This is a genomic window from Streptomyces sp. NPDC057617 (assembly GCF_042800555.1).
Lineage (GTDB): Bacteria > Actinomycetota > Actinomycetes > Streptomycetales > Streptomycetaceae > Streptomyces.
The window spans coordinates 111455-168166 of the sequence record NZ_JBHVGV010000009.1 but is presented as its reverse complement, the minus strand read 5'-3'; the positions used below and the strand labels follow the sequence as shown (position 1 = coordinate 168166).

Genomic DNA, 56712 nt, shown 5'->3' with positions numbered 1-56712 from the left:
CTGCGCCGCCTCCAGCAGCTCCTGCACCCGCTCCCGCAGCCGCCGGGTGATCGCGCCCGCGTACTGGTCCGCCGCCGCCTCCACCTGCTCGCCCACCCGGATCGTCACCGGAATGTGGCTCCGCCGGAAATTGCGCGGCCGCCCCTTCGTCCACACTCGCTGCGTCCCCCACAGCGCCATCGGGATCAGCGGCACCCCGGCCTCCTGCGCCAGCCGCGCCGCCCCCGACTTGAAGCTCTTCAGCGTGAACGACTGGGAGATCGTCGCCTCGGGGAAGACCCCCACGATCTCACCCGACCGGAGGGAGTCCAGCGCGTGCGAATAGGCCTGTTCACCCTGCTTGCGGTCGACCGGAATGTGCTTCATCCCGCGCATCAGGGGCCCCGAGATCCGGTGCCGGAAGACCGACTCCTTCGCCATGAAGCGCACCAGACGCTTCTGCGGCAGCGCGGCGAGTCCGGTGAAGATGAAGTCCAGATAGCTGATGTGGTTACTGACGAGCACGGCGCCCCCGGCGCTCGGAATGTGCTCCGTACCCTGCGTGTCGATCTTCAGGTCCAGCGCCTTGAACATCGTGCGGGCGGCGCCGATGACCGGTCGATAGACGAACTCTGCCATCTGGAGGGGACCCTTCTGTTCCGGGGAGGGTTCTCCCGGCGGAAGTTACGCAGCCGTAGGTTTTCGGCATTGCGCCGATGGTGCCCCATACGCGGCCCCGTGGCCAGTCCTGGTCTGCGCGTACGGCGAGATTCTCGTCACGTCAGCGCAGCCCGAAGTTGGCCCGCCGTACGAGCAGATACATCTCGCACCCGAGGCAGTAGGCGAACGCCGCGTTGAGGAAGGCGGCGGCGAGCGCGCAGCCGGTCGCGGCCAGAGCCAGCCAGGACGGCCCCCAGAAGTAACCGGCGAGACCGGCCAGCGAGAAGACCAGCCCGACCGCCTGGGCGAACCGCGGCGGCTCCGGCGACTCGAATTCCGTCGCCGGCCCGATCCGGGGGCGTACGGCCGTACGGAACAGCCGGCCGTACGGCGAGTGCTGCACCCCGGCCACCGCGCCCACCGCGAAGCACAGCGCCTGCCAGGCGAGCAGCGCACCGCTCCCGGTGATCAGCACCACCGCGAGCACCAGAGTGGTGACGGCCGCTCCGAACCGCGGCCCCCTGACGTCGATGTCCTTGTTCATGACGCCAGCATCCCCCGCCGGAGCCGCCGTGCGGCCCGGGAATATTTTGCGGTTGTGTGAACGCTGATACGGCGGTTAGGAGAAGGCGGATACCGGGCGTCAGCGCAGGCGGGATCTGCACAAGCGGGATCAGGACGGGCGGGATGACGGGACTGGTGGTGTGCGCGGCGGTGCTCGCCGTGGCGAGCGTCTTCGGACTGCTGCGCCGTCGCGTCGACGGGAGACTGCGGATGCGGGTGAAGGACGGCGAAAGGCGGCTCGGCGCCGCGGAGTTGGGCGCGGAGCTGGGGGAGCGGGCCACGCTCGTCCAGTTCTCCAGCGCCTTCTGCCAGCCCTGCCGGGCGACCAGACGCGTACTCGGCGAAGTGGCGGACATGGTCGACGGAGTCTCCCATGTCGAACTCGACGCGGAGCAGCGGCTGGAGCTGGTACGCGAACTGGGCATCCTCAAGACCCCCACGGTCCTGGTCCTCGACGCCGCGGGACGCATCGTCAGGAGAGCGGCCGGACAGCCCCGCAAGGCCGATGTGATCGCCGCGCTGGGAGAGGCGGTGTGAGCTACGTACTTGACTGCGCGCGGCACGTATCGTCACCCTGACGAGGTGCCCCCAGAACTCCTTCTCCATGGGCGGGTCCATGTCGATCTGGCCCGCAACGCGAGTGCGCGCTGTCCGGGCTGCTGAGCAGCCACGGACCCCGTTCGTATCTCCCGCAGAAGGACAACTCGATGACGGCGACGCCCGATCTCGGCACTCCTCAGCTTGCCTCCCCCGATCTGCTCCGCTCCGTCTTCCGGCGGCATGCCGCCGGGGTCGCGGTGATCACAGTCCGGGGCGACCGCCCGGCCGGATTCACCGCCACCTCCCTCAACTCCGTGGCCGCGGAGCCTCCGTTGGTCTCCTTCGGCGTGGGAGTCTCGTCCTCCACCTGGCCGGTCCTCGCCGAGGCGAGCCATGTCGGCGTCCATATCCTCGGTGAGCACCAGCGGGAGCTGGCCGCCACCTTCGCGCGCAGCGGCGCGGACCGCTTCGCGCCGCCCACGGCCTGGCGCGAGGGCCCCGAGGGCGTTCCGGTGCTGGACGGCGTCCTGGCGTGGCTGGTGTGCCGGGTGGTCACGCTCGTACCCGCGGGGGACCACCGTCTGGTGATCGCGCAGGCCGTCGCCGGTGACCCGGCCGGGTCCGGCCGGCCGCTCCTCTACCACCAGGGCCGCTTCAACGCGCTGCGCGACTGAGTTCCGCGGGACTCAGTTCCGGGGCTGAGGGCCGTACGCCAACGGATTCTCCCTGCACCGGCGTTGGCAAGCTCACAGGTATAAGCGCTTGCTCAGCGGGCATTCTCCGACTGTACTGGCGAGTAATATTTACTCCGGTACGCCGGTCCCCCGACCGGAAACCGCCCGATGAGGCGCCTATGCTGCGTGCAACAAGGCAGCCCGGAAATGACGATGCAGTAGGAGAGCCGGCGTGAGCTTGAGGATCGTTGTCTGTGTGAAGTACGTGCCCGACGCCACCGGCGACCGGCACTTCGCCGATGACCTGACCGTCGACCGCGACGACGTGGACGGTCTCCTGTCGGAGCTGGACGAGTACGCGGTCGAGCAGGCGCTGCAGATCGCGGACGACTTCGACGGCGACGGCGACGCGGAGATCACCGTGCTGACCGTCGGTCCCGAGGACGCCAAGGACGCGCTGCGCAAGGCCCTCTCCATGGGCGCCGACAAGGCCGTCCACGTCGAGGACGACGATCTGCACGGCACCGATGTCATCGGTACCTCGCTGGTGCTCGCCAAGGCCATCGAGAAGACCGGATACGACCTGGTCATCTGCGGTATGGCCTCCACGGACGGCACCATGGGCGTGCTGCCCGCGATCCTCGCCGAGCGGCTCGGCGTCCCGCAGGTCACGCTGCTCTCCGAGGTCTCGGTGGAGGACGGTCTCGTCAAGGGCCGCCGCGACGGCGACACCGCGAGCGAGCTGCTGGAGGCGTCCCTGCCGGCCGTCGTCTCGGTGACGGACCAGTCGGGCGAGGCGCGCTACCCCTCCTTCAAGGGCATCATGGCCGCCAAGAAGAAGCCGGTGCAGTCCCTGGACCTGGAGGACCTGGAGATCGACGCCGACGAGGTCGGTCTCGCCGGGGCCTGGACCGCGGTCGACTCGGCCGCGGAGCGCCCGGCCCGTACGGCGGGCACGATCGTCAAGGACGAGGGCGAGGGCGGCAAGCGGCTCGCCGAGTTCCTCGCGAGCCAGAAGTTCATCTGAGGCCCGCGCCCCGCGCGCGGCCCAGGTGGCCCGCGCGGTGTCCCGAGGGCTCGTACGGAGCCCGGACCGCCCCCTCCCGTTTCCCCGTATCCGCAGGAGAGCAATCCCATGGCTGAAGTTCTCGTCTATGTCGACCACCTGGACGGCGCCGTCCGCAAGCCCACCCTGGAACTGCTGACGCTGGCGCGGCGGATCGGCGAGCCCGTGGCCGTGGCGCTGGGCACGGGCGCCGGGGACACCGCGCCCGCGCTGGCCGAGCACGGCGCGGTCAAGGTCCTCACCGCCGACGCCCCCGAGTTCGCCGACTATCTCGTCGTACCGAAGGTGGACGCGCTCCAGGCCGCGTACGAAGCCGTCTCGCCGGCCGCCGTCCTCTTCCCGTCCTCGGCGGAGGCCAAGGAGATCGCGGCCCGGCTCGCGGTCCGTATCGGCTCGGGTCTGATCACCGACGCCGTCGATCTGGAGGCGGGCGACCAGGGCCCGGTCGCCACACAGTCGGTGTTCGCCGCCGCGTTCACCACCAAGTCCCGGGTGTCCAAGGGCGTTCCGGTCGTCACCGTGAAGCCGAACTCGGCCCCGGTCGAGCCCGCCCCGGCCGCGGGCACCGTCGAGGCGCTGTCGGTGGCCTTCGGCGAGAAGTCCACCGGTACGAAGGTCGTCTCCCGCACCCCGCGCACCTCCACGGGCCGCCCTGAGCTGACCGAGGCCGCGATCGTGGTCTCCGGCGGCCGCGGGGTCAACGGCGCGGAGAACTTCGCGATCATCGAGGCGCTGGCCGACTCGCTCGGCGCGGCCGTCGGCGCCTCGCGCGCGGCCGTCGACGCCGGCTGGTACCCGCACGCGAACCAGGTCGGCCAGACCGGCAAGTCGGTCTCCCCGCAGCTCTACATCGCCTCCGGGATCTCCGGCGCGATCCAGCACCGGGCCGGGATGCAGACCTCCAAGACGATCGTGGCGGTCAACAAGGACGCCGAGGCGCCGATCTTCGATCTGGTCGACTACGGCGTGGTCGGTGACCTCTTCGAGGTCGTCCCGCAGCTCACCGAGGAGATCAAGAGCCGCAAGGGCTGAGCCGTAGCCTCCGTACGCCCCCGGGGCCGCGTGGTGATCTCCGCCGCGCGGCCCCGCGCCGTCCGTTGACGCCGCTCGAACCCGCCGACTACCGTCTTCAACGGATTGTTGATTCCGTGCAGCGGAAAGCGACAGCGGAAGGGCGTGGGCATGGGGCGGCAGGAGAAGGTGGCCACGAGCCTCGCGAGCACGGTCGGCGCGGACATCGGCCGCTCCCTCGCGGCGGTCGACGCGGAACTGGCCCGCCGCTACCCGGGCGACCCCGGCACCCGACAGCCCGTCCACACCGTCTACGTACCCGCCGACACCTTCGGCGCCGGCACCATCCGCTCCTGGGGCGACCAGGCCCTGGCCGCACTCGACGAACACGCCCCCGACGCCCGTACCCTCGCCCGGGTTCTCGGCCTCTCCGACGCCCTGGCGGGGCCGGTGTACGAGCGTGTACGGGCCAAGCTGGAGCGCGAACCCGTCGAGGACCTGCGGATCGACTTCGAGGACGGCTACGGCCCGCGCCCGGACGCCGAGGAGGACGAGGACGCGGCGCGCGCCGCCCGGCTGGTGCACGAGGCGTACGGGGACGGCACCGCGGCGCCGTACATGGGCATCCGGATGAAGTGCCTCGAAGCCGCCGTACGGGACCGCTCCATCCGGACCCTCGACATCTTCCTCAGCGGACTGACGGAGGCGGGCGGCCTTCCCCCGGGACTCGTGCTGACCCTGCCCAAGGTCACCTACGCCGAGCAGGTCACCGCGATGGCACGGCTGGCCGGGGCGTTCGAGAAGGCGCGCGGACTGGAGCCGGGACGGATCGGCTTCGAGATCCAGATCGAGACCAGCCAGTCCATTCTCGCCGCCGACGGCACCGCCACCGTCGCCCGGATGATCGGCGCCGCCGACGGCCGTGCCACCGCGCTGCACTACGGCACCTTCGACTACAGCGCCTGCGTCGGGGTGAGCGCCGCGTACCAGTCGAGCGACCATCCCGCCGCCGACCACGCCAAGGCCGTGATGCAGGTCGCCGCCGCGGGCACGGGCGTACGGGTCTGCGACGGCTCCACCAATGTCCTCCCCGTCGGTCCCACCGACCGGGTCCACGAAGCCTGGCGGCTGCACTACGGGCTCACCCGGCGCGCCCTGGCCCGCGCCTACTACCAGGGCTGGGACATGCACCCGGCCCATCTGCCCACCCGGTATGCCGCCGTGTACGCCTTCTACCGCGAAGGGCTGGAGCCGGCCGCCGCGCGGCTGGCCGCGTACACCGCGAGGACGGGCGGCGACGTCCTGGACGAGCCCGCCACCGCGAAGGCGCTCAGCGGCCATCTTCTGCGCGGTCTGGACTGCGGTGCGCTCGATTCCGAGGAGGTGTCGCGGCTCACCGGTCTGACCCGGGGCGATCTGGAGGCTTTCGTGGCCCCCGCGGCCCGGCCCTGAGGGTCACGCGGGCGGTCACGCGGGTGGTTGCGTGAGGTGGCGGTTACGTGAGCGGTCACCCGGGCCGTTACGCCGACGGGCGGATCTCGCCCGAGCCGCGCGCGATCAGCCGGGTCGGCACCACCACCCGCGACGGCGGGTCCGACGCACCGTCCAGCCGGCTGAAGAGCCGCTCCGCCGCCGTACGCCCCAGGGTCGCCGCGTCCTGGGCGATGACCGTGACACCGGGGTCCAGCAGATCGGCCAGTTCGATGTCGTCGAAGCCGACGAAGGCGACCGGACGGTGGTGCGCGGCCAGCACCCGTACCGCCGTCACCGTGACGCGGTTGTTTCCCGCGAAGATCGCCGTGACCGGATCGGGCCCCGCGAGCATCGCGGTCACGGCCTCGCGCACCCGTTCGGGGGCGGTCGTACCGAGCGAGACCCAGTCGTCGTGGATCTCCAGTCCCGCCTCCGCCATCGCGGTGCGGTAGCCGCGCAGCCGCTCGATCGCGGTGTGGATCCTGGGCTGGTCGCCGATGAAACCGATCCTGCGGTGGCCGTGCGCGATGAGATGCGCCGCGCCCGAACGGGCACCGCCGAAGCTGTCGGAGAGCACCGTGTCCGCGTCGATCCGGCCGGCCGGCCGGTCCACGAAGACGGTCGCCACTCCGGCTTTTATCTCGGGTTCCAGATAGCGGTGGTCGTGGCCGGCCGGGATCACGATCAGCCCGTCCACCCGGCGCGCGCACAGCGCGAGCACCAACTCCTGCTCGCGGTCCGGGTCCTCGGCGCTCGACCCGTTGATGAGCAGCGCGCCATGGGCGCGGGCCACCTCTTCGACCGCGCGGTTCAGCGGCCCGTAGAAGGGGTCCGCGAGATCTTCGAGCACCAGACCGATACTGGCGGTACGGCCCTTGCGCAGCACCCGCGCCGAGTCGTTGCGGCGGAAGCCCAGCGCCTCGATGGCCTCCTGCACCCGGCGCTCGGTGTCGGGCGTGACACCCGGCTCCGCGTTGACCACACGGGATACCGTCTTGAGCCCCACCCCGGCCCGCGCGGCCACGTCCTTCATCGTGGGCCGGGTACCGTAGCGGGGCTCGGGGCGGCGGGCGGTGTCTGCCACAGTGCGCTGTCCTGTCATCGTTTTCTTCGGGCTCTTCAGCTCTTCGGTTCTTCGGTGTTTCTCCGGCCGGTTTGCCGGGGGTTTGCCATCGGATCGCTGTGGCGTCGAGCATAGGCCCTGGACAACGTTGTCAGGTGAATGGAGACTGTTCAGCGAAGCCGCAGGTCCGTACATCCCCCCATACACGCGGGGATGCCTCATCCCCGGGAGATCCGACCCGATGCATACCGACTCCGTTGTCTCACTCGACATCGGCGGCACCAAGATCGCCGGAGCGCTGGTGGACGGAGGCGGCAGGATCCTCGTACGGGCGCAGCGGCCCACCCCCGCGCTGGAGGACGGCGAGACGGTGATGCGGGCGGTCGAGGAGGTCCTCGCCGAGGTCTCCGCCTCCCCGCTCCGGGCGTCGGCCACGGCCGTGGGCATCGGCAGCGCGGGCCCGGTGGACGCCTCCGCCGGTACGGTCAGTCCGGTCAATGTCGTGGGCCTGCACGGCTTCCCGCTGGTGGAGCGGGTACGGAGAGCCACCGGCGGGCTGCCGGTGACCCTGGTCGGCGACGGGGTCGCGATGACCGCGGCGGAGCACTGGCAGGGCGCGGCCCGCGGCTATGACAACGCGCTGTGCATGGTGGTCTCCACCGGGGTCGGTGGCGGGCTCGTCCTGAACGGGCAGCTCCACCCGGGGCCGACCGGCAACGCCGGGCACATCGGCCATATCTGTGTGGAACTCGACGGCGACCCCTGCCCGTGCGGCTCGCGCGGCTGTGTGGAACGTATCGCCAGCGGTCCGAACATCGCCCGCCGAGCGCTGGAGGACGGCTGGGAGCCGGGCCCGGACGGCGACACCTCCGCCGCCGCGGTGGCCGCGGCGGCACGGGCCGGGCATCCCGTCGCGACGGCGTCCTTCGAGCGGGCGGCCAAGGCGCTGGCGGCCGGGATCGCGGCGACGGCCACACTGGTGGAGATCCGGATCGCCGTCATCGGCGGGGGAGTGGCGAACGCGGGCGAGGTGCTCTTCGCGCCCCTGCGCCGCTCGCTCCAGGACTACGCGACGCTCTCCTTCGTGCAGTCGATCAAGATCGCCCCGGCGCTGACCGGTACGGACGCGGGTCTGGTGGGCGCGGCGGCCGCGGCGACGCTCGCGCGGCGGGACGGGACGACGGCACCGGCGGTGGGCTGAGTCCGGGGCGCTATACGGCTTTCGGCCGGCCGCCGTCGAGCAGGCCGGCGCTCGGCCTCGACGGCGCTGCGCTGCGCGTGCTGCGTGGATCGTGCCAATGCCCGTACCGCGCCGGGAGGGTGAGCACCGCGCACGCCAACTGCCGTACGTGGACGTCCGGTCCGGCGTCGGGTCCGCGTCGGGCGCCCCGTACCCCGAGGTCGGAAATCCGGTGCTGACCTGGGTTTTCCAGGTTTTTCCAAGGTCGGTCCGGCAGAGTCCTCGGCAGGGGGGTGCCCGTCGGAGCACCGGCCGGACCAGCGGCGGTGCTCCGACGGGTCCGGGCGTCGGGGTCCGCACACACCACGACAACCACCGCCGGGCCGGAGCGATTTCAGTCCCGCTCCGGCGGCCGGGCCACGAGCGGGGGGCGTGGCCCGGCTGGGAGAGACAGGCGCGGCCAGTGCCCCGGCGGACCTAGTGCGTCGTCTGGCATGCCATGCGGCGGCTGCCGCGGAACTTCACGCACAGCTCGACCTCCGTGCCCGTGTCCGCGGTGGGCCAGCCGTAGGTCAGGGCGCGGCCCGAGCGGGTGGCCAATGCGCGGTCCACGAAGCGGCCGTCGCGGAAGAGGGCCACCGGGCGGGAGGTGATATGCGCGGGCGGGTTGGTCCAGATTCCGGTGACCGCGTTCCTGCCGCCCTCGCCGTCGAGCCGGATACAGATCTGCGGACCCGAGAAATGATGCGTGCACGCACTGCTGTCCGCCGCCGCGGGAGGCGCGGTCAGCGAGACGGCGACGCCTGCCAGAGCGAGGGCCAGCGCGCACCGCCGCCCGCGTCGAGGACGTACGGATACGGCGGACGGTGTGCCGGGCTTTCGGCCGGGCTTGCGCATGTCAGGACTTCTCCGGATCGTACGGTGCCCGGCTGCGAACCGGACCAGGACAGCGCCCCGCTCACAGCGGGACCCCACGGCCTAGGACGCGGACTCCGTTGCCTGTTGTGGTACGACCACGAGGAACACGTCCGAATCGAGATCCATCACGACCTCCGCCGGCGTCCCCTCGTCCCTGCGCGCCCGCGCGAACTCCTCCGCGGGCCAGCTCCCGCGCGGCCCTCCCGCGGGGAATTTCTCCAGCACTGTCCGGCACATCGAGTACCCCCTTGTCACATCGAGTTCCAACGATGTTCCTCGGGAATGTGTTACGGCCCGGCACGGACATCGGTTCGTACAGTGGACGTTCCTGGCCTCGGTACGACATCGAACCGGCCACAGCTCGGCCACAGCACGCACGGTGAGCGCCCTGCCCGGCCTGGCGGGGGGTTTCCGGGGCAGGGTGTTGCGGGCAGTCCACTGGGGGCTACGGAAGAGGGGGAACCGTGATCGTCGTCTGGATCAACGGTGCGTTCGGAGCGGGCAAGACCAGTACCGCACGCGAACTGATCGACCTGATCCCGAACTGCACGCTGTACGACCCGGAGCTGATCGGCGGCGCGGTCGCGCAGCTCCTGCCGCCCAAACAGCTCGCGGAGGTCGGGGACTACCAGGACCTGCCGATCTGGCGGCGTCTGGTCGTCGACACCGCGGCGGCCCTGCTGGCCGAGGTCGGCGGCACGCTCGTCGTACCCATGACTCTGATCCGGCAGGAGTACCGCGACGAGATCTTCGGCGGGCTCGCGTCCCGCCGTATTCCGGTGCGCCATGTCCTGCTGGCCACAGACGAAACGATCCTGCGGGGGCGGATAGCGGCTCGTGAGGCGGTGGAGGACGATCCGGCGGGGAGCGAGCGGACCCGGCAGTGGTGTTACGAGCACATCGAGCCCTACCGCGCCGCGCTCGGCTGGCTGACCGGCGACGCCCATGTGATCGACAACACCGGTCTCACCGCGCGGGAGACCGCCGTCACCCTCGCCGCCGCCGTGCAGACCGGTGAGGCAGGGATCTGCGAGATCGTGCAGACGCCCGAGCCGACCGCCGAGACCCTCGCCGCCGGGGTACTGCTCTTCGACGAGGAGGACCGGGTGCTGCTGGTGGACCCCACGTACAAGCCCGGCTGGGAGTTCCCCGGCGGGGTTGTGGAGGCCGGCGAGGCGCCCGCGCAGGCGGGGATACGGGAGGTCGCCGAGGAGATAGGCATAGAGCTGACCGAGGTGCCCCGGCTGCTGGTGGTCGACTGGGAACCGCCCAGGCCACCCGGGTACGGCGGGCTCCGGCTGCTCTTCGACGGAGGCCGGCTGCCCGCGCGGCTGACGGGGAGACTCCTGCTGCCCGGGCCGGAGCTGAGAGCCTGGCGCTTCGTCCGCGAGGACGAGGCCGCGGGGCTTCTGCCGCCCGCCCGCTTCCAACGGCTGCGCTGGGCCCTGCGCGCACGCGAGCGCGGGAAGGTACTCAATCTGGAGGACGGCGTCCCGGTCGGCTGACCCGCCCGCGCCCGCCCCGGGTACGTCACGACCCCACCCCCGAGTACGCCACGAGTACGACCTGCCCCGGCCCGCTCCTTCGTGGGCGCGGGCTACTCGGTCAGGTCGCCGAAGCCCGGGGTGGGGTCGCCGTGGCCGTAACACACCGTCGTCGGGGACAGCGCGACCAGGCGGCGCATGGACTCCTGGGCGCGGGCGCGGTCCACATTGAAGACGCCCAGCATGATGCGGCTCACCGCGGCGATCGTGTCGCCGGCGAACAGCACACCGTGGCGGGGCAGATGGACACCGATCGAGCCGTCGGTGTGGCCGGGGGCGTGAACCACCCGGGCGCCGTCGCCGAAGTCCAGTTCGTCGCCGTCCTCCAGCTCGCGGTCGACCCGGGTGGGCGGCGCCTGAGGGACCGTCAGGCCGCGTTCGTACAGCGGGATTTCCCAGTCCAGCAGCACCGGTTCCGGCACGGGCAGGTCACCGCGTACCACCGGGGGCGAATCTCCACGACGTCGATGAGGTCCATGCGGCGACCGTACGCAGCCGGGCGCGCCCGCTGTACGCGGCTACGCTCTCCGCGATCTCGCTCTCCGCTGAACGGCCGGGACGGGCTGAGCCGGGCCGCGCCGGGCCGGCCCGCGGCAGACCGGGCGGGGCTGAACCGGGCCGGGCCCTGTCTCTGAGCCCGGCCGCCGCGCCCGAGCCGGTTCCGCGCCCGAGCCGGTTCCGGGCGCCGCCCGGGACCTCAGCCCTTCTTGGAATCCGCCTTGGACTCCGCGTAGTTGACCAGGAAGTGCGCCTCCGCCACCGACAGCCGCCTCAGCTCCTCCGGCGACACACTCTCGTTCACCGCGTGGATCTGCGCCTCCGGCTCGCTCAGCCCGATCAGCAGGATCTCCGCCTCCGGATACAGCGCGGCCAGGGTGTTGCACAGCGGAATGGAACCGCCCTGGCCCGCCGTCTGCATCTCCTGGCCCGGGTACGCCACCCGCATCGCGTCCCGCATCGCCGCGTACGCCGGGCTCGACGTGTCCGCGCGGAACGGCTGGCCCTGGCCGGTCTGTTCCACCGACACCCGCGCGCCCCACGGTGTGTGCTTCTCGATGTGCGCGGTCAGCAGCTCCGTCGCCTCGCCGGCGTCCTGCCCCGGCGGGATCCGCAGACTGACCGTCGCCCGCGCGCTCGCCTGGATGGACGGGGTGGCCCCCACCACCGGCGGGCAGTCGATGCCCAGGACGGTCACCGCGGGCCGCGCCCAGATCCGGTCGGCGACGGAACCGCCGCCGATCAGCCCGACCCCGTCGAGCACCTTGGCGTCCTCGCGGAACTCGGCCTCGTCGTACACGAGTCCGTCCCAGCCCGTGCCCTGGGACAGGCCGTCCACCGTGGTCGTACCGTCCTCCGCGCGCAGCGAGTCCAGCACCCTGATCAGCGCGGCGAGCGCGTCCGGCGCGGCACCGCCGAACATCCCCGAGTGCAGGTTCCCTTCGAGCGTGTCGATCCGTACGCGCAGCAACGTCATCCCGCGCAGAGTGGCCGTGACCGTAGGCAGCCCCAGCCGGAAGTTCCCGGCGTCACCGATGACGATCGTGTCGGCGGCGAGCAGCTCCGGGTGCGCCTCCGCGTACCGTTCGAGACCGCCGGTGCCCTGCTCCTCCGAGCCCTCGGCGATCACTTTGACGGTCACCGGCACACCGCCGTTCGCCTTGAGGGCGCGCAGCGCGAGCAGATGCATCAGGAAGCCGCCCTTGCAGTCGGCCGCGCCGCGCCCGTACCAGCGGCCGTCGCGCTCGGTCAGCTCGAACGGCGGTGTCCGCCAAGCCGATTCGTCCAGCGGCGGCTGTACGTCGTAGTGGGCGTAGAGCAGTACGGTGGGGGCGCCCTCGGGGCCGGGCAGCAGACCGTAGACGGACTGTGTACCGTCCGGGGTGTCGAGGACCGACACATCCTGGAAGTCCTCGGCGCGCAGCGCGTCGGCCACCCACGCCGCGGCGGCCTCGCACTCGCTCCTCGGGAACACGGCGGGGTCCGCCACCGAACGGAACGACACCAGCTCAGCCAGCTCCGTACGGGCACGGGGCAGCAGAGAGGCGACGGTTCCGGCGATCGGATCCGTCGTCTCTCCGACGGTCTCCCCGATCGGATTCGCGGTCATGGGCACGCTCCTGGTGGCTGAGTCGTTGTCTTGTCGTGTACGTCGTCGTGTACGTCGAAGGGCACTGGCGATCCTCCCACAGCGGGCTTGCCGGGCCCTGGCCGTAGGATGCCGTTCGACAACAGGGGCCACCGGTCGGATCAGGAGCAGAAGCACATCGTGAGCAGCGAGAACGCAGACGCCGGAAGCGAGCACGACGAGCCGGTATGGGATGTCGTCGTGGTCGGCGCAGGACCGGCGGGAGCCTCCGCGGCATACGCGGCGGCGGTCGCGGGCCGTCAGGTGCTGCTGGTGGAGAAAGCCGAGTTGCCCCGCTACAAGACCTGTGGGGGCGGGATCATCGGGCCCTCGCGCGACGCGCTGCCGCCCGGCTTCGAACTGCCGCTCAGGGACCGGGTGCACGCGGTGACGTTCTCGCTGAACGGGAAGCTGGCCCGTACGCGCCGTTCCAAGCGGATGCTCTTCGGTCTCATCAACCGCCCCGAGTTTGACCAGAGTCTGGTGGAGCACGCGCAGAAGGCGGGTGCGGTGCTGCGTACGGGCGTGAGCGTCACGCGCGTCGAACAGCACGGCCCGGCCGTGCCCGACCGCCGTACGGTCGCCGTGGTCCTCGCCGACGGTGAGACGGTGCTGGCGCGGGCCGTCGTCGGCGCCGACGGCAGCGCAAGCCGGATAGGCGCGCACGTCGGAGTCAAGCTCGACCAGGTCGACCTGGGCCTTGAGTCCGAGATCCCCGTACCGCCGACGGTCGCGGAGGACTGGGCGGGCCGGGTGCTCATCGACTGGGGCCCGCTGCCCGGGAGTTACGGCTGGGTGTTCCCCAAGGGCGACACGCTCACCGTCGGGGTGATCTCGGCGCGCGGCGAGGGCGCGGCGACCAAGCGCTATCTGGAGGACTTCATCGCCCGGCTCGGGCTCGCCGGGTTCGAGCCCTCGGTGTCGTCCGGGCATCTGACCCGGTGCCGCAGCGACGACTCACCGCTGTCGCGCGGGCGGGTGCTGGTGTGCGGGGACGCGGCGGGACTGCTGGAGCCCTGGACCAGGGAAGGGATCTCCTTCGCCCTGCGGTCGGGGCGGCTGGCGGGGGAGTGGGCGGTACGGATCTCCGAGGCGCACGACGCGGTGGACGCCCGGCGCCAGGCGCTGAACTACGCGTTCGCCATCAAGGCCGGCCTCGGTGTGGAGATGGGGGTCGGGCGGCGCATGCTCGCCATCTTCGAGCGCCGCCCGGGGATGCTGCACGCGGCGATCACCGGCCTGCGCCCGGCGTGGAACGCGTTCGCGGACATCGCGCGCGGCTCGACCTCGCTGGCCGGCCTGGTACGGACCCACCCGCTGGCCCGGCGCGCGCTCGACCTGCTGGACCGCAGACAGCCGGGGGCGGCCGCGCCGGAGGAGAGCGCGCCGGAGCCGGAGACGGTGCCGGGGGCGGGCGCGAGGGAGTGATCGCAGTGGGCGGGCGGCGGGGCTGAGGCGGGCGGGGTTCGGGCCGGCGGGCAGCGGGGCCGGTCGGGCCGTCCGGGCCGGAGCCGGTCGGCCGGGATCGCTTCGGGCCGGCGGCGGCTGCGCTCAGGAGTCCGTCCTGATCAGGAAGACCGGGTGGTCCGGGGCGGCCGCGAGGATTTCCGCGTCGGAGGACTTCGCGGTGACCCCCTGGAAGTACTGGTTGACCTCCCAGCCCCAGCGCTTCAGATACGTCCGCAGGATCGCGAGCTTCTCGTCGTCGGGGACCTCGGTCGCGGTGAACTGCCGCACTTCGCGGCCGACCCGCAGCTCGCCGCCGCCCGCGACCCGCATGTTCCGCACCCACTGCGAGTGGCCCCGGGCCGAGACCAGGTACTGGCTGCCCTCGTAGGTGTGCGGGTTCACGGGGATGCGCTGCATCTGGCCGCTCTTCCGGCCTCGTACGGACATCTCCGCCGTACCGAGCATGCTCACCCCGTGCCGGGCGAGCCGGCCGACGATGTTGTTGAACCAGCCGCTGACCCGGCCGGCCTTGAGGTAGTAGGGCTCCGACATGGTGACTCCCCTGAGTTTGTGAGAGCACTGCTCTCGCTTGAGAGCAGTGTGCACGGAAGGGGTGCTCCAAAGCAAGAGCAGTGCTCTCTGATGTGGGCACCGCTCCGGATATTGGGCGGTGCTCCGAAACATGGCACACTGCTCTCCATGACGACCATCCGGGGAGCCAGGGAACGCGCCCGTACCGAAGTCACGGCGGCCATCAAGGACGAAGCGCGCAGACAGCTCGCGGCCGAGGGCGCCGCGAAGCTCTCACTGCGCGCCGTCGCCCGCGAGCTGGGCATGGTGTCGTCCGCGCTCTACCGCTACTTCCCCAGCCGGGACGATCTGCTGACCGCCCTGATCGTCGACGCCTACAACGCCGTCGGCTCGGCCGCAGAACAGGCGCTGGCCGCCGCCGACTCCACCGATTCCACCGGCCCGGCCGGACCCGCCGGTCCCGTGGACCGCTGGGCGGCCATCTGTACGGCGGTACGGGCCTGGGCCCTGGCCCATCCGCACGAGTACGCGCTGATCTACGGCTCCCCCGTACCCGGCTACACCGCACCGCAGTTGACCGTCGAGCCCGCCTCCCGTGTCGGCCTCGCACTGATCTCCGTCGCGACCGACGCCCACCGCGCGGGCGGCCTCGCACTCCCGCCGCTCTCCCCGGAACTGCGCCCGGAGGCGGAACGCCTGGCCGCGCAGTTCGCCCCCGGCCTTCCGCCGGAGGTCATGGCGGCACTGGTCGCGGCGTGGGCGCAGCTCTTCGGCCTGATCTCCTTCGAGGTCTTCGGCCAGTTCAACAACCTCGTCGAGGCCCGCGACGAACTCTTCGCCCAGTCCACCCGCCGCCTCGCCCACGAAGTGGGCCTGCTCACAACCTCCGGGGCCGCGCGCTAGCCCTGCTGCCCGTTCGCCCGCCGCATAGGTCCGGGCCGCCGCGCGGTCCGGCTTCGGCCGGACGCCGGCCGTGTGCCGGCCGGCCCCGGATGTGTCCGCGGAGTATCGCGGTCCGCCCACTGCGAAGCGGTCCGTACTCCCCAGGGAGTACGTGTGACCGCCACGCCCGACGGACGCCGGAACCGTCCGGCCGGTTTAGCGTGGCCGACATGGAACAACACCCCAGCGGCCGCGACGGGGGCGACGAAGGTACGCCGAGCCCGCCCCGGCACGGCGGTTTCCTCTGGTCACGGGGCGGCCCGCGGCTCCGGCTGCCGTGGCGGCCCGGGGCCGGGACGGGCGAGGGCCCCGAGGGCCGGGCCGGGGTTTCCGGTGGGGCGACCGACGCCGGGACGGGCGACGGGCTCGACGGTCGGGCCGGCGGTTTCACCGACGGGACCGACCTCCGGGCCGGCGTCCTCGGACGAGGGTTCGACGCCCGGACCGACACCCTGGCCCAGCGCTCCGGCACGGGATGCGACGGGCGGACCGACGGCACCGAGACCGACGGCACCGAGACCGGCCGCCGGGCCCCGGGTTCTGGCCGCGGGAGCGGATCCTGGGCCCGCCGGGGCCTCGGCGCGGGGGCCGTCAGCCGTACCCGAGGTTTCGGCCGACGAACAGGCGGCACAGGGGCCGACCGCCCTGCCGGTTGCTTCGGCGGGAGGACCGGCCGCCCTGCCGGCGCGTTCGGTGCCTGGGCCGAGAGCCGGAGCCCGGGGCCCCTCGGCGGCCGGTGGGGGCGGCGGCTGCCCTGGGCCTCCACGTTCTTCCTCACCGTTTTCGTCCTCGTCGGGACCGCCTTCGCCGCCCAAGGCCAGCACGGCCAGCGGCTCCCCCTCGACAACTACGCCCGGCTGCTGCTCCTCGCCGGACCCGCTCTTCTTCTCTTCCGGCACCGTCACCCCGTCGTCGCCGTCTTCGGAGTCTCGGCCACCGCCCTGGTCTACTTCGCCGCCGGCTACCCGTACGGACCGATCTTCCTGACCGTCGGCGTGGCCTGCTTCGCCGCGATCGCCGCGGGCCACCGCCGCGCGGCCTGGTGGGCCGTCGGGTCGCTCTGGCTCGGGCACGTACTCATCGCGCACTGGCTCTACCGCTGGCTGCCCCCGCCCCACGACCGCGCCGCGCCCTGGGGCCAGGAACTGGTCATCGCCGCCTTCGTCGTCGCCCTCTGCGCGGCCTCCGAACTCGTCCGGGTCCGCAGGGAGCAGTGGGCCAGGGAGGGTGCCGAGCGCAGGGCCGCCGAGAAGCGCCGGCAGGACGAGGAACGGCTGCGGATCGCCCGCGAACTGCACGACGTGCTCGCCCATTCCATCTCCGTGATCAATGTCCAGGCCGGCGTGGGGCTCGCCCTGCTCGACTCCGACCCCGAGCAGGCCCGTACCGCGCTCACCACCATCAAGGCGGCGAGCAAGGAGGCACTCGGCGAGGTACGGCAGGTCCTCGACACCCTCAGAACGCCCGGCGACGCCCCTCGCGCCCCCGCTCCCGGCCTCGACCGGCTGCCCGAACTCGTCGAACAGGCCGCGGGCGCCGGACTGACCGTCGAGATCCTGCGCGACGGACGGCGTATCGCGCTGCCGCCCGGCACCGATCTGGCCGCCTTCCGGATCGTCCAGGAGGCGCTGACCAATGTGGTGCGGCACTCCGGTTCCCGTACCGCGCGGGTACGGCTCGGTTACGCGCCCGGACGGCTCGAACTCCTCATCGACGACGCGGGTCCCGCGACCGGTGGGGACGCGGGCGGCAGCGGCAACGGTCTCGTCGGAATGCGCGAACGCGCCGCCGCCCTCGGTGGCACCATCGAGGCCGGACCGGGCCCCGGCGGCGGCTTCCGCGTCCGGGCGATACTTCCCCTGGCCGGCCCGAGCCTGAATCCCGAGGAGTCGGTGTGATCCGTGTCCGTGTCCTGGAGGAGTCACCGTGATCAGTGTGTTGCTGGCCGACGACCAGTCGCTGGTACGAGCCGGCTTCCGCGCGCTGCTCGACGCCCAGCCGGACATCGAGGTCGCCGGCGAGGCCGCGGACGGCGAGGAGGCGGTGCGCCGGGTGCGTGAACTCCGCCCCGATGTGGTGCTGATGGACATCCGGATGCCGCTGCTGGACGGACTGGCGGCGACCCGGCGCATCACCGGCGACGGCGGGCTCGACCAGGTGAAGGTGGTCATGCTCACCACCTTCGAACTCGACGAGTACGTCTTCGAGGCGATCCGCTCCGGCGCGTCCGGCTTTCTGGTCAAGGACACCGAACCGGAGGAACTCCTGCGCGCCGTACGGGCGGTGGTGGACGGCGACGCGCTGCTGTCGCCGGGGGTGACGCGGCGGCTCATCGCGGAGTTCGCGTCCCGTTCCAAGGCGCCCACGGACTTCGCGGGGCTCGGTGAACTCACCGAGCGGGAACGGGAGGTGATGGCCCTGGTCGGTATCGGCCTCTCCAACGAGGAGATCGCCCGCCGCCTGGTCGTCAGCCCGCTCACGGCCAAGACGCATGTCAGCAGGACGATGGTGAAGCTGGGCGCCCGTGACCGGGCACAACTGGTCGTGTTCGCCTACGAGTCGGGGCTCGTACGGCCGGGCTGGCTCGGCTGAGGCGGTACGCCCGGATCGCCGGCCCCACGCCGCCGCTGCGGGAAGCGCCACAGCACCTGAACGACCCGTGCCACAAAGGCGAGAGCCCCGGCGACCGCGCCGACCCGTACGAAAGTCTCCGGCAGTTCGAAGTACCACGCGGCCCCCGCGACCACGCCGAACACCAGCCCCGCCGCCAGCGCCCCCGTCACGACGGCGAAGCCGATCTCGACCGTGATGGCATCCCGCTCGGCGTCGCTCCGTGTCGTCCCCATGGCCCGAGTCTGATGCCGCTCCGGAGTGATGGGAAGACGCCCGCTCCGCCCGGGACGGGACGGGGGAGGACCGGGAGTCAGGCCTCGCGCGGGTGCGAGGGCCGCGGCCCGCCGCGCATCAGGCGTACGAACCCGCCCAGCGCCGCCGCCTGGATCAGCACGGAGAGCACCAGCGCGGGATAGACGAACGCGGCGGAGTCCGCGACCGTCCCGCCCAGCAGCTCGCCGCCTATGAAGAACGCGAACACCGTCGGCGCCGCCAGGAAGAACAGCCATACGCCCGCGAACGACGCGTCCTCGTGATGGACCAGAAGAGTGTCGACCGCGACGAACACGGCCGTCGCCGCGACCAGCGCGAGATAGACCTGGGACGCGCGATTGCCGAAGGTCAGCCGCACGAGTGTGGTCAGCGGTCCGGAAGCCATGATTTTCTCCCCTGAAGTGTGGTGCTTCCCTTCCAGGGTCCGCCGGATCGAACGGCTGTGCCTGAGTACGTCTACTCAATCCCGTACGAGTAGATCCCCGCACGAGGAGATCTCTGTGGACGCGCTCCGGGCCGTGTACGCGACGAGCGCGGCGGCGCCCGCCAGCAGCGCGACGGTCGTCAGAGCGAGGGGCAGGGTGAACCAGTCGGCCAGGAACCCGATCGCGGGCGGGCCCAGCAGCATCCCGCCGTACCCCAGCGTCGAGGCCGCGGCCACCCCGCCGGGCCCCGCCAGCGCTCCTGCGCGGCCGACGGCCACGGGAAAGATATTGGCCAGCCCGAGCCCGGCCACCGCGAAGCCCGCCAGCGCGAGCCAGACGGTCGGGGCCAGTGCGCCCAGCAGCATGCCGAACGCGGCCGCCAGACCGCCCGAGACCAGGGCACGGGTCTGGCCGAGCCGTTCCAGCAGGAGCGTGCCTGACAGCCGTCCCGCCGTCATGGCGAGGGCGAAGAGCGAGTAACCGGCGGCGGCGACCCCGGCACTGGCGCCCAGGCTCTCGGTGAGATGGAGCGCGCTCCAGTCGGCCATGGCCCCCTCGCCGTACGCCGTGCACAGCGCGATCACCCCGAAGAGCAGCACCGCCCGGCGCGACCCCCGCCCGAGCCCGTGCGCCCCGTCGCGAACCCCCTCCGCCCCCTCCGTCTGTGCCTTCTCCTCCGCCCGCTGATCCCGCTCCGGTACGGGTACGGGCTGCCGCAGCAGTACGGGTCCGATCACCGCGGTCACCAGCAGCCCGAGTCCGGTCAGAAGCAGCAGATGAACGGTCGGCGAGAGCCCGCCCGCGACCAGCCCGCCGACCCCCGCCCCCACCATGCCGCCCAGGCTGAACGCCGCGTGAAAGCTGGACATCACCGGCCGCCGCAAAGCCGCGACCAGGTCGACGGCCGCGCTGTTCATGGCGACATTAAGGGCGCCGTACGCCGTGCCGAAGACGAGCAGCACCAGCCCCAGTGCCAGCGCCGAATGCGCCTGCGGGGGCAGCGCGATGCTCAGCGACAGCAGCACCGCCGACACCACCGTCACCGGATGGCTGCCGAATCGCCGGCACAGCCGCCCGGTGGCCATCATCGTCACCACGGCCCCCGCCGACACCCCGAGCAGCGCCAGCCCCAGATCGCTCTCCGAGGCCCCGATCTGCTGCTTGATGGCGGGGATACGGACCACCCATCCGGCGAACATGAAGCCGTCGAGCGCGAAGAAGACAGTCAGAGCGATACGGAGACGGGAGAGGGAGGACCGGGCCGCGCGGTCCGAGTCGTCGCTCCCCGAAACGGCGGTCCCTACTTTGTTCAGATGCGGCACAAAATGAGGGTACGCTTCGGGTCAGCTCAGCGGAAGCTCCGTAAGCGTCTGTCACGCGACATGGGAGACTCGCCCCCATGAACGGCAAGGGCACCACTACCCGGACACGGCTGGAGAGAGGCCGCGGCGCGCTTGGGCCCGCGCTGGAACTGGTGCATACCGGCCGCGCGCCCACCCGGGCCGTGCTCACCGCCGAGCTTGGGGTCACCCGGGCCACGGCCGGGGCGGTGGCCGCGGAGCTGGAGGCACTCGGGCTGATCAGTGTCGACTCGCGGCCCGGTGCCGGCGCGGGTTCCCAGGGGCGGCCCTCGCACCGGCTGTCCGTCGACGACCAGGGGCCCGTCGCCCTCGCCGCCCAGGTCCACGCCGACGGCTTCCGGGTCGCGCTGGTCGGGCTCGGCGGCCGTATCGTCGCCACCGCCCCCGGCTGCGGTACGGTCCCGGCCGACCCTGCGCAGGTGCTCGGGGAGGCCGTGGAGGCAGGCGCCGCGCTGCTGCGCGCGACTGAACGGCGGTGTGTGGGCGCGGGTCTTGCCGTGCCTTCGGCCGTCGCCGAACCGGAGGGCACCGCCCTCAACCCGCTCCACATCGCCTGGCCCGCCGGCGCTCCCGTCCGGGACATCTTCGCCGAGCGGGTCCGCGCGGCCGGTATCGAGGGCCCCGCCTTCACCGGCAACGACGTGAACCTCGCCGCGCTCGCCGAACACCGGCACGGCGCCGGCCGCGGCGCGCAGCATCTGCTCTGTGTCGCCACGGGACACCGCGGTGTCGGCGGCGCGCTCGTCCTCGACGGCCGTCTGCACACGGGCAGTTCGGGCCTCGCCCTCGAAGTCGGCCATCTCACGGTCAACCCGGAGGGGCGGCCCTGCCACTGCGGCGGAAAGGGCTGCCTCGATGTCGAGGCCGACCCGCTCGCCTTTCTCACCGCCGCCGGCCGCGCCCCGGGCCCCGAGGTCTCCCTGCTCCAGCAGGCCCGCGATCTGCTCCGTACGGAGTCTGCGGATCCGGCCGTACGAAGAGCCACCGAGGAACTGATCGACCGGCTGGGCCTGGGACTTGCCGGGCTGGTCAATATCCTCAACCCCGACCGGATCATCCTCGGCGGCCTCCACCGCGAACTGCTCGACGCCGACCCCGAGCGGCTGCACGCCGTCGTGGCCGACCGCAGCCTGTGGGGCCAGGGCGGTGGCGTACCGATACTGCCGTGCACACTCGACTACAACAGTCTGGTGGGCGCGGCCGAGGTGGCCTGGCAGCCGGTGCTCGACGACCCACTGGGCGCACTCGCCCGGTGAACCCGGCGGGGCACACGTCCGCCCCGCCGCTCAGCGCCCAAGCTCCGCGCCCAGCCCTCCCCGTCGAGCCCGGCCGGTCCGTACCCCCGGGCAGGCGCCGACGGCGGCGTAGCCGTACGCGGCGCACTCGCGCGGGCCGGGCCCTCCGCGTACAGCAGACCTGTCCAGTGCTGGACGACGGGCCGCCCGAAGGCCCTGGAGGGCGCACGGGTACGAGGCGGCCTCAACGCACCAAGGAGTCCGGCGAGTTGGGGGCGAGCAGGGCCAGCAGTCCTCGTACTCCCGCGTCGAACGCGGCCGGCGAACCGGCCGCGCGGGCCAGGACATAGCCGCCCTGCACGGTCGCCAGGACCGTTGACGTGATCTCGTCCGAACCGCCTCCGCCGAGCGTCGCCTCGGCCGTCGCCCGCAACTCCTCGGCGGTACGGCGTATCGCGGCCGGCGTCGGCGCGGCAGGGAGCAGCGACATGGCCCGCCGCTACTCCCGGCGTCGTACGCGCACGGCCGCTGGCCGTACGACGACTCGGGCCCCCTTCGGCGCGAGGCTCGGAAGCGACAAGGAAGTGCGGCACGACAGACCGAAAGACACCGACACGCTTCCCGGAGGAGCTGTACCGACATGAACACTCTGGCCTTCGACGGCGGGCCCGGCCCGTGGATTCTGCTGTTCCCCCTGTTCTGGGCGACCGTCGTCATCGGCGGTCTCGCCCTGCTGCGCCGTACGGTGTGGCGGGGCGGCAGGGGCTTTGGCACGGGCGGCGGATTCCGCGCGCCCTGGCAGCCCGTCGATTCCGCGCACGACGACCGGTCGCCCATCGCGCTGCTCGGCCGCAGGTTCGCGGCGGGGGAGATCGACGAGGACGAGTACTGGCGCCGGCTCTCCGTGCTGGACGAGCAGTTCGGCCGTACGGGCAAGGGCGGCGCCGTATGAGCGTCACTACTGCCGTCCGGGCCGCAGCCCGGGTCGTGGACGCCGTGAAGATCTACGGCAAGGGCGATACGGAAGTGCGGGCCCTGGACGGGGTGAGCGTCGACTTCCCGGCCGGCCGGTTCACCGCGATCATGGGCCCCTCGGGCTCGGGGAAATCCACGCTGATGCACTGCGCGGCGGGACTCGACACCCTCACCTCGGGCTCGGCTTTTGTCGGCGGTACGGATCTGAGCACCCTCGACGACCGCGCGCTCACCCTGCTGCGCCGCGAGCGCGTGGGCTTCGTCTTCCAGGCCTTCAATCTCGTACCGACCCTGACTGTCGCGGAGAACATCACACTCCCGATGGATCTGGCGGGCACACCGCACGACCGTGAGCGGCTGGACGATCTGATCGACACCGTCGGACTGCGCGACCGGCTGCACCACCGGCCCAGCGAACTGTCCGGCGGCCAGCAGCAACGCGTCGCCGTGGCCCGGGCGTTCGCAGGCGGACCCGATGTCGTCTTCGCCGACGAGCCGACCGGCAATCTCGACTCGCGCGCGGGGGAGGAGGTGCTGCGGCTGCTGGGCCGTACGGTACGCAGGACGGGCCGTACGGTCGTCATGGTCACCCACGACCCGGTCGCCGCGGCCCACGCCGACGAGGTGATCTTCCTCGCCGACGGCCGGCTCGTGGACCGCATGCAGAGCCCGACCGCCGAACGCGTCCTGGACCGGATGAAGGCGTTTGACGCGCGGGGCGCGTCGGACATGGGTGCGGCGGACATGGGCCGCGGGGACATGGGCCCGGCGCACATGGTCTCCGCCCACATGGGCCCGGCCCACACGGAGCCCGCACCCGTGGGCGCTGCCCACACGTACCCGGCGCACATGGCCCCCGGACACATGGGTCCGGCCCACATAGCTCCGGCCCACACGGATCCCGCCCACACAGCCGCCTCCGACACGGATCCCGCCCACACGGCCCCGGGCCACACCGCCGCCGCCGACACGGAGGCAGTCACATGACCGCCCTCCGCGCCTCACTCCGTATCAGCCGCAACGCCCTTCGCGCCCACAAGCGGCGCTTCGCCGGTACCTTCACCGCCGTTCTGCTCGGCGTCGGTTTTCTGACCGGCACGCTCGTCATGGGGGACACGCTGCGCGGCAGCTTCGACACCATGTTCGGGGAGGCCGCGGGCGGTACCGACGCCGTTGTCCGCAGCTCCCGCGTGGTCACGGTCCCCGGTGACGCCCAGGGCACCCGGCAGCCCGTCGACACCGCGCTGATCGGCCGGATCGAGCGGATCCCCGAAGTCGCCGCCGCCGAACCGAAGATCGAGGGCGCCGGGCAGCTCGTCGGCAAGGACGGCAGGCCCATCGGCGGCCAGGGCCCGCCCACCCTCGCCGGCAACTGGATCGAGGACCCGCGGCTCAACCCGTACCGGCTCGCCGAAGGCCGTCTGCCGGCCCGCAGCGGCGAGGTCGTCGTCAATCGCGGCGCCGCCGAGACCGGCGGTCTGCGGATCGGCGACCGTACCGTCCTGCGCACCCCCGACCCGGTCGACGTGACTGTCGTCGGCCTGGCGACCTTCGCCGGCGAGGACGGCATGGCCCAGGTCACCTACACCGGTATGACCCGGGCCGACGCCGAGAAGTACCTCACCCCGAAGCCCGGTGAGGCCGCGAGCATCCAGGTACGCGCGGGCCCCGGCATCAGCCAGCGGGACCTCGTGGCCGCGCTCACCCCCGTACTGCCGGACGGCGTCGAAGCCATCACGGGGCAGGAGTCTGCCGACGAGAACCAGGACATGATCTCCGGTCAGTTCCTCGGCCTCTTCACCACCCTGCTGCTGGTGTTCTCCGGGATCGTGCTGCTTGTCGCGACCTTCTCCATCCACAACACTTTCGCCATCGTCGTCGCCCAGCGCACCCGCGAGAACGCCCTGCTGCGCGCGCTCGGCGCCTCCCGCGCCCAGGTCGTCGGCTCGACCCTCGCCGAGGCGACGGTCGTGGCACTGGCCGCCTCCGCCGCCGGACTGCTCGGCGGCATCGGGATCGCGGCGGGCCTCCAGGCGCTGTTCCCCGCTGTCGGATTCCCCTTCCCCGAAGGCCCCCTGGTGATCGGCGCGCTCTCCCTGCTGCTGCCGCTCGCCGTCGGTGTGGTCGTCTGTCTGGGGTCCGCGCTGCTGCCCGCCGTACGGGCAGGGCGCACCGCCCCGCTGGCCGCGCTGCGCGAGACCGCGGTGGACCATTCGGGTGGCTCCAGGGCCCGCGCGCTCGCCGGTACGGCCCTGGGCGCGGCGGGCGCGGCCGCGATCCTGACCGGGGTGTTCGCCACGCCCTCGCTGCCGCTCGCCGGAGCGGGCGCGGTGCTGGCCCTGGTCTCCTTCGTGGTGCTCGGCCCGGTCGCCTCCTCGTACGCCGTACGGATCCTGGGCGCGCCCCTGGACCGGTTCCGTGGTGTCTCGGGCGGGCTGGCCAGGCGTAACGCGCTGCGCAGCCCCAAGCGCACCGCGGCGACCGCCACCGCGCTGATGATCGGGGTCGCGGTCGTCTCGCTGTTCACGGTCTTCGGGGCCTCGCTGAAGGCCACCATGGACCGGACAGTGGACCGTTCCTTCGCCGGGGATCTCGCGGTGAGCGCACCGGCCTTCGGCGGCGGAGGCAGCGGACTGAGCCCCCGGCTCGCCCCCGCCCTCGCGAAGCTGCCCGAGGTGGACACCGCCGTGGGCCTGGGCAAGGGCGTGGCCGAGGTCGACGGGCAGGGCCGCGCGCTGACCGTCACCGACCCGGCCGCGCTCGCCAAGGGCTTCGACCTGGGCTCCGTACAGGGCTCTCTGACCGGTCTCGGTACGGACGGGATCGCGGTCTCGGACACCGAGGCCGGCGAGCGGGGTCTCAAGCTCGGCGGTACCACCGAACTCGCCTTCACCGACGGTAAAAAGCAAACCTTCACGGTCCGTGCCCTCTACGGACAGTCGGAGCTGGCGGGCGACTATGTGATCACCCGGGCCGCCTGGGCGCCGCACCGCGCGCGGGACTCCGACTCCCTGGTCTCCGTCACGTTCCGGGACGGTGTCCCGGCCGCCACCGGCGAGGCGGCGGTCGAGAAGACGGCACGGGCGTACGGGAACCCCGAGGTGCAGACCCGGGACGAGTACGCGCGTACCGCGGCGGGGGCCATCGACATGATGCTGACCCTCGTCTACGCGCTGCTCGCCCTCGCCGTGGTGATCGCCCTGCTCGGGATCGCCAATACGCTCACCCTCGCGATCCACGAGCGGACCAGGGAACTCGGTCTGCTGCGGGCCGTCGGCCAGACCCGGTCCCAGCTCCGGGCCATGGTCCGCTGGGAATCGGTGCTGGTCGCCGCGTTCGGTACGGCCGGGGGACTGGCGCTGGGCGGGCTTCTCGGCTGGGTCATGGTCAAGGCCTCCGAGGGCACCGGGGACACGCCCTTCGCCTTCGCCGTACCGCCGGTACAACTGACAGTCGTCGCGGTCGTCGGCGTGGTGGCCGGTGCGATCGCGGGCTGGCGGCCCGCGCGCAGGGCCGCGCGCCTGGACGTACTGCGCGCCGTCGCCGTGGAGTAGGAGCAGATGCGGGTCGAGTAGGTGGATAGGTGGAGTAGCAGGAGTGGAGTAGCCGTGGAGTAGCAGGAGCGGCTGGTCGGGAGCGGGTGGTTACGGGCTACGGGTTACGAGGGCTACGGGTTACGGGCCAAAGCACGGTGGCCGGGCCGGTCAAACCGGTCAGGCCACCACGAACGACCGGGCCGTTGCCGGCCGGTACGTACCGTCCGGCGCTCCGAACTCGGCGCCCGGGAAGGGGCCGTCGGTCGTCGCGCCGTACACCGGACGCTGGGACAGAGCGAGGGCGGCGGGCGGGGCGGGGAGCGTGAACCAGATGCTCTTGCCCGTCTCGCCCCGGGGGCGTACGCCCCAGCTCTCGCTCACGGCCGCGATCAGTGCGAGACCACGGCCGCTGGTATCGAAGGGACTGGCACGGTTGACCGTCGGTATCCGGGGGTCGTGGTCACTGACCGAGACCGTGAGGCGTTCGAGCAGCAGCTCGATATCGACGGTGCACAGCTTGTCGGGCTGCGCGTGCCGGTGGACGTTGGTCAGCAGCTCGGTGACGCCGAGTGCCGCTTGGTCGATCAAGGGATCGAGATGCCAGAAGCGCAATTGCGCGGAGATGATTCTGCGGACCTGGCCGATCCGCGACGGCAGGGCCTGGAGCTCCACCGTGCAGTGCCTGCTGGGCTGGCTGATCACGGCTGCGACTCCCCGAATGGAGGTGAGGAAGACGACGAAGGACTGGGACGCGGCAACTGGCTCGCCCAGAGGCTGCTGTTCCCGCTCGACGGAGGGCTGGATCTCAGCGTTACCGCCGGTTCACCCTGAGTGATGTGAGACCAGAGTGAAGCAGGGGGTCCGGCTTCGCAACTCGCAGCGGATCAGGGGCGGATCAGGGCCGGTTCGGGGAGTGATCAAGCATTGATCGGGGCAGCTCAGATCTTCGTACGAGGGCAGCTCAGGTCTTTGTACGGCCGGCCCGGCTGACGGCCTCCAGGAACCGCCCCGCCAGCGCTGTCGCGTCCGGTCTCTGCCCGCGCTGCCCCATGGTCAGCCGGTAGCGGATCCCGTTCACGGTGGCGACCGTGCTGCCACGGCCCGCGAACCAGGGCCTCGCCGCCCGTACGGCCCGCAGGGGCGCGCTGTCGATCACCCGGCCGTAGCTGGTCAGCAGCGCCAGTCTGCCGTCCTGGATGAGGACCTGACCGGCCTTGGTGAGGGAGCGGGGCCACCGCTCGATCCGTACCCCGCGCGCGTCGAACTCCGGCTCAGCCATGGCGTTCAGCCCCCTCCGTGCCCATTCCCCTCACAGGCAGTCTGCCCAAGTATGCGCCTGGACACCAGACCGCCTTGCGCAGGGGTGTCCAAGGCAGTGCTATGGCACCCCAAAGGCGATGTTTGCCCAGGTGGTGCCGGTACCGTCGGGAGGCATGACGCAGCGAGACAGTACGCAGCGAGACAGCGGGCGAGACAGTGCGCGGGACGGTACGCGGGCGACCGTCGACGCCGACCGCAGCGACCCCGGCTACCGGGCCTGGCTCAAGGAAGCCGTACGGAAGGTCCAGGCCGACGCCAACCGCTCCGCGGACACCCACCTGCTCCGCTTCCCGCTGCCCGAGCGGTGGGGTATCGACCTCTATCTCAAGGACGAGTCGACCCATCCGACCGGCAGTCTCAAGCACCGGCTCGCCCGCTCGCTCTTCCTCTACGGCCTGTGCAACGGCTGGATCCGCCCCGGCAAACCGGTGATCGAGGCGTCCAGCGGTTCGACGGCGGTCTCCGAGGCGTACTTCGCGAAACTGATCGGGGTGCCGTTCATCGCGGTCATGCCCCGTACGACCAGCGCCGAGAAGTGCAGGCTGATCGAATTCCACGGCGGGCGCTGCCACTTCGTCGACGACTCGCGGAAACTGTACGAGGAGTCCGCCGAGCTGGCCGCCAGAACCGGCGGCCACTACATGGACCAGTTCACCTACGCCGAGCGCGCCACCGACTGGCGCGGCAACAACAACATCGCCGAATCGATCTACCAGCAGCTCCGGCTGGAGCGCTATCCCGAGCCCGCCTGGATCGTCGCCACGGCCGGGACGGGCGGCACCTCGGCGACCATCGCGCGCTATGTGCACTACATGCAGTACGACACCCGGGTCTGTGTTCCCGACCCGGAGAACTCCTGTTTCTTCGACGGCTGGACCCGGCACGACCCGGCGGCGTGCAGCGAGCGCGGCTCCCGGATCGAGGGCATCGGGCGGCCACGGATGGAACCGAGCTTCGTACCGGGTGCCATCGACCGGATGATGAAGGTGCCGGACGCGGCGAGCGTCGCGGCCGTACGGGCGCTGGAGCGGGCCATCGGGCGGAAGGCGGGCGGCTCGACGGGCACCGGGCTGTGGAGCGCGCTCAAGATCGTGGGCGAGATGGTCGCGGAGGGGCGGCAGGGCAGTGTGGTCACGCTGCTGTGCGATCCGGGCGACCGGTATCTCGACAAGTACTACTCGGATGCCTGGCTCGCCCAACAGGGCCTGGACATCGGCCCGTACACGGTGACGCTGGACCAGTTCCTGACGGACGGCGTCTGGCCGGACAACGCCTGACGCCGCCGTGATGCCGACGGCCGTCGGTGTCAGGCCTTGGCGTCAAGTCTTGGCGTCATGCCTTGGTGAGGCGGCGGTCCAGCGCGCGTACCGAGCTGTGGAACGTACGGCCCATGGCCGGCCGGGAGCCCCGCAGCACGGCCCGGTACAGAGCGGTCCCGTCCGTGGCGACCGTCCATCGCACCCTGGTCCCGTCACCGGTGGGCGCCAGCCGCCATGCCTCCAACAGGGCGTGTGCGCCAGGTGCGTTGGTCTCGTCGGTACGGTAGGCGTAGAGCACATCCGGCTGCGCGGCCAGCACCGTCTCCCGGAAGCGCGTACCGCCCGTGAGCCGGACCGTACGGCCCTCCGGGGTGGGCATGGCCGCTGTCAGCCCGCTGAACCACTCGGGCCAGGACTCCGTCTCGACGGCGAGCGCCCGGTACACCGCGTCCGGCGGGGCGGCCATCGTGCCCGTGAACACCAGGCGCACCGGCGCGGTGTCGGCGAAGTCCAGTTCCACGGGACGGAGTTGGCGGGCCATGGACAGCACATCCCTGAACGGAGTCGAAGGGGTCTGACGGACCGTACAGTCTAGTGCGCGGTACGCGGCGGGCGCCCCGGCCCGGTGTGCGGCAAACGGCTCACAGCGTGGCCGGACACCAGCCGCCCGGCGCAGCGGCTGCCCGCCCGGTGTCCGGCGTCAGGTGTCTCCCGCGCGCAGGAGGTCCTCCGGCTCGCCCGCCACCACCAGATCCGGCAGCAGCTCGGCCATCTCCTCGCGCGCCTGGGCCGACAGCCCCGCGTCCGTCACCAGCGTGTCCACCTGGTCCAGTGTCGCGAAGGAACTCAGGCCCACCGTGCCCCACTTGGTGTGGTCGGCGATGACCACCACCCGGCGCGCCGACCGGATGAACCGCCGGTTGGTCTCCGCCTCGCCCAGGTTCGGTGTGGACAGCCCGGCCTCCGCCGAGATGCCGTGCACCCCGAGGAACAGCACATCGAAGTGGAGCGAACGGATCGCCTGATCGGCCACCGGGCCCACCAGCGAGTCCGACGGAGTGCGCACCCCGCCCGTCAGCACCACCATCGCCGCGCCGGAACGCCCGCCGCCCGCCGCACCGGCCCGCTGCGCCGCGTGGAACACATCGGCGACCCGTGTCGAATTGGTGACGACCGTCAGGTCCGGTACGTCCACGAGATGGTGTGCCATGGCGTACGTCGTCGTCCCGCCGGACAGCGCGATGGCGCTGCCGGGCACCACCATCGACGCCGCGGCCCGTGCGATCTCCTCCTTGGCAGCCAGCTCCAGTCCCGACTTCGCCTCGAACCCCGGCTCGTGCGTACTCGCCTCGACCACCGGCACCGCGCCGCCGTGCACCTTCTCCAGGACGCCCTGGCGGGCCAGCGCGTCCAGATCGCGGCGGACCGTCATGTCCGAGACATTGAGCCTGCGCGTCAGCTCGTTGACCCGCACCCCGCCGCGCCGGCGCACCTCGTCCAGGATCAGGGCACGGCGCTGCTCCGCGAGGAGATTCTGACTGTCGGTCACCGCCGGTCCCTGTCCTTCCGTGTCATCGCCATCACCAGCGCATCGCTGTCGCCGTCCGCGCGGCCGTCCCGGCCCGCACGGCATCAGCCGTGGTCGTACGGTCTCGTCCCCGATGGCCGGGGATGTCCGATCAGCGCGGGTCCCTCATCCTCCCACGCGGTTCGGACACCGGCGCCGGGGGTTGGGGAGCCGGGCGCCGGGGAAGCTCCGTGTGGGCCCCGCGGCGCACGGCCGGGAACCGGGATTCCGGTGCTCCCCGGCCCGCGCCCGCCCCGTGCCCGGCTCGGCCTGCCACTCCCGTACATCCCATTAGTCCTGCTCCTCCCTATTTCTCGCCATTTCTCCTTATTTGTTCCCGTCACTCCTGTCACTCCGAGAGCGAGTCAGCGAAGTGCCCTCAGAAACCCAGGATCCGCGCAGCGGCGCAGCCGCCCTCGAACTGCTCATTCACGGCGTCGGCGGCGCCACCCCGCAGGAGATGCTCGACGATCCGCGTACGGTCAGGATCACCGGCGACAAGACGGCCGCCGTCTACCGGCGAACGGACGACGCCGACGCTGAGCGGCACCCCGGGCGGTACGCCGACGGGCCCGTCCCCGAGGCGTACTGCTGGTCCAATCTCACCTCCGGCAACGGCTCGCGCGCCCTGTGGCTCCTGCTGCTCCCGTTCATGGTGGTCAATCTGGCGCACTGGATGCGGCCGGCCACCAAGGGCCTGGGCTGGGCCCAGCGGCTGTACGGACTCCTCATACGGCTGGTCGCGCTCACCCTCACCGTGCTGCTGACCGCCACGGCCTGCGAGGTCGCGCTGGATCTGACGGCATGGCAGTGCGCCGGTTCCGCGAGCTGTGTCGCGGAGCGGTCCTGGCTCGGCTTCCTGTCGCCGGAGGGGCACGGCTGGTGGGCGCAGCCGGGCCGCCGGCTCGCCCTCGCCGCGCTGGTGCCCACGGCGCTGGTGGTGCTGCTCTGGTACCTGTCCAACCGGACCTGGAGCGCGTACGAGTCGCAGCGCCCGCCCACCAATGGGCAGTCGGCCGGATTCGGCACCCACAACGAACAGCCCGAGCAGCCCCACACGACCGGCCGGCCCGCCGACGACCAGCGGCCCTCCGCGAGCCAAGGTCCGGCGCGGACACGGCCCGCGCTCGGCCGACCCGGGTTCTGGTACGGCCGCAGGCTCGTCGCCCGGCTCCGCGCCGCGCACACCGCCGCCGGTTTCCTCACCGTCGCCGCCGTGCTCACGGAGGCCGTCACCGACCACGACACCGCCGTCGACAGCGGTCCGGGGGCCCTGCTCGGCCGGCTGCTCCAGGCAACGCTGGTCGTCTGCGCGGCCGTTGTGCTCTGGGTGGTGTGCAGCAGGGGCCGCAGCGAGCGCAGGCGCGACACCACCCTCGACCGGATGCTGATCAGCGTCCTGCCCGTCACCGCCCTCGCCCTGCTCGTCCTGGCTGTGGTCTATGCGGCCTGGTCCCGGCCCGGCTGGGTCTCCGCCGGTACGCTCCCCGGCGACATCGCCTTCCGGGTGATCGCCCTCGCACAGGTCGCCCTTGTCGTCGCGCTCGCCGTCACCGCTTATGTCCTGCACCGCCCCGTGGCCCATCGCAGGACCGCGATGCGCGGCCTCGGTGGACCCGCCGTCGCGATGCTCGCCTGCGCGCTGGGCGGAGTGATGACAGGGGGAGTCGCCCAGTGGGTCGCCGACCGGCTCGACGGGGACGCCACCCCGGGCATGGGCGAGGGCGCGATCGCGGGCCCGCCGGTGCTGCTGAGCTGGCAGGCATCGGTCATCCCCGTTCTGCTCGCGCTGCTGCTGATCCCGGCCGCCGTCCTCGGTGTCCGTACCGTACGGGCCACCCGCAGGCTGATGCCCGACGTCCAGGCGGAGTACGGCGCTTACGGCACGGCGGGCGAGCACGGAACCGAGCGCGTCAAGACCGGCACGGACACCGCTCGTACCCGCCAGGTGGCGGGCGCCCGCGCCGCGGCCGCGCTCACCGACGCCGCGCCCTGGCTGGTCGGCCTGATCTCCGGTGCGGCCCTGCTCCTCGGCTCCGCCGCGCTCGTCGGCTCCTGGCTCAGCGGCGAGGTGCCCGGCCAGGCTGCCAAGGGCACCGACTCCTTCCTGGAGTCCACGGCCGACATCGCGCAGTCGGTGGGCTCGTGGCTGATCGGCTTCGGCTTCATCCTGTTCGTCACCTGGGGCCGACGCGCCTACCGCGACGCCTCGGCCCGGCGCACCATCGGCATCCTCTGGGACGTCGGCACCTTCTGGCCGCGCGCCGCCCATCCCTTCGCGCCGCCCTGCTACGCCGAGCGCGCCGTCCCCGACCTGACCTGGCGGATCGCCGCCTGGACCGGGACGACCGGCGGCCGGCTCGTCCTCTCGGGCCACTCGCAGGGCAGTGTGCTGGCCGCGGCGGCCGTCTGGCAGTTGCCCGCCGCCGTACGGCACCGGGTGGCGCTGCTGACGTACGGGTCACCGCTGGAGCGGCTGTACGGGCGCTGGTTCCCGGCGTACTTCGGCGCGGGGCCGCTGGGCGAGCTGAGCAGGGAGGTGCACTGCTGGCGCAATCTGTGGCGGGTCACCGACCCGATCGGCGGGCCGGTCCGGGTCCCCGCCCATGACGGCCGGCCCGAGGTGGACTGCGAGCCGTTCAAGGACCCGCTCGCCTTTGCCCGTACGGCACTGCGCCCGCTGCCCGAGCCGGTCCTCGGCCACTCCGACTACCAGGCGGACCCGGCCTTCGCGGCGGAACGGGCCGCGCTGCTCGACCGGCTGCCCCCGCCGGCGGTGCCCCACCAGCGGACCACCGAGGAGCCCACCGAGCGGCCGGCCCAGTGACGCCGATCTTCTTATGGCCCAGGGCCCAGGGCTCAGGGCAGTTCGGGCAGGTCGTCCGCGTAGAGCAGGGTCAGATCGTCCGTACTGGCCTCCGGCAACTGGGCGACCCGGCCCGCGTGCCGCTCCACCATCGACTCGAACGTCTGGCGCGCGGTACGGCCGTTGCCGAAGGCGGGGCCCTTGGGCAGCTCCGTGAAGTACTTCACCAGGGCCTCGGCCGTACCCTCCGCGAGCTGGTACTCCTGCTCCTCGGACTGCTGCCGCACGATCCGCAGCAGCTCCGCCGGATCGTAGTCACTGAAGGTGATGGTCCGTGAGAAACGGGACGCCACACCGGGGTTGACCGTCAGGAAGCGCTCCATCTCCGCGGTGTACCCGGCGACGATCACCACGACGGCGTCCCGGTGGTCCTCCATCAGCTTCACCAGGGTGTCGATGGCTTCCTTGCCGAAGTCCCGTCCCGAGTCCTCGGGGGAGAGGGCGTATGCCTCGTCGATGAAGAGCACCCCGCCGCGCGCCCGGTCGAAGGCCTCCTGCGTACGGATCGCGGTGGAGCCGATGTGCTCGCCGACCAGATCGACACGGGAGACCTCGACGAGATGGCCGCGCTCCAGCACCCCGAGGGAGTGCAGGATCTCGCCGTACAGCCGGGCCACCGTGGTCTTGCCGGTGCCGGGGGAGCCCGTGAAGACGAGATGGCGGCGGACCGAAGCGGCCTTGAGGCCCGCCTCCATGCGGCGCCTGCCGACCTCGATCATGTCCGTGAGCGCCCGGACCTCCCGCTTGACGCTCTCCAGACCGACCAGGGCGTCGAGTTCGCCGAGGACGTCCTCCGAGGAGCGCGCGGGCGCCGAGGCCGGGACGGTGTCCGCCGGCTTCGCGGTCGCGGCGGCGGGCTGCGCGGGGACCGCCCCCAGCAGCCCGGTGGTCTGGGTCGCGGTCAGTACGGTGGGCGGCTCGGAGGACGGTGTCAGGACACCGCTCTCGTCGCTCGTGCAGTCCTCGGCGGTCGGGCCGTCCTCCGCGAACTCGTACCCGCCGCGCGCACACCGTTCCGTACGGCACCGCGTCAGCGTCGTACGGCAGCCGTCCATCACATGGAAGCCATAGCCGCCGCTGCCCGTGACCCGGCAGTTGTGGAAGGTGCCGCGACCCTCGGCGGAGACGTAGAAGCCCGCCTCGGCCGGCGAGGTGACCGTACAGCGCTCGATGGTCGGATCGGCGCCCTTGGTGACGATGACCCCGGTCTGAACGGCGTCTATGGTGCAGGAGTTGAGGGTGCCGCCGCTGCCGTGGTCGCGGAACCAGGCGCCGGTGGAGGCCTCCCTGATCCGGCAGTCGTCGAGCTGCGCGGTCGCGCCGTCGCTCACCGACACGGCGGTGTTCCGCACCTGGGAGATGTCGCTGTCGACGACATCGGCGCGCGAGCCGCGGTCGAGGACAAAGAGCGCGTCGGGCACGTCGTGCACCCGGCAGGAGTCGAGGACGACGGTCGCGCCGTCGCTGACCCACACGGCCGGATAGTCGCCCGTGCTGTCGTGGATCTCGCACTGGTTGGCGTCGACGCGGGTGCCCGGGTCCCAGACGGAGAGCCCGTTGCGGCCGAAGCGCCGCACCGTGGAGCGGGTCAGGGTCAGCACCGAACGGGAACGCAGATCGACCGCGTTCTCCGGGATGTCATGGATGTCGCAGTCGGAGAGGGTGAGGACGGCGTCGGTGTCGAGGGTTATGCCGTCGGCGGAGGTGCGGTGCACGGACGAGTCGGTGAGATGGGCGGCGGCGCGGGACGCGATCTGCACACCCGTGCCCTTGATCTCGTACACCTCGCAGCCGATCGCCTCCATGCCGCTGCCCTCACCGGTGACGGACAGGCCCGCGCCGGAGGCGTGGTGGATCCGGCAGCGCTCCAGCCGGGGGTGCGCGCCGCCGCGTACCGAGATGCCGGCCTGTCCGGCCGCGACGATCTCGCACTCCTCGAACACCCCGCCCGCGCCGTCGAGTACGCCGATGCCGACACCGGCCGGGTTGTCGACGGTGCAGCGCCGGACGGTGGGCCGGGCCGCGCCCCGTACCTCGATGCCCGCCGCCGAGCGGGTCACGACGCGCAGCTCGATCAGCTCGGGCGCGCCGTCCTCGACGAGCAGCGCGGGCGATGTGGCGTCCTGGCCCTCGACATGGAGGTCCTGGATGGTGGCGGAGGCGCGGACGGTCAGCGGCACACCGTCGGCGGGCGCGATACGGACGGAGCCGAGCGAGCCCTCGGGACCGCGCAGCGTGACGGCGCGCGCCACGATGAGATTCTCCCGGTACGTGCCGGGGGCGACGGTGAGGATGTCGCCGTCGCCCGCCGCCTCCAGGGCGGCGGCGAGGGAGGTGTACTCGCCCGTGCGGCGACGCCAACGCGAAGTTCCGGTGTGCGTCACCTGGACCGTGCCCTGTGCCATGGCGCTGTTGTGCCCCCACCTCGTGCGTGTGCGCGTGTTGTGCCGTCCGGGGCCCCGGCCCCGCAGAGGACCTGGGGCGGGACCGTGCGGCACCACCGTAGCGCGCATGACAGCGCCGAGTTGACGCGAGCGCCGGGTCCCGGCAGCTCGTGGGCGGTACTTCGCCATGCTCACGGGGGTGGGAGCGTCCGGTGGGGCGCGTGGGGCGATGGCCTCGCCGGTCGTACGGACTGCCGGGCTGCCGGGGCACGCGAACCCGGCAAGATCCGGAAGCCAGGACCTAACTGCCCGCGCCGGTGCGGCCCCAGTCCGGGCCCGCCTCGGCCCAGGCCTCGTCGAGCCGCTCGTACCGCCGCCGTACCAAGTGCCATACGACCAGCCGTCTGGCGCACTCCACCAGCCCGGCGGTCAGCGCGGCGATACCGAATCCGGCCAGTACCGCGTGGAGGCGCGCGGCGTCCGTGCTCATCGGGCTCTTGACCGGTCTGCCGCGGTGGTCGGCCCAGATCGGGAAGGTGTCGCCTGGGCGGGGCTCGCGCAGCGGCGACGAGACCGTCCCGGTGTGCGAACTGCCGTCCGCCGCCCGCCAGTTGGCGATCACCCGGCGGCCGAGATCGTGCTCCCTGGCCGACTCGGCGTCGAACGCGCGGACATGGCGGTCCGTGGAGCTGTGCACCACCACGGCGGTCGTACGGTGCCGCTGTTCGTGCTGGCGTCCGATCGTCTGCCGCATGGACGCGTCGACCGCCCGCCCGCCGAACCAGCCGACCGCCGGGACCGCCAGGGCGAGCAGCGTCACCGCCGCCAGCGCGACCCACGCCTCGATCAGATCGGTGCCCCTGCGCAGGGGGTTGCGCCGCCAACGCCAGAGTCCGGTTACGGTGCGCACAGTTCTCACACCCCCTTCCGTGTCCGTTTTAGCCTTGCGGAGCACGGTTTACGCGCGAAGAGCGCGAAGAGAGAGCAAGCTCACCTCATTGTCCCCTGCACCGAGTGGCTCATGCACCGAGCGTGCGGGCCCGGACGCGGGGGGTGTGCCGGGCGGGAGGCCTCCGGACAGGGGCGGTTCTCAGCCGTCCCGGCCGTGTCTCGGCCGTCTCTCAGTCGTCCCGGTCGAGGACCGTGAACGGATCTCCCACCAGGACAGTGCCGGTGGACTCGGGCACGAGGTTCTGCCCGAAGATCAACCGGCCGTCGATCCGGCGGTGGCGCCCAAGGGTGTGCAGCGGCTCCTTGCCGCGCTCGGCGGTGCGCTGGTCCGTCGTCGTGATCACACACCGCCCGCACGGCTTCGCCACCCGGAAGACGACCTCCCCCACGGCGACGCGCCGCCACCCGTCCTCGGCCCAGGCCTCCGTCCCCGCGACCACGAGATTCGGCCGGAACCGGTCCATCGGCAGCGGGCCCTCCTTCTCGTGATCGCCGCGCGCGATCAGGGAGTTGAGGGCGTCGAGCGAACCGAGCGTCGTCACCAGCAGCGGAAACCCGTCCGCGAAGCTGACCGTCTCCCCGGGCCTCGCGAACAGCGGATCGACGGGCCGGCGCGAGGCGGGCGCGTCGAGATGGACGAGCCTGACCTCCACCCCGAGGTAACTGCTCGCCCACGCGTGCGCGTCGTGCCCCGCGGGCACCGCCTCGACCCGTGTCCCGAAAATGTCCACCGCAACCGTGCCGCCCCGCTGCGGCTCCGGCACCCCGACCGTCAGCGGCTCAAGTCCGGGCGCGTACAGCCGGACCCCGCCGTCCGGCTCCGGCCCCGGTTCCGCGCGGGCGAGTGCCAGCCGCGGCTGCTGGCGCTGCGTGACCACCTTTCCCGTGCCGTCGATCAGTGTCCAGCGGCGGTCCCCGGCGAGCCCCCAGGGCTCGATGAGCGCGCGCCCGGGCGTACAGCCGGCCATCGACTTGACCGGATGGATCCGCAGGGCGTGCAGAACGGGGTGGACGGGCTGGTGGGGCGGCTTCGGCATGAAGCCATCCTGTCAGCGCCCTCCGGTTTCGCGCGGTCAGTACCCCCGCGGCTGGTACGGCCTGTTGTATGGATCGTCGTACTGTGTGGGCGGCGCGGGCGCCGGGCGCGGAGCCTGCGCCGGACGCATCGCCTCGTACCCCGTGGCGGGCATCGGGCGCTGCGGCTGCCGCGGTGGCTGGGGCTGCTGCGGCTGGGCGGCCGGGTAACCGCGTGGCGGCGCCTGCTGCGGGATGTACGGCGCGGGCGCGTGCTGCAGCGGCATGGGCTGCGGCATGGGCTGCTGCTGGTAGCCGCCGCCGTACGAGGGGGCGGCGGGCTGGGCGGAAGGACCCGCGGGGAGGGCGGGCAGCGCGGAGGGCAGAGCCGGCAGATAGCTGTTGCCCGTGTCGTAGGCCGAAGGCACTCTGATCGGGGCGATCTGAGGCGTGCCCCGCTCCGCGACCAAGGAGTCGTAGATAGGGGTGTCCGGGAACGACGGCGCGGTGTAGTAACCGCCGCCGTAGGTGGCGCGGGGGGAGGTCATGGAACATAAGTTAAGCCCACGATGTGCCGGTTGGGGAGTCGGATAAGGGGGTTGTTTCGGGAGCTGTGGGTGGCTTCGGATCCCCAATGCGAGCGAACTTGGGAAAAACGGTCGTCCGGCAGTGTTCGGATCGTGTAAAGGGCAAGCTAGCGGGGGGTTACGGCGGGTCTCGCGGGGTCCGAACCGCGTTCCTGCCATTAGGTTTGGCCGCACAAAATCTTCGGACAACCCGACTCGCGATGGGGGCGAGCATGTCCATGCTTAAGGGAGCCAATCTTCCGGTACCGGTACCTGCCGTCCGGGTCGAATTGGGATGGCGTTCAGGACCCGGCGTACCGGACGTGGACGCGTCCGCGCTCCTGCTCGTCTCAGGGAAGGTCCGCTCCGACGCGGACTTCGTCTTCTACAACCAGCCGGAGCACGCCTCGGGCGCCGTACGCCACGAGAACAAGAAGACCGCGGGAGCCGGTGTCACCGACACCGTCACGGTCGATCTCGCGCGTGTGGAGCCCACCGTCGAGCGGATCGTGCTGGCCGCGTCGGCCGACGGCGGCAGCTTCGGCCGGGTGCCGGGGCTCCATGTACGGGTGCTGGACGCCGCGGCGGGTACCGAGATCGCGCGGTACGACAGCCAGGACGCGACCGTCGAGACGGCGTTCGTCCTCGGCGAGCTGTACCGGCGGCAGGGGAGCTGGAAGTTCCGCGCGGTGGGGCAGGGGTACGACAGCGGACTCGCCGGCCTGGCAAGGGATTTCGGAATCTCGGTCGACGAACCGCAGCAGAGCGCGGCGCCCGCGCCGGCCGCGCCCGTTCGTACCGCACGGCCCGCGCCCGCCCGTACGGCCGCACCGCCGGCTCCTCCGGCACCCGCGCCCGCTCCTGCGCCCGCCCCGGCGCCCGTACGGCTCAGCAAAGTCACCCTGACCAAGGAGGCCCCGACCGTCTCCCTCGCCAAGCAGGGCGGCAGTTCCGGCGCGATGCGCGTGAACCTCAACTGGCAGGTGCGCAAACAGTTCAAGGGCTGGGGCGCCAAACTCGGCCGGGCCGTCGCCATGCACGGTGATCTCGATCTCGACCTGTGCGCACTCTATGAACTCAGCGACGGCCGCAAAGGCGTCGTCCAGGCGCTCGGCAATGCCTTCGGCGCGCTCAACCAGCCGCCGTACATCCATCTCGACGGCGACGACCGCACCGGCGGCTCCGCCAGTGGTGAGAACCTCACCATCAACCTCGACCACAAGGACCGGCTGCGCAGGATCGTCATCTTCGTGACGATCTATGAAGGGGCCCGCAGTTTCGCGGATCTCGACGCGACGGTGACTCTCCAGCCGCAGCACGGAGCGCCGATCGACTTCTCACTCGGCGAATGCACCGTGCCCTCGACGGTCTGCTCACTCGCGCTGATCACCAATACCGGCTCGGACCTCGTCGTCCAGCGCGAAGCGCGCTTTCTCGTACCGGAACGCGGCGTGAGTCCGCAGCGGACCATCGATTACGCCTATGGCTGGGGCATGAACTGGACGCCTGGCAGGAAGTGATCCGCGCGCCTGCGGCCCGGACACCGCCGCCTGCGGTCCGGTGGCGTCAGCGGTCCGGTGCGGCCTGGGGGCGGGTGTACGTACGCCCCTTCCAGGCCGCGCCGCGGCCCCGGTAGTGCTGTACGGCGGAGTCGACCGTCATCAGCAGATAGAGCGACGCCGTCAACGGCAGGAGCGGAGCCAGCGCGAGCGTCTGCCGGTAGTACCGCAGCATGGGGATGTACGTCCCCGTCATCACCGCCCACGCGGCGAACCCCAGCCACCCCGCGGCCGTGTCCCCGGCGGACACCCCCACGCCCACCGCGACCGGCGGCGCCAGATAGATCACCGCGAGCCCCGCCACCGTACCGGCGAGCACCAGCGGATTGTGCCTGAGCTGCGCGTAGGCGCTGCGCGAGATCATCCGCCAGAGGTCCGCCAGCCGCGGATACGGACGCACACTGTCCACCCGTTCCGCGAGCCCGAGCCAGATCCGGCCGCCATCGCGCCGTACCGCGCGCGCCAGTGACACATCGTCGATCACGGCCTGATGGATCGACTCGGGAATCCGCGCGCGCACGGCGGCCTCCGTACGGAGGAGGACACAGCCGCCGGCCGCCGCGGCCGTACGCCCGCCGGGACGGTTGATCCAGCGGAACGGATAGAGCTGCGCGAAGAAGTAGACGAACGCCGGTACGACGAGCTTCTCCCACAGGCTCACCACCCGCAGCCGCGCCATCTGCGAGACCAGATCGAGTTCATGCGCGCGGGCGGCGGCCACCAGCTCCCGCAGGCTGTCCGGCTCATGGGCGATGTCGGCGTCCGTCAGCAGCAGATACTCGGGGTCGTGCGCGCGGGCCAGCGCGATGCCGTGGCGCAGCGCCCACAGTTTGCCCGTCCAGCCGGGCTCGGGTTCGCCGGGCGAGGCGACGGTCAGCGGCAGTCCGCCGTACCGTGCGGACAGTTCGCGGGCCAGCGTGCCCGTACCGTCCTCGCTCCCGTCGTCTATCAGGAAGACCTCGGCCTCGCCGGGATAGGCCTGCGCCAGCAGGGACGGCAGGCTCGCGGGCAGCACCGCCGCCTCGTCCCTGGCCGGTACGACGACGGCGACGGACGGCCAGCAGGCAGCGGGGTCCTCGGGTACGTGGTACTCCTCGTGCGCCGGGAGTCGCTGATCCGTACGCCAGAAGAACCCCTGACCCAGCAACAGCCAGCCCCACGCGGCCAGCGAACCCATGGCGATCCAGGCAACGGCACTCACCCGCCGCAGTCTGCCCCACATCGCCGGGACCGCACACGCGGTCGACTATGGTGACCGAGTGAAGATCGCGCTCATGGACTCGGGCATCGGCCTGCTCGCGGCGGCCGACGCCGTACGCAGACGGTGCCCCGAGGCAGATCTCGTCATCTCCTGCGACCCCGACGGCATGCCCTGGGGTCCGCGCTCGCCGGAGGATGTCACCGAGCGGGCCCTCGCCGTCGCCCGCGCCGCCGCGGAGCACCGGCCCGACGCGCTGATCGTGGCGTGCAACACCGCCTCCGTACACGCCCTGCCGACGCTCCGCGCCGAACTGGAGCCGGGGCTGCCGGTCATCGGTACGGTCCCGGCGATCAAGCCGGCCGCGGCCGGCGGCGGGCCTCTCGCGATCTGGGCCACCCCGGCCACCACCGGCAGCCCGTACCAGCACGGTCTGATCCGTGACTTCGCCCCGGCGGTGGACGTCACCGAGGTGCCCTGCCCGGGGCTGGCGGACGCGGTGGACGCCGCCGACGAGGCGGCGATCGACCGAGCGGTGGCCGCGGCGGCGGCGCTCACACCGCGCGATGTAAGGGCCGTCGTCCTGGGCTGCACCCATTACGAACTGGTCGAGGAACGTATTCGTACGGCCCTCCAGCGGCCGGGGCTGCCCGCGGTCGTCCTGTACGGCTCGGCGGACGCGGTCGCGGCACAGGCGCTGCGCAGGGTCGGACCGGTTGTCGCCGGCGGTGCGGGCGGCGGGCCGGGGACGGTGACATCAGTCACGTCGGGAGGGCCGGCGCGGGATCCCGGGGCGGGTCCGTCCGGCGGGCGGCTCACCGTACTGCTCAGCGGACGGGAGGGCGTACTGCCCGAGCCCGCGCTCGCCTACCCGGAAGGGCGGCTCCTCGCCGCCGTCAGCCAGGTGCGCTGACCCGGGCTGACCTGAACGGAGCATCTTCACAGGCGCGTCCGGAGTACGTCCGGAGCGCCTGCTGGACGCCCGCCGCGACCGTACCGAAGACGCGCGGCGGCGAGCGGAGGGCAGACGGGACGCACCGGCCGCCTCGTTCGGAGTACGCGGGGAGCCGGCCGTAAGTGCCCCTGGGGTAACGCGGCATCAGCTCGCCGGGGGGCTACCGGCCCGGCGGAACCTGGGTAGTCTGCAAGACATGAGGGAGCATCCCCGGCATGAGGGCGACGCCGCTGAGCCCTTGCCCGACACCTGGACGGGCCGCGCCACCAACCGTGTGCAGTGGCTCCTCGCCGCCGCGGGCGCCGCGTGCATCGCGCTCGGTGTTCTGCTGGCCGTGGAATTCTCCTGGTCCTCCGGCTTCGCCGCGCTGCTGATGGCGGTCGTCGGCTGTGTGACGGCGGGACTGCTCGTCCTGTTCGGGACGCTGGCGTTCGTCCATGTCGCGGTCCGGGTCGAGGGCGACTGCCTGGAAGTGCGCTGCGGACATATGGGACTGCCGCGCCGCCGCATTCTGCTCGCCCATGTCGTGGACGCCGACTTCGAGCCGCGGGTCACTCCGCGCCAGTGGGGCGGCTGGGGATACCGCTGGCGGCCCGAGAGGGGTACGGCGGTGGTGGTGCGCCGGGGCGAGGCCCTGGTGCTCAAGCTGGGCGACGGCAGGATCTTCACGGTGACGGTGGACGACGCCGAGTCGGCGGTACGGTTCATCCGCAGCCGTCTGCAGCTCGCGCCGAAGCCGAACGCGGCGGGTATCTGAGACCTGGCTCGTCCTACTTACGCCGTCCGCTCATCGCGGCGTCTGATCGCGACCTCAGATCGCGGCGTCCGTGTCAGGCCGGTGCCGTACGGGCGGGATCGGGGCCGGGGTCGTCGGAGCCGGGGCCGCCGTGGTCGGGGCCGGCGCCGGGTTTTATCTCCGGCCGTGCCGTGGCCAGGCCCGCCAGCAGGCCCGCGCCCGCCGTCACCGACGTGAAGCTCAGCGCGTTGCCCACGCTCGCCACGGCGGCGAGCGCCGTCAGCGCCGCCCCGGCCGTGAGGGTCACCGGCGTCGAGCACGCCGAGCGGGCCAGCCCGTACATCAGCCAGCCGTACACCGCGCCCAGCAGCACGACCCCCACGACGCCCTGCTCCGCCGCCTGCTGGAGCGGCGCCGAGTGCGGAGTGCCGTCACTGTCCAGCGAGCGCGTCGCGGTCGGACTGAGATCGCCGAAGCGGTCAGGACCCGAACCCAGCAGCGGATGCTCCTTCGCCAGCTCGGCCGCGTCCTGCCACAGCGCCACCCGGTACTGCGTGAGCTGGCCTTCCAGCGAGACCGAGAGCCCCTCGGGCAGGGCCTGCTCGGCCACCGCCCAGGACGCGCCCACCACCAGCGCCGTGACCAGCGCCAGCCCGGCGAGACCGCCCGCCCGCCGTCGCACTCTGGCCGCCGCCAGCGAGCACAGCACCACCCCGAGCACCGCGATGAACCCCGCGATCGACCCGAAGAGCAGCGCGGCCCCCGTGATCGTCAGCGCGAGCAGCCACAGCGCCGGCCGTACGGCCGGGAGCCGGGCCGCCGTCGCCGCGCAGCAGGCCGCTCCGGCCGCGAGCACCAGCAGCCCGGCGACCGCGCCCGTGTCCCCGGGCGGTGTGCCCACGGAAAGGGCCATGCCGAACCCCTCCTGGCCTGATGCGATCGCCGCCGCGAGTCCGGCGACCGCCGTCACGGAGGCAGTCGCGACCGGTACGAGGGACCCGCTGATCCGGCCGCAGGCGTAACCGGCCGTGACGGCGAGCACCGCGAGCAGGACGCCCTCGGGCCTGCCGCCGTTCCCCGCCGCGCTGATCAGCGCCCACACCGCGCAGCCGCCGAGGACCGCGGCGCCGAGGACATCGGGAGCGCTGCCGCGTTCGCGTACGACTGATCGTTCCAACGGCGGTTCCGCCGGTGCGGTCATCCCGTCGCCCCCCGACCTCTGACGGGCCCCGTCCACGACCGTCCGGATCCGGCCATGCGACAAGGACTGGCGCACACGCTAACGGCAGTGGTGGCGATGTGTGGAGGGATTGCGAAGGAACGCCACCGTACGTGTCGAGCGCATGCGCCGACCGTCACGACGACGAGGTTGGCTCGGGTGTGGTCATGGCTCGGGTGTACGGGTCGGTCATGGGCGCTTGTCGTACGAACCGGTCGTACATACGCCTGTGCTTCCCGCGACGGCGGCCCACCGTAGACTCCGCCGGGTGAGCGCCACCATCACCTCCGCCGAGCCGACCCCGTCCGCCCCGGCCCCGGCCGGCCGGGGACTGTCCGCGCTGCCGCGACGGCTCATCCGGCCGGGCGCCGCCGCGCTGTCCGGCGTCATGCTGTACGCGAGCTTCCCGCCCCGCACCCTGTGGTGGCTGGCCCTGCCCGGCTTCGCCCTGCTGGGCTGGAGCCTGTACGGCCGCCGGCTGCGCGCCGCGTTCGGTCTCGGCTATCTGGCCGGCCTGGGTTTTCTGCTGCCGCTCCTGGTCTGGACGGGCGCCGAGGTCGGCCCGGGACCATGGCTCGCGCTGGTCGCGATCGAGGCACTCTTCATCGCCTTCACCGGTATGGGGATCGCGGCCGTGTCGCGGCTGCCGGTGTGGCCGGTGTGGGCCGCGGCGGTGTGGATCCTGGGAGAGGCGGTCCGGGCCCGGGTGCCCTTCGGCGGCTTCCCCTGGGGCAAGATCGCCTTCGGCCAGGCCGACAGTGTCTTCCTGCCGCTCGCCGCGGTCGGCGGCACTCCGGTGCTCGGTTTCGCCGTCGTCCTGTGCGGCTTCGGCCTGTACGAGGTGGTGCGGCAGGTCCTCGCGTACCGTACGGCCGGAACGTTCCCGCGCCGGGCCGCGTCCGTCGCGGCCCTCGCCGTCCTCGTACCGGTCGCGGCGGCGCTCGCCGCCCTGCCGCTGGTGGACGACTCCGCCGAGGACGGCACCGCGACCGTTGCCGCGATCCAGGGCAATGTGCCCCGGGCGGGCCTCGAATTCAACGCCCAGCGCCGCGCCGTACTCGACAACCATGTCCGCAGGACCCTCCAGCTCGCCGCCGATGTGAAGTCCGGCAAGGAGCCGCAGCCCGACTTCGTCCTGTGGCCGGAGAACTCCTCCGACATCGACCCCTACCGCAACCCCGACGCACGGGCCGTGATCGATCAGGCCGCGAAGGCGATCGGCGTACCGATCTCCGTCGGCGCCGTCGTCACCCCGGACACCGGACCGCTGCGCAACACCCAGATCCTGTGGGACCCGGAGCGCGGCCCCACCGCCACCTATGACAAGCGGCAGATCCAGCCCTTCGGCGAGTATCTGCCACTTCGTTCCCTCGTACGGATGATCAGCCCCGGGTACGCGGACATGGTGCGCCGGGACTTCGGGCGGGGGAGCGAGCCGGGCGTCTTCGACCTCGCGGGCACTCAGGTCGGGCTCGCCACGTGTTACGAGGCGGCCTTCGACTGGGCGGTACGGGACACCGTCACGAACGGCGCGCAGCTCATCTCCGTACCCAGCAACAACGCGACCTTCGACCGCAGCGAGATGACCTATCAGCAGCTCGCGATGTCGCGGGTGCGGGCGGTCGAGCACAGCAGGACCGTGGTCGTGCCCGTCACCAGCGGGGTCAGCGCGATCATCCAGCCGGACGGGACGATCACCCAGAAGTCGGGGATGTTCACCCCGGACGCGCTGGTCGCGAAGGTCCCGCTCCGCTCCTCGCTGACGCCCGCGACCCGGCTCGGGACGCTGCCCGAGGGGCTGCTGGCGGCCCTGGCACTGGGCGGGCTCGGCTGGGCAACGGCCCGTTCGGTACGCGGCTCCGCGCGAGCCGGAAGGCAGTCGGCGGACGCCCGTTAGGGTCGGGGGCATGGGAACCCCTGACTTCATCCGAGAGATCCGCGCCACCGCGGGCCACCAGCTCCTTCTGCTGCCCGGTGTCAGCGCGATCGTCTTCGACGACGACGGGCGCGTGCTGCTCGGGCGCCGCGCCGACACCGGGCGGTGGTCGATCATCGGCGGGATCCCGGAGCCGGGGGAGCAGCCCGCGGGCGCGGCGGTGCGCGAGGTGTACGAGGAGACCGCCGTGCGGTGTGTGGCGGAGCGGGTCGTACTCGTCCAGACGCTCAAGCCGGTCACCTATCCCAACGGCGACGTGTGCCAGTACATGGACATCACCTTCCGCTGCCGGGCGGTCGGCGGTGAGGCGCGGGTCAATGACGACGAGTCCCTGGAGGTCGGATGGTTCCCGGTGGACGGGCTGCCGGAGCTGGCGGACTTCGCGCTGCTGCGGATCAAGCAGGCGCTGACCGATGCACCCACATGGTTCGAACCCATGCCTTCCTGGTGAAGTGTGGGCGCTGACCACATCGGTCGGGGCTTGGGCGCTGCTTAGGGTGCGGAATATGACCGCGCCCACCACATCAGGTCCCGTTTCTCGTCCGTCCGGGTCCGCTGCCGCGGAGGCCTCCGGCGGGGGACCCGCTTCCGTTTCCTCTTCCTCCCCGGCCACCGCTCCGTCCGCTCCTGTCGCGCTCGACCTGGGCGGCTGTGTCGCCCTGGTGACCGGGGCCGCGAGCGGGATCGGCCGGGCCTGCGCGCTGCGGCTCGCGGCGGCCGGAGCCCGGGTCAGAGCCGTGGACCGGGACGGCGAAGGGCTCGACGGCCTGGTCAAGGACGCCAAAGGGCTGGTCGGCACCGTCGAACCGAGCGTCCTCGATCTGACCGACCTCGACGCGGCGGAGCGGGCCGCGGCGGGCACGGACGTCCTCGTCAACAACGCCGGACTGCAACTGGTGCGCCCCATCGAGGACTTCCCGGTCGAGGTCTTCCACACCGTCCTGACCGTCATGCTGGAGGCCCCCTTCCGGCTGATCCGTGGCGCGCTGCCCCACATGTACGGTCAGGGGTGGGGCCGGATCATCAATGTGTCCTCGGTACACGGGCTGCGCGCCTCGGCCTTCAAGTCCGCCTATGTGGCCGCCAAACATGGTCTCGAAGGTCTCTCCAAGACCGCGGCGCTGGAAGGGGCGCCGCACGGGGTCACCTCCAACTGCGTCAACCCCGGATATGTGCGGACACCACTGGTCGAGAAGCAGATCGCGGACCAGGCCGAGACCCATCACATCCCGGAGGAACGGGTCCTGGCCGACGTACTGCTCCAGGACTCCGCGCTCAAGCGGCTTCTGGAACCGGACGAGGTCGCCGAGGCGGTCGCCTATCTCTGTACCCCGCAGGCGTCCTTCATCACGGGCACCTCGCTCGCCCTCGATGGCGGCTGGACCGCGCACTGAGCCTGCCGACCGATCCTTTCGGGCGGCCGGGTTCTCCACATCGCTTGCGTTGTCCACAGGGCTGGCGCGGCCGGCCGTACGACGGGTAATCCTGTGTCCATGTCCCAAGAACAGGCTTCCTACCTGGAACTCCTCGCGCGTGGCGCCGCGGCGGAGGCATACGACCGGCCCGCGCTGCTCGCCCGTGCCGACGGCGCGGAGGCGGAGACGCTCGCCGCGCTGGAGCACGCCAAGCAGCTCGCCCTGCGCGTGCGGGCCGAGCTGGCGGAGCGGCGCCGCCGGGAGGCCGAGCTGTCGGCACTCTTCGAGACCGCGCACGACCTGGCCGGGCTGCGCGATCTCGACGCCGTGCTCCGTGCGATCGTGCAGCGCGCCCGCTCCCTGCTGGGCACGGAGGTCGCGTATCTGTGTCTCAACGACCCGGACGAGGGCGACACTTATATGCGGGTCACGGACGGTTCGGTCTCCGCCCGCTTCCAGCAGCTCAGGCTCGGCATGGGCGAGGGGCTCGGCGGGCTGGTCGCCCAGACCGCGCGCCCTTATGTCACCGACAGCTATTTCGACGATCCCCGCTTCCAGCACACCAGCGCCATCGACTCGGGTGTACGGGACGAGGGGCTGGTCGCCATCCTCGGTGTGCCGCTGATGCTGGGCAGCCAGGTCATCGGGGTGCTCTTCGCCGCCGACCGCCATGCCCGGGTCTTCGAGCGTGAACAGATAGCGCTGCTCGGCTCGTTCGCCGCGCATGCCGCGGTCGCCATCGACACCGCGAATCTGCTGGGGGAGACCCGTACGGCGCTCGCGGAGCTGGAGAAGGCCAACGAGATCATCAAGGAGCACAGCGCGGTCATCGAGCGCGCCTCGGATGTGCACGACCGGCTCACCGAACTCGTGCTGCGCGGCGGCGGGGTCCATGACGTGGCGAGCGCGCTGTCCGAAGTGCTGGACGGCACAGTGGAGTTCGCGGGCCCCGGCTCGGCCTCGGTGACGGCGCTGGAGCTGACCGGGACCGACGGCCGCGCCAAATGCCATGGCGAGGTGTGGGGTGCGGCCGTCTCGGCCGGCGGTGAGCTGCTCGGCGCGCTCGTCCTGCGCGGCCATCCCGGGCTCGACCCCGTCGACCAGCGGACCCTTGAGCGGGCCGCCATGGTCACCTCACTGCTGCTCCTCGCGCGCCGCTCCGCGGGCGAGGCCGAACAGCGGGTGCGGGGCGAGCTGTTGGACGACCTGCTCGACGCCCCCGACCGGGACCCGCGGCTGCTGCGCGAGCGAGCCGTCCGGCTCGGTGCCGATCTCGACGCCCCGCATGTGGTGCTGGCCGCCAGGATCGACGGCCCGGCCCCCGACACCACGGAACGCGAGACGGCGGACCGGCGCCGGCTCTGGTCCGCCGCGTCCCATCTCGCCGCCACCGGACAGGGACTGGCCGCCACCCGTGACGGGGGCACGGTCCTGCTGCTGCCGCTCGCCCCCGGCGACACGGCCGCCGGACTCGCCCGTCGTACGGCCAGACAGCTCGGCGGCGCGCTGCGCGAGCCCGTCACCATCGGTGCCTCCGCCGTCGTCGAGGCGCCCGCGGCCCGGCCCGGGGCGATAGCGGAGGCGTACGCGGAGGCCAGACGCTGCCTTGACGCGCTGCGGCTGCTCGGCCGCTCCGGCGACGGCGCGGCAGCCCAGGATCTGGGCTTCCTCGGACTGCTGCTCGCCGACACCCGGGACATCGAGGGCTTCGTCCAGCGCACCATCGGCGACCTCGTCGCCTACGACCGGCGCCGCGGTACGGACCTGGTCCGCACCCTGGGGGCCTACTTCGAGTCCGGGATGAGCCCGGCCCGTACGAAGGACGAGCTGCACGTCCACGTCAACACCGTGGCCCAGCGGCTGGAACGGGTCGGCCGGCTGCTCGGACCCGACTGGCAGTCACCGGCCCGGGCCCTGGAGATCCAGCTCGCGCTGCGGCTGCACGCGATGGCCGCCGCTGTCGTGCGGTGAGTGGTACCCCCACACGACAGCGGCAGCGGCGGAGATGGCCGGCCCGTCCCGTACGCGCCTGAGGGGTCAGGCGCGCGGGGTACGGAGGGGAGCCGCGGTTCCGGCGTCGGCGTCGGCTCCGGCGCCGCGCGGCGCCGGCACCTTCGAGGACTCCGGTCCGGCCTCGACGTCCGCGAGATCCCGGTTCCGGGTCTCCCGGGCGCAGGCGATCGCCACGACGGTGATCAGCGCGGCGGCGATGACATAGAGGGCGATCGGCGTCGAGCTGTCGTAGTCGGCGAGCAGCGCCGTAGCGATGAGCGGCGCGGGCGCGCCGGCGGCCACCGAGGCGAACTGCGCGCCGATCGAGGCCCCCGAGTAGCGCATCCGGGTCGCGAACATCTCCGAGAAGAACGCCGCCTGCGGCGCGTACATCGCCCCGTGGAGCACCAGCCCGACCGTCACGGCCACCAGCAGATTGCCGAAGCTCGCGGTGTCGATCAGCGCGAAGAACGGGAACATCCAGGCCCCGACACCGACCGCGCCGATCACATAGACCGGCCGTCGGCCGATCCGGTCCGACAGCGCGCCCCAGGCGGGGATCACCGCGAAGTGCACGGCGGAGCCGATGAGTACGGCGTTGAGCGCGGTCTGCTTGCTCACCTCGGCCGCGGTCGTCGCGTACACCAGGATGAAGGCGGTGATCACGTAGTAGCTGATGTTCTCCGCCATGCGCGCGCCCATCGCCACCAGAACGTCGCGCCAGTGGTGCCGCAGGACCGCGACGACCGGCATCTTCTCGGCCCCGGCTGCCGACTTGCGCTGCTCGGCCTGGGCCAGCGCCGCCTTGAAGACGGGCGATTCGTCGACGGAGAGCCGGATCCAGAGCCCGACCAGTACCAGCACACCGGAGAGCAGGAACGGTATGCGCCAGCCCCACGAGGTGAAGGCGGCGTCCGAGAGCAGCGCGGTGAGCGCCGAGAGCACCCCGGTCGCGAGCAACTGCCCGGCCGGCGCGCCGGTCTGCGGCCACGAAGCCCAGAACCCTCGCCGCTTCGCGTCCCCGTGCTCCGACACCAGCAGCACGGCCCCGCCCCACTCACCACCGAGCGCGAACCCCTGGACCAGCCGCAGCACGGTCAGCAGCACGGGAGCGGCCGTACCGATGGTGGCGTGCGTGGGCATCAGCCCGATGGCGAAGGTCGCACCCCCCATCATCAGCAGGCTGAGCACGAGCAGCTTCTTCCGCCCCACCCGGTCCCCGAAATGCCCGAAGACCAGCGCCCCGACGGGCCGTGCCGCGAATCCGACCGCGTAGGTCAGAAAGGACAGCAGCGTCCCGACGAGCGGATCGGAGTCGGGAAAGAAGAGCTTGTTGAACACGAGCGCGGCGGCCGAGCCGTACAAGAAGAAGTCGTACCACTCGATGGTGGTCCCGATAAGGCTCGCGGCGACAATGCGCTTGAGTGAGCGGGGCGTTGGCGGAGCGGATGCCGAGGCAGCCATGGTCACCACTTCCGGACGGGATGGGGACGGTATGTGTCGCCACACCGTAGAAACGCCCAGGTCACCGTCACATGTGGCGGGACACCATAGTTCCGGCCACAGCTATCCGCGCAACCACCATGTGAGCCGGGCCCGGTGGCCACCCCGGGGCCTCATCCGGCCCATGGTCGCGGCGCCCGGCGCCGGGCGGGTGGTGAACGAGGGACAACGAGATCACGCAGCCTCGGTACGACGGTCCTGCGGCCGTTGTGGAGACGGATACCTTTCCCGTCATGATGACGCGTGGTGGGGGACGTCTTGTGGCGGTCGGGCGCCTGGGGCGTCAGCCCGTGGCGGTGTTGTAGTTGACGATTCGCTCCACCATGAGAGCGAACGCACCGGCCAGTGGGCTGTCCGCCCCTTTGTTCACCACGTCAGGTAGGCGGTGTGCTTCCTCCTCGGTGGCTGCCACCATGCCCCAGAACGCGTTGAAGCCCGAAGGATCCGCCGGTTTCTCGGCGGCCGCCCCGACTGTGACGACGCCGCCCCGCTCGACCACGGCCAGTGCACCCATCTGCTGCAGCGTGCCGGGATCCCGCTCTTCGGCGGCCACTACGCTCCAGCCCGCCACCCCTATGTGTCGCAATGCGGTGAGAAGACTGCCGGCACTGCCCGCGCCGGTGACAACGATGTCGGGCAGGACAAGGGCCACCGGCCCGTGTGTTATCGGCAGGGCGGACCGGATCGCCCCGTCGAGCCCCGGTTCGAACGACTCGTCCTGGTAGACGAAGACAATGTGAAAGATCTCGGCGTAGCGCGCGAGATAGCTCACCGTGTCCAGCTTGTGTGTCCTGATTACGACGACCAGGCGCACGTTGAGTCCGCTTTTGGCCAGTTCGACAACGGCCTCCAGGCTCCGGTCCAGCACAGTGACCCCAGGAGCCAGACAGTGCAGCTCCTTCGAGTAGGGCGCCCCGAAGCGCGTTCCGAATCCGGCGCAGGGCAGGATGACCGAAACATCAGGGGCGGGCACGGACGAATGATGCATTCAGTGGCTCTCAGGTTGTGTTGACGATCGGGAACCTCGCGCGCCTTGCCGAGTACGGGCGGCCCGGGGCCGACGCCGTACCGTCGGCCTGGAAGGAACGCCGGCGCTCACCGTAGTCACCGAGGACGGCTCCACGCGAGAGGGCAAGTCGTGCGCGGGCCCCGGCACCTTGGGTTCGGGATCACCGCCGCGTTCAGTACCACGCCACGTACACTGCTGCCGCGCACCCGCTACGGCCGACGCGTCGCCGTCGACGAGGACCGCTCGAAGCCTGGGCGGGCACGGGCCGAAACGTATGGGAAGACAGAGCGGAAGAGGACGCGGAATGCGGGTGCTGTTGTCCACATACGGGACGCGTGGCGACGTCGAACCGCTGGTGGCCCTCGCGGTGCGGCTACGGGCGCTCGGCGTGGAGGTACGGATGTGCGCCCCGCCGGACGAGGAGTTCGCGGAGCGGCTGGCAGGTCTCGGGGTGCAACTGGTGCCGGTCGGGCCACCGGTACGGGAATTGATGCGCGGCACGGCTCTGCCGTCGGCGGCGGAGCTGTCCCGGTACCGGACCGAGATGGTTGACGCACAATTCGACATCTTCCCCACGGCGGCCGACGGATGTGACGCGCTGGTGGCGGCCGGCCTGGCGCAGATTGCCGCGCGGTCCGTGGCCGAGGCCGCGGGCATCCGCTACGTGTACGTGAGCTATTCGGCGGTCAACCTGCCGTCGCCGCACCATGCGCCGCCACCGCGGCCGGGCTGGCCGGAGCCGGAGGCGAACGACAATCGGACGCTGTGGGAGCTGGACGCCCACAACGTGAACGCGCAATTTCGCGAGACGCTCAACGGCCACCGGGCATCGATCGGTCTGCCACCGGTGGACAACGTCCGCGACCACGTCCTCACCGACCGGCCGTGGCTGGCGGCGGACCCGGTCCTGGGACCGTGGCGGGAGACCCCGGGCCTCGACGTGATACAGACGGGTGCGTGGACCCTGGCGGACGAACGGCCGCTCCCCGCCGACCTGGTGACGTTCCTGGAGGCGGGCGATCCGCCGGTCTACGTGGGCTTCGGCAGCATGAGCCCGTCGCCGGACATCGCCCGCGGGGTCATCGAGGCGCTCCGCGCACAGGGTCGCCGCGTACTGGTCTCCCGCGGCTGGGCGGACCTGGGCCTGATCGACGACCGGGACGACTGCTTCGCCATCGGCGAGGTCAACCACCAGCGCCTGTTCGGCAGAGTGGCCGCCGTGGTGCACCACGGCGGCGCGGGTACGACGGTGACGGCCGCCCGGGCGGGCGTGCCGCAAGTGGTGGTGGCTCTCCAACTGGCGGACAACCCGTACTGGGCCGGCCAGGTGGCGGACCTGGACATCGGCGCGGCACTCGATGGTCCGGCTCCGACCGTCGAGTCCCTGAGCGTCGCGTTCAAGACGGCTCTGACACCTGAGACCCGGGCGCGGGCAAAGGCTCTGGGCGCCAAGATCCGCACCGACGGAGCGGCGGTGGCCGCGGGCCTGCTGCTCGACGCCCTCCGGTGAGCGAGGCCGTCCCGGCCCGCAGGCCTGGGACGGACCCCACCACACAGGAGCGGACGGTGCACGGGAGGCCGGCCCTACCCCGCCGCCGGCGCCGGATCCGGTGCCGCGTTCGATGGCGTCGGCATGGGCTCCCGGCTCTCCTGGATGGCCACTGCCGTATCGCTGTCCGCCCGGGTGATGATCAGGAAGCGTTCACGAGCGGCGCCCCGCCCTGCCGCGTCCGTCGGCGTCAGCACTTCCCGCAACAGACCGATCGCCTGGCTGACCTGGGCACCCGCCGCGTTCGTCGTGAACGTGGTGAGTGCTTCCGTACGGCCGAACGGCGCCGTCCGGTTCTCCGTGAGCCGGAGCGTGTAGTCCTTCCCCGGTTCCAGCCCGGTCGCCGCGACCTGGAGGAGGTCCAGCGCGCCGAGCGCGTTCACGGAGACGGTCGCGTGCCCCCGCCCGCCGCTGCCCTTCGGCGCGTTCAGGGTGAGGTGACCGGCCATGCCGGCGACTCCGAGGGGCATCAGATTGGCCGTACCCGTACCGGAGGGGACGGCCCGCGGCACGTACAGCAACTGCTGCGGCTGCTGGCCGATCGGAATCGTCGCGGTGATCCGGTTCTTGAGGGTGTCGACGGCCGCGACGGCGTCCTGGTTCTCCAGCCCGACGTACACCCTGGTGCCGTCGCCGGACACCCAGATGCCGTGCGGCAGATCACCGGTGGGGATGGTGGCGACCAGGCTCGGCACCTTGCCGCGGCGGTACACCTTGACGGCGTTCTCCCCGCCCACCGTCACATAACCGAAGTGGCCCTTGGCGTTGTCGACCAGGGTGACGTGGTTGGTGATCGGTCCCGAGTCGAGCGTGGCGAGGATACGGAAGGGCGGACGGGCGCTCATCACCTGCGTCTTGCCGGAGTCCTTGAGGGTGAACCAGACCTCGGTCCCGTCCCTGCTCACGGCCAGGTTGGGCGAGAAGGGGCTGGCCTGCGGTACGCGCGCCACGACCCGGTACGTCCGGGTGTCCACCACATCCACCTCGGGGGTGAAGCTGGAGGGGACGAAGGCGTATCTGCCGTCCGGCCGGAACAGCACCATCCCGGGGCCGTTCGCCGTCCTGACGCGGCGCTTCTCCTTCATGCGGACGGGGTCGATCACCGATACGTAGTCCTCGCCCCGTACGGTCGCCCACAGCTCGCGGCCGTCCGGCGTGAAGAACGTCTCGTGCGGCGAACGCCCCACGTAGACAACGCCCTTGACCTTGTTCGTCGCCGTCTCGATCAGGGTGACCGAGTTGGAGCCGATGGAGACGACGGCGATGGTCCTGTGGTCCGGCGAGAAACCCATTCCGTGGACGAGGAGCTGCTCCCGGTACAGGGGGCTGAGTGCTCCCGGTACGGGGTCGCCGAGGCGGATCACGCCCAGGAGCCGGTTGGCGGCGGGGTCGATCACGGAGACGGTGTTCGACGTCTGGTCGGCGGTGTAGACGCGGTCGCGGCCGGATACGGGGATGACCGCGTCCGTACCCGTACCCCTGCCTGCACTCGTACCCGCGCCCGTACCTGTACCTCTGCCCGTACCCGTACCCGTACCCGTACCCGTAGCCGTACCTCTGCTCGTACCCGCGCCCGTACTGCCGCGTATTCGCTCGCCGGACTCCGGGCTCCCGCGGGGCGGCGGCGCCGCGGCCATCCGGCCCTTCAGCACGCCGATCTCCTGCTGCTGCGTGACGATGATCTCCTGGGCCAGCCGCCGCAGCACAGGATCCTTCCCGTGCTCCAGGACCGCCTTCGCCATCTCGACGGCACTCTGGTGGTGCGGCACCATCAGGGCCGCGAAGTCGTGATCGGGGTCGCCGGTCATGCGCGAGCCCGCCATGGCCTCGGCCATGGCTCTCATGCTCTCGTCCATCTTCCGCGTGAACGGTCCGTGCGCGCCGCCCGCGTGGGACGGGTGGGCGTGCGCCGAGATGGCGGCCCCCCGTCCGGGGGACTCGCACGAGACCAGGCTCAAAGCGATGAATCCGGCTGCCGCGGAGGCACCCAGCCGGCGAAACGCGAATCCACTCATCCGACATCTCCTCTTCCGGCGACGCGCACGCGATCCACGTACCGAAAAACACGTGATCCACGTACGGAAAACAGGGAAGAACAAGGGATGAACAAGGGAAGGAGCAGGAGAAGGGCTCTCCGCCGGTGAGTCCCAGTCTTGGCAGCCCAGGGATGGATGTCCTGCCGGGCTTTGCAAACGGGTGAACGGCCCGCACGCGGGGCCGCATCCGTCACGGTCACGTACGTAGATGTTCCAGTGAGGAGCGGACGCCATGGAGCGGACCACATGCTGTGTGGTGGGCGGCGGCCCCGCCGGAATGGTCCTCGGTCTGCTGCTGGCGCGGGCCGGTGTCGAGGTCACGGTCCTGGAGAAGCACGGCGACTTCCTGCGCGACTTCCGTGGCGACACCGTGCATCCGTCCACGCTGGCGCTGCTCGACGAACTGGGCCTGGCCGAGCGGTTCGCCCGGCTGCCGCAGCGGCGGGTGACGACGGTCCAGCTTCCGATCGGCCCGGGCCGTTCGCTGATCACCGTCGGAGACATCGGCGCGCTCCGGAACACGTACAACTACATCGCGATGGTGCCGCAGTGGGAACTGCTCAACCTCCTGGCGGACGAGGCCCGTCGGGAGCCGTCCTTCTCGCTGCGGATGAGCACCGGGGCGACGTCCTTCCTGGTGGAGCGCGGACGGGTCCGCGGGGTGCGGTACGCCACGTCCGACGGCCGTACCGGTGAGCTGCGGGCCACGCTGACCGTGGCCTGCGACGGCCGGGGCTCGCTGGCGCGGTCGCTGCCCGAACTGGGGCTGCGGAGCTTCACGTGCCCGATGGACGCCTGGTGGTTCCGGCTGCCGCGCCGGGACGGCGACCCGCACGGACTGGTGGGAGGCGCCGGCGACCGGTTCCTCACCGCCCTGATCGACCGCGGGGACTACTGGCAGTGCGCCACGCTGATCCCCAAAGGCACCGACACCCGCCGCCGCGCCGCCGGACTCGACCGTTTCATGGCCGACTTCGGGGCCGCCGTCCCCTGGCTCGCGGACCGGGTGAACACGGTGCGGTCGTGGGACGAGGTGAAGCTGCTGGACGTACGGCTCGACCGCCTCCGGCGCTGGCACCGGCCGGGGCTGCTGTGCATCGGGGACGCGGCGCACGCGATGTCGCCGGTCTTCGGCATCGGCATCAACCTCGCGGTCGAGGACGCGGTGGCCGCCGCCCGTCATCTGGTCGGGCCGCTGCGGGCGGGGACGGTCGGCCTGCGGGACGTACGAGCCGTACAGCGCCGCCGCCGGCCCACCGCGGCCCTGACCCAGGCGCTCCAACGGACCGCCCACGCCCGGGTCATCGAACCGGTCCTGGCAGGAAACTCGCCCTTCGGCAACCCCCGCCGCGCCCAGCGGATGGCCGAACTCCTCACCACCTCCCCCTGGCTGAGCCGCGTCCCGGCCTACTTCCTCGCCTACGGCGCCGTACGCGAACGCCCACCGCGGGAGTCGATTCGGTGAGCGCGGGCCGGAACCCGTACAGCGGTGGGGGGGGGGGAGGGGGTGGGGGGGGATCCCGGCAGGCCGGCGGTGGGTC

Annotated in this window: 48 protein-coding genes and 3 pseudogenes (1 of these 51 running past the window's edge); 26 read left to right on the top strand and 25 right to left on the bottom strand. The window is 71.9% G+C overall.

The window, feature by feature from the left end; all coding sequences use genetic code 11:
* Positions 1-618: the 5' portion of a lysophospholipid acyltransferase family protein gene (locus ACFU9P_RS22965; protein ID WP_376372680.1), read on the bottom strand. The gene continues 111 nt to the left of window position 1, outside the view; 618 of the gene's 729 nt are visible here — the first part of the coding sequence; it begins with the start codon at positions 616-618; its stop codon lies beyond the left edge, outside the window.
* 142 nt (positions 619-760) lie between these two features.
* Positions 761-1183, bottom strand: a complete 423-nt coding sequence (locus ACFU9P_RS22960) for a DUF4395 domain-containing protein (protein WP_376372678.1) — start codon at positions 1181-1183, stop codon at positions 761-763.
* A gap of 143 nt (positions 1184-1326) precedes the next feature.
* Here ACFU9P_RS22960 and ACFU9P_RS22955 point away from each other — a divergent pair, with 143 nt between their 5' ends.
* The 5 genes from ACFU9P_RS22955 (at position 1327) to ACFU9P_RS22935 (ending at position 5946) form a co-directional block, all read left to right on the top strand.
* Positions 1327-1740, top strand: a complete 414-nt coding sequence (locus tag ACFU9P_RS22955; protein WP_376372675.1) for a TlpA family protein disulfide reductase — start codon at positions 1327-1329, stop codon at positions 1738-1740.
* Between the two features lie 170 nt (positions 1741-1910).
* Positions 1911-2417 carry a flavin reductase family protein gene (locus ACFU9P_RS22950; RefSeq protein ID WP_376372673.1) on the top strand — a complete coding sequence of 169 codons (507 nt, stop codon included), beginning with the start codon at positions 1911-1913 and terminating at the stop codon, positions 2415-2417.
* A 232-nt stretch (positions 2418-2649) separates the two neighbouring features.
* Positions 2650-3444: an electron transfer flavoprotein subunit beta/FixA family protein gene (locus tag ACFU9P_RS22945; RefSeq protein ID WP_376372671.1), complete on the top strand. Its 795-nt coding sequence runs from the start codon at positions 2650-2652 to the stop codon at positions 3442-3444.
* 108 nt (positions 3445-3552) lie between these two features.
* Positions 3553-4515: an electron transfer flavoprotein subunit alpha/FixB family protein gene (locus ACFU9P_RS22940; protein ID WP_376372668.1), complete on the top strand. Its 963-nt coding sequence runs from the start codon at positions 3553-3555 to the stop codon at positions 4513-4515.
* A 150-nt stretch (positions 4516-4665) separates the two neighbouring features.
* Positions 4666-5946 carry a DUF6986 family protein gene (locus tag ACFU9P_RS22935; protein ID WP_384083761.1) on the top strand — a complete coding sequence of 427 codons (1281 nt, stop codon included), beginning with the start codon at positions 4666-4668 and terminating at the stop codon, positions 5944-5946.
* Between the two features lie 67 nt (positions 5947-6013).
* Here the strand turns inward: ACFU9P_RS22935 and ACFU9P_RS22930 are convergent, their stop codons facing one another.
* Positions 6014-7051, bottom strand: a complete 1038-nt coding sequence (locus ACFU9P_RS22930) for a LacI family DNA-binding transcriptional regulator (RefSeq protein WP_376372662.1) — start codon at positions 7049-7051, stop codon at positions 6014-6016.
* A 220-nt stretch (positions 7052-7271) separates the two neighbouring features.
* On the opposite strand from ACFU9P_RS22930, the gene ACFU9P_RS22925 reads away from it, so the two are divergent.
* Entirely contained in the window at positions 7272-8231 is a 960-nt protein-coding gene (locus tag ACFU9P_RS22925) for an ROK family protein (protein WP_384083757.1), read from the top strand.
* Positions 8232-8687: 456 nt separating this feature from the next.
* Here ACFU9P_RS22925 and ACFU9P_RS22920 read toward each other — a convergent pair whose 3' ends face one another.
* Together ACFU9P_RS22920 and ACFU9P_RS22915 are read right to left on the bottom strand one after the other, a co-directional pair.
* The gene (locus ACFU9P_RS22920) at positions 8688-9107 is read right to left on the bottom strand and encodes a hypothetical protein (protein ID WP_376372657.1); all 420 of its coding nucleotides are present in this window, start codon (positions 9105-9107) and stop codon (positions 8688-8690) included.
* Between the two features lie 81 nt (positions 9108-9188).
* Complete coding sequence (locus tag ACFU9P_RS22915; protein ID WP_376372654.1) at positions 9189-9365, bottom strand: hypothetical protein; 177 nt, start codon at positions 9363-9365, stop codon at positions 9189-9191.
* Between the two features lie 230 nt (positions 9366-9595).
* Here ACFU9P_RS22915 and ACFU9P_RS22910 point away from each other — a divergent pair, with 230 nt between their 5' ends.
* Positions 9596-10633: an NUDIX domain-containing protein gene (locus ACFU9P_RS22910; RefSeq protein ID WP_384084238.1), complete on the top strand. Its 1038-nt coding sequence runs from the start codon at positions 9596-9598 to the stop codon at positions 10631-10633.
* 92 nt (positions 10634-10725) lie between these two features.
* Here ACFU9P_RS22910 and ACFU9P_RS22905 read toward each other — a convergent pair.
* A pseudogene (locus ACFU9P_RS22905) lies at positions 10726-11118 on the bottom strand (MBL fold metallo-hydrolase); the annotation flags it as partial.
* Positions 11119-11369: 251 nt separating this feature from the next.
* Positions 11370-12779: a dipeptidase gene (locus tag ACFU9P_RS22900; protein ID WP_384083753.1), complete on the bottom strand. Its 1410-nt coding sequence runs from the start codon at positions 12777-12779 to the stop codon at positions 11370-11372.
* 159 nt (positions 12780-12938) lie between these two features.
* Here ACFU9P_RS22900 and ACFU9P_RS22895 point away from each other — a divergent pair, with 159 nt between their 5' ends.
* Positions 12939-14225 (top strand): geranylgeranyl reductase family protein, encoded by a 1287-nt coding sequence (locus ACFU9P_RS22895; protein ID WP_376372648.1) that lies wholly within the window; start codon positions 12939-12941, stop codon positions 14223-14225.
* Between the two features lie 123 nt (positions 14226-14348).
* Here the strand turns inward: ACFU9P_RS22895 and ACFU9P_RS22890 are convergent, their stop codons facing one another.
* Positions 14349-14798 (bottom strand): nitroreductase family deazaflavin-dependent oxidoreductase, encoded by a 450-nt coding sequence (locus tag ACFU9P_RS22890; RefSeq protein ID WP_376372645.1) that lies wholly within the window; start codon positions 14796-14798, stop codon positions 14349-14351.
* 147 nt (positions 14799-14945) lie between these two features.
* On the opposite strand from ACFU9P_RS22890, the gene ACFU9P_RS22885 reads away from it, so the two are divergent.
* The 3 genes from ACFU9P_RS22885 to ACFU9P_RS22875 all read left to right on the top strand — a co-directional run bounded on the left by ACFU9P_RS22885 (position 14946) and on the right by ACFU9P_RS22875 (position 18311).
* Positions 14946-15680, top strand: a complete 735-nt coding sequence (locus ACFU9P_RS22885) for a TetR/AcrR family transcriptional regulator (protein ID WP_384083748.1) — start codon at positions 14946-14948, stop codon at positions 15678-15680.
* Positions 15681-16468: 788 nt separating this feature from the next.
* Complete coding sequence (locus ACFU9P_RS22880; RefSeq protein ID WP_384084235.1) at positions 16469-17617, top strand: histidine kinase; 1149 nt, start codon at positions 16469-16471, stop codon at positions 17615-17617.
* 28 nt (positions 17618-17645) lie between these two features.
* Positions 17646-18311 carry a response regulator transcription factor gene (locus ACFU9P_RS22875; protein ID WP_217310094.1) on the top strand — a complete coding sequence of 222 codons (666 nt, stop codon included), beginning with the start codon at positions 17646-17648 and terminating at the stop codon, positions 18309-18311.
* Here ACFU9P_RS22875 and ACFU9P_RS22870 read toward each other — a convergent pair.
* From ACFU9P_RS22870 to ACFU9P_RS22860, 3 genes are all read right to left on the bottom strand, one after another.
* Complete coding sequence (locus tag ACFU9P_RS22870) at positions 18272-18565, bottom strand: DUF6332 family protein (RefSeq protein WP_384083743.1); 294 nt, start codon at positions 18563-18565, stop codon at positions 18272-18274. The two genes, ACFU9P_RS22875 and ACFU9P_RS22870, sit on opposite strands and share 40 nt — an antisense overlap.
* A gap of 77 nt (positions 18566-18642) precedes the next feature.
* Positions 18643-18990, bottom strand: coding sequence for an SCO4225 family membrane protein (locus ACFU9P_RS22865; RefSeq protein WP_376372635.1), 348 nt, complete (start codon positions 18988-18990; stop codon positions 18643-18645).
* A 75-nt stretch (positions 18991-19065) separates the two neighbouring features.
* Positions 19066-20352 (bottom strand): MFS transporter, encoded by a 1287-nt coding sequence (locus ACFU9P_RS22860; protein ID WP_384083740.1) that lies wholly within the window; start codon positions 20350-20352, stop codon positions 19066-19068.
* A gap of 77 nt (positions 20353-20429) precedes the next feature.
* Between ACFU9P_RS22860 and ACFU9P_RS22855 the strand changes: the two genes are divergently transcribed.
* Complete coding sequence (locus ACFU9P_RS22855) at positions 20430-21647, top strand: ROK family protein (protein WP_376372629.1); 1218 nt, start codon at positions 20430-20432, stop codon at positions 21645-21647.
* A 223-nt stretch (positions 21648-21870) separates the two neighbouring features.
* Here ACFU9P_RS22855 and ACFU9P_RS22850 read toward each other — a convergent pair.
* Positions 21871-22014: pseudogene (locus ACFU9P_RS22850) on the bottom strand (TetR/AcrR family transcriptional regulator); the annotation flags it as partial.
* Positions 22015-22266: 252 nt separating this feature from the next.
* Here ACFU9P_RS22850 and ACFU9P_RS22845 point away from each other — a divergent pair.
* From ACFU9P_RS22845 to ACFU9P_RS22835, 3 genes and pseudogenes are all read left to right on the top strand, one after another.
* Positions 22267-22578 (top strand): SHOCT domain-containing protein, encoded by a 312-nt coding sequence (locus tag ACFU9P_RS22845; protein ID WP_384083737.1) that lies wholly within the window; start codon positions 22267-22269, stop codon positions 22576-22578.
* Positions 22575-23312: pseudogene (locus ACFU9P_RS22840) on the top strand (ABC transporter ATP-binding protein); the annotation flags it as partial. The gene ACFU9P_RS22845 and the pseudogene ACFU9P_RS22840, both read left to right, overlap by 4 nt.
* Before the next feature lie 272 nt (positions 23313-23584).
* The gene (locus tag ACFU9P_RS22835; protein WP_384083734.1) at positions 23585-26155 is read left to right on the top strand and encodes an ABC transporter permease; all 2571 of its coding nucleotides are present in this window, start codon (positions 23585-23587) and stop codon (positions 26153-26155) included.
* Positions 26156-26314: 159 nt separating this feature from the next.
* Here ACFU9P_RS22835 and ACFU9P_RS22830 read toward each other — a convergent pair whose 3' ends face one another.
* The gene (locus ACFU9P_RS22830; RefSeq protein WP_376372622.1) at positions 26315-26839 is read right to left on the bottom strand and encodes an ATP-binding protein; all 525 of its coding nucleotides are present in this window, start codon (positions 26837-26839) and stop codon (positions 26315-26317) included.
* Between the two features lie 259 nt (positions 26840-27098).
* Entirely contained in the window at positions 27099-27416 is a 318-nt protein-coding gene (locus tag ACFU9P_RS22825; RefSeq protein WP_217310105.1) for a hypothetical protein, read from the bottom strand.
* Positions 27417-27570: 154 nt separating this feature from the next.
* Here ACFU9P_RS22825 and ACFU9P_RS22820 point away from each other — a divergent pair, with 154 nt between their 5' ends.
* On the top strand, positions 27571-28734 hold the full coding sequence (locus ACFU9P_RS22820) for a PLP-dependent cysteine synthase family protein (protein WP_384083729.1): 1164 nt from the start codon (positions 27571-27573) through the stop codon (positions 28732-28734).
* A 55-nt stretch (positions 28735-28789) separates the two neighbouring features.
* On the opposite strand, the gene ACFU9P_RS22815 is transcribed toward ACFU9P_RS22820, so the two are convergent.
* Positions 28790-29257 carry an SRPBCC family protein gene (locus tag ACFU9P_RS22815; protein WP_384083726.1) on the bottom strand — a complete coding sequence of 156 codons (468 nt, stop codon included), beginning with the start codon at positions 29255-29257 and terminating at the stop codon, positions 28790-28792.
* Positions 29258-29416: 159 nt separating this feature from the next.
* Entirely contained in the window at positions 29417-30265 is an 849-nt protein-coding gene (locus ACFU9P_RS22810; protein WP_384083723.1) for a DeoR/GlpR family DNA-binding transcription regulator, read from the bottom strand.
* A 391-nt stretch (positions 30266-30656) separates the two neighbouring features.
* Between ACFU9P_RS22810 and ACFU9P_RS22805 the strand changes: the two genes are divergently transcribed.
* Positions 30657-33110, top strand: coding sequence for a hypothetical protein (locus tag ACFU9P_RS22805; RefSeq protein ID WP_384083720.1), 2454 nt, complete (start codon positions 30657-30659; stop codon positions 33108-33110).
* A gap of 32 nt (positions 33111-33142) precedes the next feature.
* On the opposite strand, the gene ACFU9P_RS22800 is transcribed toward ACFU9P_RS22805, so the two are convergent.
* The 4 genes from ACFU9P_RS22800 to ACFU9P_RS22785 form a co-directional block, all read right to left on the bottom strand.
* Positions 33143-35554 (bottom strand): right-handed parallel beta-helix repeat-containing protein, encoded by a 2412-nt coding sequence (locus ACFU9P_RS22800; RefSeq protein ID WP_384083717.1) that lies wholly within the window; start codon positions 35552-35554, stop codon positions 33143-33145.
* Positions 35555-35834: 280 nt separating this feature from the next.
* Positions 35835-36443, bottom strand: coding sequence for a hypothetical protein (locus ACFU9P_RS22795; RefSeq protein WP_384083715.1), 609 nt, complete (start codon positions 36441-36443; stop codon positions 35835-35837).
* A 211-nt stretch (positions 36444-36654) separates the two neighbouring features.
* Positions 36655-37521, bottom strand: a complete 867-nt coding sequence (locus ACFU9P_RS22790; RefSeq protein WP_384083712.1) for an MOSC domain-containing protein — start codon at positions 37519-37521, stop codon at positions 36655-36657.
* Positions 37522-37557: 36 nt separating this feature from the next.
* The gene (locus tag ACFU9P_RS22785; protein WP_376372602.1) at positions 37558-38046 is read right to left on the bottom strand and encodes a DUF6643 family protein; all 489 of its coding nucleotides are present in this window, start codon (positions 38044-38046) and stop codon (positions 37558-37560) included.
* 251 nt (positions 38047-38297) lie between these two features.
* Here ACFU9P_RS22785 and ACFU9P_RS22780 point away from each other — a divergent pair, with 251 nt between their 5' ends.
* Positions 38298-39584: a TerD family protein gene (locus tag ACFU9P_RS22780; protein WP_384083708.1), complete on the top strand. Its 1287-nt coding sequence runs from the start codon at positions 38298-38300 to the stop codon at positions 39582-39584.
* Between the two features lie 46 nt (positions 39585-39630).
* On the opposite strand, the gene ACFU9P_RS22775 is transcribed toward ACFU9P_RS22780, so the two are convergent.
* The gene (locus ACFU9P_RS22775) at positions 39631-40824 is read right to left on the bottom strand and encodes a glycosyltransferase (protein WP_384083705.1); all 1194 of its coding nucleotides are present in this window, start codon (positions 40822-40824) and stop codon (positions 39631-39633) included.
* A gap of 58 nt (positions 40825-40882) precedes the next feature.
* Here ACFU9P_RS22775 and ACFU9P_RS22770 point away from each other — a divergent pair, with 58 nt between their 5' ends.
* A complete protein-coding gene (locus ACFU9P_RS22770) occupies positions 40883-41734 on the top strand; it encodes a glutamate racemase (protein WP_376372593.1) in 852 nt (283 codons plus the stop codon).
* Between the two features lie 238 nt (positions 41735-41972).
* Positions 41973-42533 (top strand): hypothetical protein, encoded by a 561-nt coding sequence (locus ACFU9P_RS22765; RefSeq protein WP_217310115.1) that lies wholly within the window; start codon positions 41973-41975, stop codon positions 42531-42533.
* A 73-nt stretch (positions 42534-42606) separates the two neighbouring features.
* Here ACFU9P_RS22765 and ACFU9P_RS22760 read toward each other — a convergent pair whose 3' ends face one another.
* Positions 42607-43713, bottom strand: coding sequence for an O-antigen ligase family protein (locus tag ACFU9P_RS22760; protein WP_384083701.1), 1107 nt, complete (start codon positions 43711-43713; stop codon positions 42607-42609).
* Between the two features lie 286 nt (positions 43714-43999).
* Between ACFU9P_RS22760 and lnt the strand changes: the two genes are divergently transcribed.
* The 4 genes from lnt to ACFU9P_RS22740 all read left to right on the top strand — a co-directional run bounded on the left by lnt (position 44000) and on the right by ACFU9P_RS22740 (position 49053).
* Positions 44000-45628: an apolipoprotein N-acyltransferase gene (gene lnt / locus ACFU9P_RS22755; RefSeq protein ID WP_384083698.1), complete on the top strand. Its 1629-nt coding sequence runs from the start codon at positions 44000-44002 to the stop codon at positions 45626-45628.
* Positions 45629-45638: 10 nt separating this feature from the next.
* On the top strand, positions 45639-46118 hold the full coding sequence (locus tag ACFU9P_RS22750; RefSeq protein WP_376372584.1) for an NUDIX domain-containing protein: 480 nt from the start codon (positions 45639-45641) through the stop codon (positions 46116-46118).
* A 55-nt stretch (positions 46119-46173) separates the two neighbouring features.
* Positions 46174-47061, top strand: a complete 888-nt coding sequence (locus ACFU9P_RS22745; RefSeq protein ID WP_384083695.1) for a 3-hydroxybutyrate dehydrogenase — start codon at positions 46174-46176, stop codon at positions 47059-47061.
* A gap of 99 nt (positions 47062-47160) precedes the next feature.
* The gene (locus tag ACFU9P_RS22740) at positions 47161-49053 is read left to right on the top strand and encodes a helix-turn-helix domain-containing protein (RefSeq protein ID WP_384083692.1); all 1893 of its coding nucleotides are present in this window, start codon (positions 47161-47163) and stop codon (positions 49051-49053) included.
* 66 nt (positions 49054-49119) lie between these two features.
* Here ACFU9P_RS22740 and ACFU9P_RS22735 read toward each other — a convergent pair whose 3' ends face one another.
* Both ACFU9P_RS22735 and ACFU9P_RS22730 read right to left on the bottom strand, forming a co-directional pair.
* Positions 49120-50538, bottom strand: a complete 1419-nt coding sequence (locus ACFU9P_RS22735; RefSeq protein WP_376372577.1) for an MFS transporter — start codon at positions 50536-50538, stop codon at positions 49120-49122.
* Positions 50539-50860: 322 nt separating this feature from the next.
* Positions 50861-51550, bottom strand: a complete 690-nt coding sequence (locus ACFU9P_RS22730) for a hypothetical protein (RefSeq protein ID WP_384083689.1) — start codon at positions 51548-51550, stop codon at positions 50861-50863.
* Between the two features lie 340 nt (positions 51551-51890).
* Here ACFU9P_RS22730 and ACFU9P_RS22725 point away from each other — a divergent pair, with 340 nt between their 5' ends.
* Positions 51891-53096, top strand: a complete 1206-nt coding sequence (locus tag ACFU9P_RS22725) for a glycosyltransferase (RefSeq protein ID WP_384083686.1) — start codon at positions 51891-51893, stop codon at positions 53094-53096.
* Positions 53097-53170: 74 nt separating this feature from the next.
* On the opposite strand, the gene ACFU9P_RS22720 is transcribed toward ACFU9P_RS22725, so the two are convergent.
* Positions 53171-55150, bottom strand: coding sequence for a DUF305 domain-containing protein (locus ACFU9P_RS22720; RefSeq protein WP_384083683.1), 1980 nt, complete (start codon positions 55148-55150; stop codon positions 53171-53173).
* 253 nt (positions 55151-55403) lie between these two features.
* Between ACFU9P_RS22720 and ACFU9P_RS22715 the strand changes: the two genes are divergently transcribed.
* Complete coding sequence (locus ACFU9P_RS22715; protein ID WP_384083680.1) at positions 55404-56636, top strand: FAD-dependent oxidoreductase; 1233 nt, start codon at positions 55404-55406, stop codon at positions 56634-56636.
* Positions 56637-56712: the final 76 nt, after the last annotated feature.

Bases quoted from the DNA above. Each gene is read 5' to 3' on its own strand.
- ACFU9P_RS22960 (WP_376372678.1), bottom strand. From the start codon at position 1,183: ATGAACAAGGACATCGACGTCAGGGGGCCGCGGTTCGGAGCGGCCGTC.
- ACFU9P_RS22955 (WP_376372675.1), top strand. From the start codon at position 1,327: ATGACGGGACTGGTGGTGTGCGCGGCGGTGCTCGCCGTGGCGAGCGTC.
- ACFU9P_RS22950 (WP_376372673.1), top strand. From the start codon at position 1,911: ATGACGGCGACGCCCGATCTCGGCACTCCTCAGCTTGCCTCCCCCGAT.
- ACFU9P_RS22940 (WP_376372668.1), top strand. From the start codon at position 3,553: ATGGCTGAAGTTCTCGTCTATGTCGACCACCTGGACGGCGCCGTCCGC.
- ACFU9P_RS22935 (WP_384083761.1), top strand. From the start codon at position 4,666: ATGGGGCGGCAGGAGAAGGTGGCCACGAGCCTCGCGAGCACGGTCGGC.
- ACFU9P_RS22925 (WP_384083757.1), top strand. From the start codon at position 7,272: ATGCATACCGACTCCGTTGTCTCACTCGACATCGGCGGCACCAAGATC.
- ACFU9P_RS22920 (WP_376372657.1), bottom strand. From the start codon at position 9,107: ATGCGCAAGCCCGGCCGAAAGCCCGGCACACCGTCCGCCGTATCCGTA.
- ACFU9P_RS22915 (WP_376372654.1), bottom strand. From the start codon at position 9,365: ATGTGCCGGACAGTGCTGGAGAAATTCCCCGCGGGAGGGCCGCGCGGG.
- ACFU9P_RS22900 (WP_384083753.1), bottom strand. From the start codon at position 12,779: ATGACCGCGAATCCGATCGGGGAGACCGTCGGAGAGACGACGGATCCG.
- ACFU9P_RS22890 (WP_376372645.1), bottom strand. From the start codon at position 14,798: ATGTCGGAGCCCTACTACCTCAAGGCCGGCCGGGTCAGCGGCTGGTTC.
- ACFU9P_RS22885 (WP_384083748.1), top strand. From the start codon at position 14,946: ATGACGACCATCCGGGGAGCCAGGGAACGCGCCCGTACCGAAGTCACG.
- ACFU9P_RS22870 (WP_384083743.1), bottom strand. From the start codon at position 18,565: ATGGGGACGACACGGAGCGACGCCGAGCGGGATGCCATCACGGTCGAG.
- ACFU9P_RS22865 (WP_376372635.1), bottom strand. From the start codon at position 18,990: ATGGCTTCCGGACCGCTGACCACACTCGTGCGGCTGACCTTCGGCAAT.
- ACFU9P_RS22855 (WP_376372629.1), top strand. From the start codon at position 20,430: ATGAACGGCAAGGGCACCACTACCCGGACACGGCTGGAGAGAGGCCGC.
- ACFU9P_RS22845 (WP_384083737.1), top strand. From the start codon at position 22,267: ATGAACACTCTGGCCTTCGACGGCGGGCCCGGCCCGTGGATTCTGCTG.
- ACFU9P_RS22835 (WP_384083734.1), top strand. From the start codon at position 23,585: ATGACCGCCCTCCGCGCCTCACTCCGTATCAGCCGCAACGCCCTTCGC.
- ACFU9P_RS22825 (WP_217310105.1), bottom strand. From the start codon at position 27,416: ATGGCTGAGCCGGAGTTCGACGCGCGCGGGGTACGGATCGAGCGGTGG.
- ACFU9P_RS22820 (WP_384083729.1), top strand. From the start codon at position 27,571: ATGACGCAGCGAGACAGTACGCAGCGAGACAGCGGGCGAGACAGTGCG.
- ACFU9P_RS22815 (WP_384083726.1), bottom strand. From the start codon at position 29,257: ATGGCCCGCCAACTCCGTCCCGTGGAACTGGACTTCGCCGACACCGCG.
- ACFU9P_RS22800 (WP_384083717.1), bottom strand. From the start codon at position 35,554: ATGGCACAGGGCACGGTCCAGGTGACGCACACCGGAACTTCGCGTTGG.
- ACFU9P_RS22790 (WP_384083712.1), bottom strand. From the start codon at position 37,521: ATGCCGAAGCCGCCCCACCAGCCCGTCCACCCCGTTCTGCACGCCCTG.
- ACFU9P_RS22785 (WP_376372602.1), bottom strand. From the start codon at position 38,046: ATGACCTCCCCCCGCGCCACCTACGGCGGCGGTTACTACACCGCGCCG.
- ACFU9P_RS22780 (WP_384083708.1), top strand. From the start codon at position 38,298: ATGTCCATGCTTAAGGGAGCCAATCTTCCGGTACCGGTACCTGCCGTC.
- ACFU9P_RS22765 (WP_217310115.1), top strand. From the start codon at position 41,973: ATGAGGGAGCATCCCCGGCATGAGGGCGACGCCGCTGAGCCCTTGCCC.
- ACFU9P_RS22760 (WP_384083701.1), bottom strand. From the start codon at position 43,713: ATGACCGCACCGGCGGAACCGCCGTTGGAACGATCAGTCGTACGCGAA.
- ACFU9P_RS22750 (WP_376372584.1), top strand. From the start codon at position 45,639: ATGGGAACCCCTGACTTCATCCGAGAGATCCGCGCCACCGCGGGCCAC.
- ACFU9P_RS22745 (WP_384083695.1), top strand. From the start codon at position 46,174: ATGACCGCGCCCACCACATCAGGTCCCGTTTCTCGTCCGTCCGGGTCC.
- ACFU9P_RS22740 (WP_384083692.1), top strand. From the start codon at position 47,161: ATGTCCCAAGAACAGGCTTCCTACCTGGAACTCCTCGCGCGTGGCGCC.
- ACFU9P_RS22735 (WP_376372577.1), bottom strand. From the start codon at position 50,538: ATGGCTGCCTCGGCATCCGCTCCGCCAACGCCCCGCTCACTCAAGCGC.
- ACFU9P_RS22725 (WP_384083686.1), top strand. From the start codon at position 51,891: ATGCGGGTGCTGTTGTCCACATACGGGACGCGTGGCGACGTCGAACCG.
- ACFU9P_RS22720 (WP_384083683.1), bottom strand. From the start codon at position 55,150: ATGAGTGGATTCGCGTTTCGCCGGCTGGGTGCCTCCGCGGCAGCCGGA.
- ACFU9P_RS22715 (WP_384083680.1), top strand. From the start codon at position 55,404: ATGGAGCGGACCACATGCTGTGTGGTGGGCGGCGGCCCCGCCGGAATG.